The sequence below is a fragment of the Flavobacterium sp. CLA17 genome (assembly GCF_013112255.2).
Classification (GTDB): Bacteria; Bacteroidota; Bacteroidia; order Flavobacteriales; family Flavobacteriaceae; genus Flavobacterium; species Flavobacterium circumlabens.
Map to the genome: position 1 here is coordinate 1,153,428 of NZ_CP068294.1, position 57,671 is coordinate 1,211,098.

The window sequence follows — 57,671 nt, forward strand, 5'->3', positions numbered from 1 at the left end:
TGTTGATTTCATCTCCGGATTTCGTCCAGTCGATTTTGCAATTTTCTTTGTTGAGTTTATAAGCGGTTTTGATTTCAGCATTGTCTTTCTGAATTGTCGTGGTCACATTTCCTTTTTCAATAATCTGCAAAGTATCAATTACTGTCTGACTTCCTAAATGCATTAATCGGTCGTGTAATTGTCCGGCATTTTCTGCTGGTTCAATTGCAATCTCCGAATTTAAGATCATCGCTCCCGTATCTATTTTATCATCTATAAAAAAAGTAGTGACGCCGGTTTTGGTTTCTCCATTAATAATAGCCCAGTTAATGGGTGCCGCGCCACGATAATCGGGTAATAAAGAGGCATGAAGATTAAAGGTTCCCAGGCTTGGCATTTCCCAGACTACTTTTGGCAGCATTCTGAAGGCAACTACAATTTGTAAATTCGCATTTAAGGATTTTAGTTCTTCCAGAAAACTTTCGTCTTTTAGGCTTGTGGGTTGTAATAAAGTTAAATCATTTGCCAGTGCATATTCTTTTACAGCAGAGTATTTTATTTTTTGTCCGCGTCCCGCAGGTTTATCTGCAGCCGTGATAACGCCCACAACATCGTAATTGTTTTTGATAATGGTGTCCAGAATGCCAACAGCAAATTCGGGAGTTCCCATAAATATGATTCTTAATTTTTCCATTATAATTTTAAAGTGTATGTATTATTAGGTTGTATGATGATATAGTTGTTTTCTAATAATTCCTGAAGTGCCGGAATAACAACGTCGGTATCCAGTTTGATCTGACTCTGAATTTCCCTCGAAGTCAAAGAGGCTGATTTTAATAAAGAAAGAATCTTATCCGCTATCGAATCCGCTTCGGTTATTTTGCCTTTTTTGGCAATACAATAGGAACAAACTCCGCAATTGGATTCTGTTTTTTCTCCAAAATAATCCAGAATCAATCTGTTTTTACAGGTTTTATCTTCTTTTATATAATGAAGAACAGATAAAAGCTGGTCTTTTTTAAGTTGATTTTGCCTTTCCAGATATTTTGACACTCTGTTTATCGTGAGCTCATCTTCACGGACTTCATTAAATAAGATAGTTGCGTCGTTGTTTTTGGATTTATATTCGATAATCTCTTTTTCTTGTAATTTTTCTAACACAACAGTAACTTGTTCTTCGGTATGATGTGATTTTTTGGCAATTAAGGAAAGATTAAAAGGGACTTTCAATTCATAAATTCCGGGATAAGTTCTCAATATCGCCAGAACAATTTCTTCATCATTCGGATTCAGACTTATGTAGCGAATCACTTCTTTGGATTCGATTAAAAATTGCATGGTAATCTTTTCAGAGAATTCCTGTGACATCGTAATAATTCCCTGCTGATTCAGAAACTGCAAAGCATTATAGGTTTTTAGGGTTGGGAAATCATATTTCTGGCAAAAATGATTCAGCTTAAACGAAAACGAATCATTAATACCTTCGCCATAAGCAATCTGAAAATAATTGCAGAGTTTGACATAGATGGCATTCAGGAATTTTTTATCAGGTAAAATACTTAAAAACTGCTGTTCGGTTTGATTGATATCTGAAGAACTGGTCAGTAAAACGGCAAATGATTTACCGCCATTTCGTCCCGCTCTTCCGGATTCCTGATAATAATTTTCAATGTTTTCAGGAAGCTGGGTGTGAATCACTGTTTTTACATTATCCTTGTCAATTCCCATTCCAAACGCATTGGTAGCCACAATTACCTGCGCTTGTTCCGACATCCACAATTGCATGTTTTTGTCTTTTTCCTTAGACGAAAGGCCGCCATGATAATAAGTTGCCTTAAAGCCCAGCGATTGTAATTGTGTCGAGATGTTCAGGCAGGATTTTCTGTTTCGTACATATATAATGGAAGGCTGTGGATTTTTCTTGAGGATTTGCTCAACACGATACAGTTTGTCTTCAACATTAAACACCATGTAAGCAATATTTTCTCTGGCAAAAGACTGCTGAAAAAATGCAGTATCTTTTAGTCCGAGTTCTTTTTTTATGTCTTCAATAACTCTCGGAGTAGCCGTTGCTGTCAGCGCCAGAAAGGGAATTTTAGGAAAGAATTTTTTTAGCTCGGAAATTTTCAGATAAGCGGGACGAAAATCATGGCCCCATTGCGAAACACAATGGGCTTCATCAATTGCAATTAAATTTATGGGCAGATTTTTAATGCGTTCCAGAATCCAGTCCGATTGCAGTCTTTCGGGGGAGAGATATAAAAATTTATAATTTCCGAACTGGCAATTGTCCAGTAAATCAATGATTTCTTCGGTGTGAATTCCTCCGGTAAGGGCAATAGCTTTGATTTCTCTTTTCTGTAAATTGGCCACCTGATCTTTCATCAGTGCAACCAAAGGTGAAACTACAAGGCAGATTCCGTCCTGCATCATGGCGGGAACCTGAAAACAGATTGATTTTCCGCCGCCGGTTGGCAGTAAGGCAAAAGTATCCTGACCATGCAGAACCGAATCAATTATTTCTTTTTGAAGTGGTCTGAAACCGTCGTGTTTCCAGTATTTTAAAAGAATTTCCTGTGCTTCCGGCATTGGTCTTGTTTTAAAGTTAAAAAATTTAGAAAGCAGTTTCTAGTTTTGCAACTTTAAAACAGGCCTAAATTTTATCTAAGATATAAAGAATTCTATTGTCCACGGTATCTTTCGGCACTTCTATTAAGTCGTAGCCGTATTTTTTATAAGTTTCAACAAGGTGATTCTGGATCGTGACTGCCTGTTCAAAATTCTCATAACGCTCTGTGTCGCTTTCATAAATTTCTTCCCAGGGCGGTAAAATAAAAATCTTAGAATATTTAATGTCTTCGCATGCCTTTGTAAAATGTGCCGGATATTCATCACCAATATAATCCATATAAGCCACAACATCAGGAATGCCACGGTCTATAAAAACCACATTGTCAGGTTCTTCAAGAGCCTGTTGGTATTGTTTGATGCGGCCCTGAAGCAGCATTTCGCTAAACAATAAAGGCTGTTCCAAAAACAATTGGTCGATACCTCGCTGTTGTGCTTCGAGCGTAACTTGTCTTGAAATTTCAGGATAACAGCAATAGCCACGAGCTACCAATTCGTTAATAAGAGTAGATTTTCCCGTTCCCGGGCCACCAATGAGTACTATGATTTGTTTTTGCACTTTCTTAAAATAAAGCGCAAATTTACCTAAACTTATTCGTAATTAAAAAGAATATTTATCAGAAACGAATGATTTCGTAATTTTATAGTTCAATAGAGCGATTTCTGTTGCTGCAATAAAGTTCGTTCCTCCGTAATTAAAGCATTAAGGAGCCACTTGTTCGATAGGTGGATTCATTTATTTAAATGAAAAGTAAATATAAAGAGATGCCTTTTTATTCCTGATTTTTTTTTACTCACAAAATAAATACTTTCCAGTATTAACACTTTTCTTGTCCGAAGGAATAATCAAATGCGATTCAAATTTATTGCCTTTTAAAACAGTATCCACAAAATCCAAAACATATTGCTGTCCCTGATGAAAAAGATAACCCGAGAACTCATGTCCGCCGCCGCAAAAAGTAATCAGTTCAATGTCTTTATGCAGGTCATTCATATGATTGTAAACGGCATAAGAACCAAAAAGAATCAGCCAGCCTGAAGCGTTTGTAGGGCAGGAGCGATGGGAACCCGCGGAATACGGAACAGTTGCATCATTATTTGCGTGTGAGAGTAACGTCGGAATTGCCTTTTCTCTCGTAATCAGATTAATATCCATGATTGCTCCAGAACCTCCTATAAAACCTTTGTATTTGAAGTTTTCCGGCAGATTACTTTTGTATAAATTCATGAGTTTATAATCCCAGTAAACAGCGTGAAAGCCGATTTCGGCACCGGCGCTAATTCCGGAAATAAAGATTTTAGAGGTGTCCAGATTGTATTTAGCAGCATTTTCGAGTAAAAAAGAAGTTGCCTGCCACATGTCGCTGACGCCAATCTGAATGGCTTTTATTTTTTCGGTCAAAGTGCCTTTACAGCCAAAATCCTTTCTTTTCATATACAAACTGTACGAAATGCTCGCCACGGCATAACCGTTTTTAGCCATAAACATTCCGAATTCTTTTTCGCTCGTACGTTCTCCGCCAGAAAACCCGCCTCCGAATGCAAAAAAGATCAACGGAATTTTTTCATTAGTTTTCTGCTGAGGTAAATACAAATCTAAATCCAGTTGGATCGTATCGTTCTGAAAATAGGTTATTGTTTTGATTTCTTGTCCCTGAATGTTGTTGAAATGGAGAATTATAAAAAGTAAGATTGCGTATTTTTTCATAAAAATGTTTTTTGAATGTCGCAAAGTTGCAAAGCCGCAAAGTAAAAATATCCAAAGCTTAGAAACTTTGCGTCTTCGCGACTTTTCGCGCAAATTTATCAGCAATGTTTTCTCAAATATAAGATGAAATTTCACAAAGAAATAAAGTTACAAAGCTTTTTTCTTTGCACCTTTGCATCTCTGTAACTTTGAACCTTTTTCGAAAGAAAAAAATCTAAAAATCTAAACTCAAAACCGTATATTTGCGTTTATTTTTAATTACGAATGGAGAACGATAAAGAAAAAAGTACCGCCGAATTTTACGAAAGATTAAAGGTTGAGCTGGATAATTCAAATACCTGGCCAGCAGAATATTTGTATAAATTTATAATGCCTTCAGTAGGCGATAATGTCGAGCGGGTTGAAAAAGCTTTTGACAGTATGGGGGCGGTTATTAAAACAACAAAATCTAAAACAGGTAAATTTACCAGCGTTTCTGTAGATGTTACGATGAACAGCGCCGATGAGGTGATTGATAAGTACAAAGAAGTTTCTACAATAGAAGGTATAGTTTCATTATAACTTATGGTCGAAAAATATAAAAAAGAAGTCGCGAATGACGTTGTTTTTAATTTAGAATACAATTCTGAAAGACAGCGTTTACTTATTCCGGAATATGGTCGTCATTTACAAAAACTGATTGATCAGGCAACTATTATTGAAGATGCTGAAACGCGCAATAAAGCGGCGAAATACATCATTCAGGTTATGGGGAGTCTGAATCCGCATTTACGTGATGTGCCAGATTTTCAACATAAATTATGGGATCAGCTTTTTATTATGTCTGATTTTAAATTAGATGTAGAATCGCCGTATCCAATTCCGTCCCGTGATGTATTACAGCTAAAGCCGGATGTTTTACAGTATCCGCAGAACTTTCCAAAATACAGGTTTTATGGGAATAACATCAAATATATGATTGATGTTGCCAATAAATGGGAGGATGGCGAGATGAAAAATGCATTGATACTGGTGATTGCCAACCATATGAAAAAATCATATTTGAGCTGGAACAAAGACACGGTAAAAGATGATGTGATTTTTGAGCATTTGTACGAATTGTCAGGAGGCAAAATCAACTTGTTACAAAGTACAGAAGAACTTTTAAATACAACTGATTTATTGCGTACCAACAAACGTATATCGAATAAAATTACGCCAGCAGGACCACCAAAAATCCAAAGCAACAAAAGCAATAATAAAGGCGGGAAACCAAAACCTTTTCAGAAAAACAATAGTCAGAAATAAAAAAAGGTACTAAGATACTAAGTGACTAAGGCTCTAAGTTTTTTAACTCAGAACCTTAGCTTCTTAGAGCCTTAGCGACTTAAAAAGAAGAACCTTAAAAATAAAAAAAGTTGCTAAGCAGCTAAGATACTAAGTTACAAGAGAAAAACTTAGAACCTTAGAACCTTAGTGACTCAGAACCTTAAAAAAAGAATATGGGAATTTTTAAAATCGAAGGAGGAATACCTTTAAAAGGAGAAATTACTCCGCAAGGAGCAAAAAATGAGGCATTACAAATTTTATGTGCCGTGCTTTTAACGGGAGATAAAGTGAAAATTAATAATATTCCCGATATTATTGATATCAATAAATTAATCACTTTGCTGGGTAATTTAGGGGTAAAAATTCAAAGAAATGAACCAGGTTCTATTACATTTCAGGCTGATGAGGTTAATGTAGGTTATCTGGAAACAGAAGCTTTCAAAAAAGAAGGAGGAGCACTTAGAGGTTCTATTATGATTGTTGGTCCTCTTTTGGCCCGTTTCGGAAAAGGATATATTCCTAAACCGGGAGGAGATAAAATTGGCCGTCGCAGATTAGATACACACTTTGAAGGTTTTATTAATCTTGGGGCAAAATTCAGATACAACAGAGAAGATCACTTCTATGGAGTAGAATCACCGGAAGAAGGCCTTACCGGAACAGATATGTTGCTTGATGAAGCTTCAGTTACCGGAACAGCAAATATTGTGATGGCTGCTGTTTTGGCAAAAGGACAAACAACCGTTTATAATGCTGCCTGTGAGCCTTACCTGCAACAGTTATGTAAAATGTTGAACTCTATGGGAGCTAAAATCACTGGAGTAGGTTCTAATTTACTAACTATTGAAGGTGTTGAAAGTCTTGGTGGTTGCGAGCACAGAATTCTTCCTGATATGATCGAAATCGGTTCCTGGATTGGTCTTGCGGCTATGACAAAAAGCGAAATCACAATCAAAAATGTAAGCTGGGATAATTTAGGTTTGATTCCGAATACATTCAGAAAATTAGGTATTACAATAGAAAGACGCGGAGATGATATTTACATTCCTGCTCACACAGATGGATATGAAGTGAAAACGGATATTGACGGTTCTATTCTCACCATTGCAGATGCGCCATGGCCAGGATTTACACCTGATTTATTAAGTATTGTTCTGGTGGTGGCAACACAGGCAAAAGGTGATGTTTTAATTCACCAGAAAATGTTCGAAAGCCGTTTGTTTTTCGTAGATAAATTAATTGATATGGGAGCAAAAATCATGTTATGCGATCCGCACAGAGCGGTGGTTATGGGACATAATTTCGAATCTCAGTTAAAAGCAACAACAATGTCGTCTCCCGATATTCGTGCGGGAATTTCATTATTGATTGCTGCTCTTTCGGCAAAAGGAACCAGTACAATTCAAAATATCGAACAAATCGACCGTGGGTACGAACGTATCGACGAGCGTTTGAGAGCAATTGGAGCAAAAATCGTGAGAGCGTAGATAAAAATCTCAAATGACGAATGAACAAAAAGCTATAAAAGCTACTTATTTTAGTATAGCTGGAAATACCTGCCTGGCCCTTGTAAAAGGTTTGGCAGGTTTTTTTGGCAATTCTTACGCCTTGATTGCAGATGCCATCGAATCAACAACGGATATATTTTCGTCCTGTCTGGTCTTGTTTGGAATCAAATATTCTAATAAACCGGCAGATGAAAATCACCCTTACGGTCATGGCCGTGCGGAGCCGTTAATTACTTTTTTGGTGGTAGGTTTTCTGATTACCTCGGCAACAGTTATTGGGTATGAAAGTATAGCCAATATTCAAACATCCCACGGATTACCAAAATCATGGACTTTGTATATTCTGGGGGCTATCATTATCTGGAAAGAATATTCTTTCAGAGTGGTGATGAAACGCAGTAAACAAACCAATAGTTCGGCTTTAGCGGCAGATGCCTGGCACCATCGCAGTGATGCGATAACTTCGGTTGCGGCATTTATCGGAATTACGATTGCGCTGGTAATGGGAAAAGGTTACGAATCTGCTGATGACTGGGCGGCTCTTTTTGCTGCTTTCTTTATTTTATACAACAGTTATAAAATCTTCAGGCCGGCACTTGGTGAAATTATGGACGAACATTTAAATGATGACTTAGTCGAAGAAATTCGCATTAAATCATTAACGGTTGAAGGAATTCTGGGGACTGAAAAATGTTTTATCCGAAAAGCCGGGATGAAATATCACGTCGATCTTCATGCCATTGTTTCGGCTAAAATTTCTGTAAAAGAAGGGCATGATTTGTCGCATAAACTGCAGGATACTTTAAAAGAAAAAATTCCTCAGCTGGGAAATGTATTAATTCATATTGAGCCGGATGATTATCATTAGGAGAGGTGCAAAGGGAGAGGTTCTGAGGGGCTAAGGTTTAAATGCTTTGAGGCTGTTTTTTTAATAAAAAATAAAAGCGGATTATTCTTAAAAAGAATAATCCGCTTTTTTGTGGATTTTATATTGACCTCGGGCAAACCTTTAATCTGCTCAATCTGCCAAATCTGCGTGAAAAAAATATACAACAGAGATATAAGTTACATAATCTAAAAATCCGCCAGGATTTCAACTCATTAATTCAGAACCTTAGCATCTTTTAAAAAGCTAGTCCAAAACATTTAAAATCTTTAGACCGAAAACAACTCCGTTTTGCTGTATGCCACTCTGATAAGAATGTATATAATCTACTCTGAAAAGTTTAAATTTTCCAAAACCCAAATTGTCCAGACCAACCGTAAATTCAGAATAAGGCTTTCTGTCCGGAACAGCCAGCGAGTGAAAACCTAAATTCAGGGTTGATTTTAAGAGATTCAGTAACGGAATTTTATTCATCATAAATCCAGTGTCATTGTATTCTAAATGTGCTTCAAAATAACTGTCGTTCGTGCTATTGGTATAGTAAGGCATTAAATTGAAAACATTCAGGTAACGATCGCTTGTTCCGATATGGGTTTGGTTTCCGTTAAAATGTTTGTAATCTATAAAGGATATATTTTCGGCATTAAAGAACTTTCCTGCCTTGAAACTGGTTCCCAGCAAGCCTTTGTTCCCTAGCGATAAATCATATTGTACCGCGGTTGCAATTCGCTCAAATTCATAGTTTTTTGAGCTGGCAGCAAATGCCTTTTCATAGGACAAAAACAGAGTAGGGTATTTGTCGTTCTTAATATTATATCTTCCGTCGGGTCTTGAGATATATTTATTGCCAAAATTGATGCGTGCCGTAATATTGGCCTTGAACAAATGATGCTGATTGAAAGCAGGAGTTTCAAAATCATTTGGCGACAGTGGATTATTAGAAGAATAAATATCGTCTCTTTTAAAGAAAGAATAATCGGTTGTATTCAAAAGCGGTTTTCGTTGCTCGTACGCAATTTTACCATTCAGATTTATTCCGTTTGCGACATATTGGTTGTAGTTGATTTGTGCAAATTCTAAATTATATAGCTTCGTGTAATTGTTTTTAAAAAACAAGGAGCTTACAGAATTGACAAACTTACTGATTGGTTCAGCACTATTAAATTGGGCTACTTTTGTTCCTCCGAAAACGGCAACAGAGGCGTAATTTATTGTGTTGAAACGGTGGCTGAATTCTCCAACTGCCCGAAAACGTTCGTCCGAAAAACCATAATTAAACGTAGTGCTTACAGAAGTGCTTTTTCCTTTTTCTTCATTCCAGTTTTTGAATGAAAAGCCCGAATTGAAATTAAATCCCTGAACGGTATTAAAACTTAAAGAAGTAATGTTTAACAAACCGTCATATTCAAACGAATATTTCTTAAAAGTATTTTTGTACTCGTACCCTTTTAAAATATCCCAGATTTTAAATTTATTGTTTTTGGCATCAATCGAATCAGTGTATTTCTGAGATTTGCGAATGGTTTGCAGGCTGTCTTTTTTGTTGTAATCATTGCTTTCCTCAATAGTTAAAGGAATCGGACGAATTTCATTCCAGAAAGCGTCGTCTTTTTTATTGGAGTTGGCTTCAAAAGCAACAATTTCATTTCCGAATGTCTTTTTTGCAAACGAAGCCGGAAACTCGTAATTGGAATAAACATAATTGAATTGCCCCGAAAATTTAATACCAAAAACGCCCGCTTTAAAATATAAGGTTTGTGCATTTTTAGACCATATTTTGTTTTCTGAATTGTAATTAAAGCTTTGTTTTAGCGTCATTATCTCCGTAAGTTCATTTTTCATTCGATAGCCTTTTATGTCTAAATCTATCGCGTAAATTGCAAAACTGTCATCAACAATATATATATAACCTTCAAAAACAGGCTCTTTATCGCGTTTTGGAATTACTTTTATTTTATTTATTTCGTGATTATTGGCATCAAAAAAGGTGCCTTCTAATTGGTACTTATAATAATTGAAAGCATTATCGGCAATTGGGGAAATTAATTTAATGTCAAAATCCAAAGTATTATCATAAAAATCATAGGTCGATAATGCTGCGGTATTGTAGCTGTATCCCCGGTTATTTCCTGAAATTTTTGAGGCTATAATTTTTTCTTTGAGATTATTCGGTTTTTCATAACTAACTTTCGAGATGGTTTCCGACAGGTACAGAATTCCTGTTCCGGTAGAATCCAAATTAGAAGACATATCTTCTCCCAAATCTACTTTTTGGCCTAATATTTTTTTAGGCAGGTCTTTTACTTTAAACATTCCCTTTGAATAAAAATCGGCCGTGAAGCGGGAAGTTTTTTCTGAATTTTCTTTTTTGTTGGCAATGGCACTTCTTATGATGGCATTTGCGGGATTGTTTTTAGGATCAATCACCACTTCATTTAAGGCAAAACTTTCTTCCACCATTTTAACATTCAGAACGATTACTTTGGAATCGGGAGAAACGGCTATTTTTTTGGTTTTAAAACCTAAATACTGAAAGGTAATTTTGTTTTTGCCGGCTTCTTTTACATTAAGCTGGTATTGTCCCTGCTCGTTTGATGTGGTTCCGGTATACGTGTTTTCTTCAAAAACAGAAACAAAAGGCAAAGGGTTTCCTTTTTCATCGGTTATGGTTCCTTTGATCTGGGCAAAGTTAGAAAACGAAAAAAATAAAAAGGCTAGTAAAGTATAGTTTCTCATGAAAGTTATTTCTTTCACAAAAATAGAATAACTTAAAATCGGGGCTATTAAAAATTTGTTAAATTGTGCACGTCAGGCTCAGCGGAGTCGAAGCCTATTATTTTGTTGATTGCCTTCGACTCCGCTCAGGGTGACATTATTTTACAAAAAAGACTGAATGGCCAAATCGTAACTTTTTAATCCAAAACCTAAGATCACACCTTTGGCATTTCCCGATAAATACGATTGATGTCTGAAGCTTTCCCGGGCATAGGTATTCGAAATGTGGACTTCAATTACCGGAGTGGTCACCGCTTTGATGGCGTCGCCCAAACCAATAGACGTATGCGTGTAAGCGCCGGCATTTAATATTATTCCATCAAAAGTAAAACCGCACTCCTGAATTTTGCCTATCAGTTCGCCTTCAATATTACTTTGATAATAAGAAAGTTCAATATTTGGATATTTTTGCTGCAACGTTTCAAAATAGTCTTCAAAAGTCTGGCTTCCGTAAACTTCGGGTTCTCTTTTTCCTAAAAGATTCAAATTGGGTCCGTTGATAATGCAGATTTTCATAGTATAATTTGATTTAATACTTGTGCAATGATTCCGCTTTACATTTTGCAGCATACATTTTACAAAGTATGTAAAAATAAAAAAACCGCTCCAATTAACAGAGCGGTTTTTATAAAAGTATGTGATATTATTTTTAGAACATAAATCCTGCTGATAATTGTATGTTGGAGTTTTTAACATCTGCGTTTTTTGAAGCTTCTGTTAATCCCAGACCGTAACGAGCCTGAACAAAAATGTTTTTAGTGATTTTTAATCCTAAACCTGCATTTACACCAAATTCAAAAGTTTCAGCATCTTTTACATCAAAATCATTTTTTTCGCTTAATAAGAATGACGCTTGTGGTCCAACCTCTAAACTCAATGATTTAGTCATATAAATTTTAGCCATTACAGGAATGGATAAATAACCTAATTCATTTTTAAATTCGTTTACAGCATTTTTGTATGTTGCTCCTTGTGTAGAGTACAAAAGCTCTGGCTGAATAGAGAATTTTTCTAATAATTTGATTTCAGCGACTACACCTACATGATAGCTGGTAATTCCGTCTTTATCGAATGCTACACCGTTTAAAGATGCATCTCCTGTCTGACTGGCAAAGTTAACCCCTGCTTTAGCTCCAATTTGTAATAATTGAGCCTGAATTGTTGCTGATGTTGCGATGAACAATACAGCTGCTAAAAGTATCTTTTTCATAAAAAAGTTTTTTAAAGTTTGGTATTTTTTTTAAATGTTATTAACAGTTCAAAACTAGTTATTTTGCTTTTTATTGTTTTATGTTTTAGTTAAATTTTTTATTAAAATTCACACATCTTTATATTTTAATTTGGTAAAACACTTTTTTTATAATTTTAAAGTATTGAATTTTAGTTATTTACAGATAAATATGAATGCTTACATATTCATACTATAATTAGTATATTTTATTAAAGTTGCATATTATTTTTTAATTTGAAAGATTTTAAGTACTAATTTTTAAACATTATTGCGCCTTGTTAATAGGTTTGTTTAATGAGAATAGTAATACTAATATATTTTAAATCAAGGATATACAAAATAGAATAGTTTGATTCTTTTACTTTTTGATAATTGTTTTTTAATTTGTTTTATTAGGAATTTTAACATGTGTTTTATACGTTTGTTTTCTAAACTTTAACAAAATAAAAAATGAAAAAAATTATTTTATCAATGCTTGCGATCTTAGTGTTTGGATTTGCAAATGCTCAGAAGACAAGATTTGGAGTAAAAGGAGGTTTGAACGTTTCAAGCTTTACAGGTGGAGATTATTACGACGATTCGAAATCTTTAATAGGTTTCCATGTTGGGGGTTTTGCTGAGATTAAAGTTATTGAAAGATTAGCTATTCAGCCTGAACTTTTGTTTTCTACACAAGGTGCAAAATTGAAATATATTGGGGATTCTGATATAGATAATAAATTAAGTTATTTGAATGTGCCAGTTTTAGCTAAATTTTTTATAACTAAAGAATTTACCGTGGAAGCAGGTCCGCAAGTAGGATTTTTGCTTTCTGCAAAATACGATAGTGAAGATGCAAAAGATGATTTTAAATCTGTAGATTTTGGATTTAATTTTGGTGTTGGATATAGTTTTACTGACAATCTTGGTGTAAACCTTCGTTATACAGTAGGTCTAGCTAATATTGCTGATTATGAAACGGATAATGTAGAAGATTTTTTAGATAGCCCAAAAAATAGCAATTTAGCTTTGTCTTTGGCTTATAAATTCTAATATTTTAAAATAAAATAATAAAAAACCTTCTTTAATCGGAAGGTTTTTTTTATAGATTATATTTTTTTTGAAAGAAAATATTTATTAATAATTTGTTTTTTTGAAATTATAATATTATAATTGTAAGATTATTAACATGTAAATATGATATTATGAAAGCCGATTTTAAATTTTTAGTGTGGAGTTTTTTTTGTCTATGTTTATTTTCAAGCTGTGAAAATCAAAATGATAATAGTTTTGATTCTGCAAATATGGAAGTCAATGAAGCAAAAGTTGATAAATTGTATGATGCAAATTCAAATCTTAAAAGAGAGTTTGGTAAAGCATTAGTAAAATCTCTCAAAGAAAGCAGAGTTTTAAGGGATTTAATTAAAAATGAATCTTTAAAGATGTTTGATAATGATTATGAGGTTTTGTATCAAATTATTAAAAATGAAAGATTAGAGAATAATATAAGTGTTAGGGAAAGTTTACTTAAAAATTTGGGCAGCGAAAGTTTATTAGAGCAAATAGAAAGAAATAACCCGACCCTTACAATTTTAGTTCCTGTATTACCTGAAAATTCTTTTTCAGCTGAGTTATGGGATACACAAAGCCAAATACCTAAAGTAGCTATTAGACTTAATACTAGTAATGATGTGCCAATTATTAATCAGGATGGAACGGAAGAAATTATTGAGGCTAGATATATCCCTTCATTTCCAGTAATTGTTTTGAAAGATAGCGAGAGGATAATTCCTAGCAGTAATTCAACTAATAAAAACAGTAAAACAAATATAATTGGTTACATTAGTGGAGTTAGTTATAAATTTTTAGATGATTGCTTTGATGGATCAAAGAGATTAAAAAATGAAACTGCAAGGACTGTAAATTCTACTTTATTAGATTCTAAATTAATTACCTCTTATAATATTTATACAGCTCTAAATGTGGATGGTTGGCAAAGAGATTATATTTACTATAATATCACACCTGGTATTCCGAGGGGATCCATTAAATATGATTTTCAAGAAACAATAAAATCGTTTTCATTGCAAGGGAATGCTGTCGCTGCCTATAACAAAATTGCAGATCAAACGGGTGATCCAAAAAGTTTAGGTTTTCTTGCTAATCCTATTGGAGGTTGGAGTGCAGGAAATTTTGAATTTAAAGTTCGAATAATTGTTAACGGAAAAAATGGAATTGGGAATGAAATAATAAAATATTTTAATGCAACACCCAGTGATTTATTTGATTTTACTTATGTAAGAGGAACGAATTGGGTAACTAAAATGTACTATTTTGTAAGTATCAATGGGATTAAGCAAATGAACTTAAATATTCCAATTTTTAATTGGGATTTGGACCAGTATGCTGCCTCAATTAAAATTGATATTGAAGAGATCGATTTGACTGAAACAACAATTTTAACTGATTCTAGGAATGTTGAATATGCGTCTAATTTTGGAGTTGATATTAGTGGAGGGATTGGTGAATACGTTAAAATAGGGCTTAAGTATGGAACAAGTCAGAAAGTTAATAAGAATAGTACAGTTCAAAGGACTTTTACACAGGGTAATGATTTGCTTGGAGATGTTATTGTGAATTTTGGGGATAATGTGATTATTGGTGCTTCTGGAGGAAATTACACAACTAGGGAGTATAATTCCGGATTATATTCAATCACTGTTGAGCCGACTCGTGTGCAATAGTTTTTTTGTTAATTGAAAATATGCTAAACCTTCCCTAACCCGGAAGGTTTTTTTATGCCTAAAAATGTTTTACTTTGCGGACATGAAATGGAATACCTACATAAAAGATTATCAATCCTATTTGCGAATCGAAAGAGGTTTGTCTAAAAATACTATTGAGAATTATGGTTTTGATATTGAACGGTTGTGTCTTTTTTTAGAAACCAATCAGATTGAAGTTTCGCCTTTAAAAATTACCGATGAAACCGTTCAGCAGTTTATTTACGACGTTTCAAAAGAAGTTAATCCGCGTTCTCAGGCACGCATTATTTCCGGATTGAAAAGCTTTTTTAATTATTTAGTTTTTGAGGATTATAGAAAAGACAATCCACTGGAATTAATAGAAACCCCGAAAACCGGACGTAAATTACCGGATACGTTATCGGTTCAGGAAATTGATTCCTTGATTGCTGCTATTGATCTGAGCTCAAATGAAGGAGAACGAAACCGCGCTATCTTAGAAACGCTCTACGGTTGCGGACTTCGCGTCTCTGAACTGGTTTCCCTTAAGATTTCTGATTTGTATTTTGAAGAAGGATTTGTTAAAATCACCGGTAAAGGAAACAAAGAACGTTTCGTTCCGATTGGTAAACTGACTGAAAAATACATTCGGATTTATCAGAATGCGGTAAGAAGCGAATTAAATATCAAAAAAGGTTTTGAAGATACCCTGTTTTTGAACAGAAGAGGAAGTCAGCTTACCCGTTCCATGATTTTTGCCATTATAAAAGATCTGGCTGTAAAAGTCGGTTTAAATAAAAAAATTAGTCCGCATACTCTGCGCCATTCGTTTGCCACACATTTACTTGAAAATGGTGCGGACTTAAGATCTATTCAGTTAATGCTTGGACATGAGTCTATTACAACGACGGAAATATATGTTCATTTAGACAGAAGCTTCCTGAAAGAAGTGATGCATTCTTTTCACCCAAGGAAATAATTTCGGGCAATAATTTTAACAAACAGCCGTTTTTCTTTTTAAATTTTAATATCTTGTATTGTATTTTTGCAAGAAATGAAGAATAATGAGTTCTTTTTTAGCTAAAATAGTGTCGAATAATTTAAATTAGATAAAATAAGTGATGTATGGTTTTTGATTTGCATGAAAATGAGGATTGCTTAGAAGTAAATACTTTTTACAGGAAATTATTCGCCGAAATGCCGGATTTGCTTTTTCAGTTTGTTATTGATTGTGATAATAAGTATTCTTTCCCGCTTATCAGTAAATCTGCCGATGATATTTTTGAGATTTCTGTAAATGATTTTAATACCGATATTATATTTGTTGTTTACGAAAGGATATTCGCTCAGGACAGGGAATTGTTTTTTCAGTCCCTGGTAAAAGCCAGAAAAGAAGTGACACCCTGGGAAATTGAATTCAGGGCAGTCCTGCCTAAAAAGGGATTGCGGTGGTTTAAAATTTCATCTAAAACCGAATTGGCTCCAAACGGTTGTGTTAGTTTTTTCGGACATGTTTCTGACATTACAGATCTAAAAGATAAAGAAGAAAAACTCCGTATTTCCGAAGAGCGGTTTCAATTTGCACTCGAAGCTTCAACAGCCGGTATTTGGGATTGGGATATGGTCACCAATAGTGTTTTTTATTCTTCATTATCCTTAAAAATTTTAGAATTAGATTCAACAGATATTTTTGATGATCCGGAACGCTGGGATAAAATTGTACATCCGGATGACTTGCCAAAATATTATTCAGACATTCAGGAACACTTTGACAATACAATTCCGTACTATGAAAATTACCATCGCGTGATGACTTCCAGCGGTAATTACAAATGGATTTTAGACAGAGGGAAGGTGATCAAAAGAGATGAAAATGGGAAGCCTTTGCGTGTTATTGGGACACATACCGATGTCTCTTTGCAAAAAGAAAAAGAACTGGAACTCCTAAAAACAATGAAGCTTTACAGTGACCAGAATAGTCGGTTGCTGAATTTCTCTCACATTGTTTCGCATAATCTCAATACACAAGCCGGTAATATAAAATCTATTCTGGACTTTATAGATGCTGATGTAGATAAGCTGACGGTTAATGAAATGCTGCAGCATCTGCGAACGGTTTCTAATGATCTGAATGAAACAATTTCGAATTTGACGCAGATTGTTAAAACACAAAGTAATATCAATATTGTGGTGGTTCCTTTGAAGTTAAGTGAGTATATCGAAAAAATTAGTTTTACTATCAAAGGATACGATAAACAAAAAAATGTGACCATCGTCAACAATGTTCCGCAGTATCTGACCATAAATTTTAACCCGGCATATCTGGAAAGTGTTTTGTTGAATTTTACCACAAATGCTATAAAATATGCGCATCCGGACAGGGATCCTGTTATTGTTTTTGATTTTGGAATTGAACCGGAAGGTTATAAATCACTGAAAATTACAGATAATGGTTTGGGTATTGATCTGGCGGTTTACGGCGATTTATTATTCGGAATGTATAAAACATTTCATAAACATCAGGAAGCCCGCGGTATTGGATTGTATATTACGCGAAATCAAATTGAGGCCATGAAAGGAAGTGTTTTTGTGGAAAGTGAAGTAGGAGTAGGAACTTGCTTTAAAATTGTTTTTAATGATATGTAAAAGGATAAATTTAAGAGCTATAAACAACAAAGGCTGTCTTTAGAAAGACAGCCTTTGTTGTTTATAATGAATTTTGAGATTACTTCGCAATATTAACTGCTCTTGTTTCCCTGATTACGGTTACTTTTACCTGACCCGGATAAGTCATTTCGGTTTGAATTTTTTGTGAAATTTCAAAAGATAAGTTGGCTGCATTGTCATCAGAAACTTTTTCGCTTTCTACAATTACACGAAGTTCTCTACCGGCCTGGATCGCATATGCATTTTTCACACCGCTGAATCCGTAAGCTACTTCTTCAAGATCTTTCAGACGTTGAATATAAGAATCTAAAACCTGACGTCTTGCACCTGGTCTTGCCCCTGAAATAGCATCACAAACCTGAACAATCGGAGATAATAATGATTTCATTTCAATCTCGTCGTGGTGAGCTCCAATCGCGTTGCAAACCTCTTCTTTTTCACCATATTTCTCAGCCCATTGCATACCTAACAAGGCGTGAGGTAAATCACTTTCAGTATCCGGAACTTTACCAATATCGTGAAGTAAACCGGCTCTTTTAGCCAGTTTTACATTTAAGCCCAATTCGGCTGCCATGATACCACAAAGTTTAGAAACTTCTCTGGAGTGTTGTAATAAGTTTTGTCCGTAAGAAGAACGGTATTTCATTCTGCCTACCACTTTTATCAATTCAGGGTGTAATCCGTGAATTCCTAAGTCAATAACAGTACGTTTACCAACTTCAATGATTTCGTCATCAATTTGTTTCGCTGTTTTAGCAACAACTTCTTCAATTCTGGCCGGGTGAATACGTCCGTCTGTTACCAGTTTGTGTAAGGACAAACGGGCAATCTCTCTACGAACAGGATCGAAACAGGAAAGAATGATCGCTTCCGGTGTATCGTCAACGATGATTTCTACTCCGGTGGCAGCTTCAAGCGCCCTGATGTTACGACCTTCACGGCCAATAATTCTACCTTTTACATCATCAGATTCAATGTTGAATACAGAAACGCAATTTTCAACGGCCTCTTCTGTTCCAACTCTCTGGATGGTATTGATAATGATTTTTTTAGCTTCCTGCTGCGCAGTAAGTTTTGCCTCTTCGATAGTTTCCTGAATGTGCGACATCGCCTTACTCTTAGCTTCGGCTTTTAAGCCTTCTACTAATTGCTCTTTTGCTTCTTCTGCAGAAAGTCCTGAAATTACTTCAAGTTGTTGTAATTGACTTTTATGTAATTTGTCAACTTCAGTTTGTTTTTTGTCTAAAAGTTCAATCTTACTATTGTATTCCTGAGTTTTAGCTTCAAAATCATCATTTACTTTTTTGGCTTTTGAAAGCTCGTTTGATATTTGTGATTCTTTGTCTCTAATTCTTTTTTCTACTTCGGCTACCTTTTTATCTCGTGCCAAAATAACTTGCTCGTGCTCCGATTTTAATTCGATAAAACGTTCTTTTGCCTGAAGAATTTTGTCTTTTTTAATATTTTCAGCCTCTAAATTAGCGTCTTTTAAAATTGAAGCTGCTTCCTTTTTAGCGTTTTTGATTAGATTAGAAATATTGCTTTTTTCGATAACTTTAGCAATTGCAAACCCCGCTGCAATCCCGACGATACCTGAAATAATGATCGTTACTATGTCCATGTTTGTTAAAATTTATATATAAAAAAGCCTACATTAATTGCTTGAATAAACTCGTAAAGACAAGTTTTGAGCTAACTCACTGTTCAAGTTTTCCCGATAAAATCTGGACGTACTATAGTAGCGACGATTCACTCACTTTAATTTGTTAGTGTTGAGTTTACCAAAAATGAACTAATGTAGGCAGTATCTTAGTTTCTGTAAAGAACGTTTAATTTTCGAGATATTGATCTAAAAGCAAATTTAATCTTTTAATTCTTTCGATATCTTCACTATCGACAGTATAATCAATTTGTTTTTGTTCTACTTGTGAAGCAAATTGTAAGGCACACATGGCCAGTACATCCTGCTTGTCGCGGACTGCGTAACTTTCTTCGAATTGCTTGATCATCACATCAATTTTCTTAGAAGCACTTCTTAGTCCTTCTTCCTGATTGGGTTCTACGGTTAATGGGTATACCCGATCTGCAATTGATATTTTAATTCTAAGCTTTTCGTCCATGTTTCTAGTCTGATAATTGTGCTATACAGTAATCAATTTCGCGAATTAATGAATTTATTTTAAGCTTTGTCTCTCTCTTATTATTGTCACTGCCGAGCAACGAATTGGCTATTTTAAGTGTTTCATATTGCTTTCTCAAAGCTTCCATTTCTTCAGATTGTTTCTGGATGATTTGCGCAGCTTTGGCTAGTTGTAATCTAAGTTCCTGATTGTTTTTCTCGAATCCTTTTGACTTTTCAAAAAGCTTTTCGATTTTATATTCAAGAGTATCAATTATTTCGGCAATTACACTCATTATAAATCCTATTCATTACTTAATCATACAAAGTTAGTATTCCTTTTTATTAATGCAATTTTTTATCGCTTTTTTTGCATTAAAAATAGACAAATATATGAAATTCAATGAATTGTATTTTTGTAGCGTTTTACTCGGTTTTGGCTTCGTAATTTTTTATCTTAGCAAAAATGTTGCTTATGAGATTTTCACTACTTACGCTGTTTTTTTGTAATTTTATTTTTGCTCAGACCCAATATCCTAAAGATTATTTTCGTCCGCCTCTTGATATTCCAATGCAGCTTTCGGGTAATTTTGGGGAGTTGAGGCCAAATCATTTTCATGCCGGTTTCGATTTAAAAACGAATCAGAGAGAAGGTTTAAATGTGTATGCAGTTGCGGATGGATATGTTTCAAGAATAAAAATGTCGACTTTTGGTAATGGAAAATGTATCTACATCACACATCCAAATGGATATACTTCTGTTTACGGACATTTACAAAGCACCATTGGTCCAATTCAGGATTATGTTCAGAAAGCACATTACGCCGAGCATTCTTTTGAAATTGAATTATTTCCAAAACCCAATGAGTTACCAGTTACAAAAGGACAATTGATTGCGCTTTCCGGAAACACCGGATCTTCTGAAGGGCCTCATCTGCATTTTGAAATCCGTGATTCGAAGACGGAATTTGTCATTAACCCCATGTTTTTTGGTTTTGATCAAAATATAAAAGACAGTAAAAAACCAACCATTTCCAGTTTATACGTTTATCCTGTTGCGGAAAATACAGTTGTGAATCAGTCCAGACAACCGCTGCTATTGAGTCTGGCGCTTCAGAAAGACGGAACCTATCTGGCTTCTAAAGTTAAGGCAAATGGTAGAATTGGTTTCGGAATCTCGGCGGTGGATTATGATGATGTTTCGAATAATAAAAACGGGGTGTTTAATGTGAGCACCTTTTTAAACGGAAATCAAAATTACAACTATCAGTTCAATACTTATTCATTTGATGAAATGCGTTATGTAAATGCGCTGGTTGATTATCCGAAATATAAAAAATCAGGACAACGCGTGCAGAAGCTGTTTATGAAAACACCTTTTCCTTTAAGCATTATCAAAACGGATTCGCTTCGCGGAATTATTTCTGTCGATCCGAATTTAGCTTCCACTTACCGAATTGAAGTATCGGATTATTTCGGAAATTTAAATTCGATTAATGTTCCGATAGAGTATGATTCGGCAACGCCAATTGTAAATGCTGAAGCAATTGCCTCAAAATATTTTGTTCGTTATAATAAAGATTCAAATTTTGAAAAAGACAATATGTCGGTATTTTTTCCTGCCGGTACTTTTTACGATGATTTTAATTTGAATTTTGATGTGAAAAACAATCGGATTTATATTCATGATGATGTTGTTCCGGTACATTCCAATTTCACGATAACCATAAAAGATTCTGCTTATTCAGAAGAGCTACGAGATAAATTATTCATTGCAAGAATCAGTGGTAACAGCAGAAGTTACAATGCCACAACGCGAAAAGGAACTGTTTTTACTGCGAAATCGAAAATATTAGGCCAATTCGGATTGGTTTTGGATACTATTGCTCCGGTAATAAAAATTATTAAACCCATTCAGGATAAATGGATTAGTGATGTGAAAGTGCTTCAGTTTACTATAGGTGATAGTTTATCAGGAATAAAATCGTACAATGGTTATTTAAACGGAAACTGGATTTTGTTTGAATATGATAATAAAACCCGAAAAATTACGCACAAGTTTGAGGATGGGATTGTCGCAGAAGGTGCAAATGATTTAAAAATTGAAGTAGTTGATAATGTAGGTAATTCTGCTATCTTTGAAACTCACTTTTTTAGAAGTCAACAAAAATAAAATCAAAACGTTTGAATTATAGTAAATTAATATTCGTTTTCCTTTTTTTGTGCATTGGTTATGTCTCATTTGCTCAAAACGCCCGTGTTAAAGGAATCATTTTAGATAATGAAAAGCGGCCAGTTGCCGATGTGAATGTTTCTTCATCAGGAAATACAACCCAGACCAATTCGGATGGTTTTTTTGAAATTGAAGTTCCTTCCAATAAAAAAGCAGCTTTGGTTTTTACTCATATTTCCTTAAAAATGATGAGCCTAACGGTGAACTTAAAGCCAAATGAAGTTTTTGTCTTTAATCCCATGATGAGTAATGCCCAGGAACAAATGGGCGAAGTTTTTGTGTCTTCTAAGAATAAAAAACGGGTTCAGGGCATCACGGTTATTGACGCGGCAACCATTAAGAAAATTCCCGGTGCAAATGCCGGAATCGAAAATATCCTGAAAACACTACCCGGAGTAAATTCAAATAATGAGCTTAGTACACAATATGCGGTACGAGGCGGTAATTATGATGAGAACCTGGTTTATGTAAATGAAATTGAAGTCTATCGTCCTTTTTTGATCCGCTCTGGACAGCAGGAAGGTTTGAGCTTTACGAATACCGATTTAGTGCAGAATGTTGATTTCTCTGCAGGAGGATTTCAGGCGAAATTTGGCGATAAATTATCTTCTGTTTTAGATATTACCTATAGAAAACCAACCGAATTTGGAGCCTCCCTGGAAGCCAGTTTGCTGGGAGGAAGCATATCTGTTGATGCGGTTTCCAAAAATAAAAAATGGTCGGCCGTTACCGGAGTCCGTTACAGAAATAATAGTCTGCTTGTGGACAGCCAGGACACCCAAACCAATTATACTCCGACTTTTGTTGATGTTCAGACGAATGTAAATTATGATATTTCAGAAAAATGGCAAATGAGCTTTTTGGGAAATATTTCGCAAAACAAATATTTATACCAGCCTTTAACTCGTGAAACCAAATTTGGAACAATAGATCAGCCCATGGCACTTGCGGTTTATTATGAAGGAAAAGAAAAAGATCAGTACGATACTTATTTTGGCGCCCTGAAAACGACTTACAAAGCTTCGCCAACCTTAACTTTTAAATTTATTGGTTCTTTGTTTCATACCAAAGAACAAGAACATTTTGATATTCTGGCGCAATACCGATTGGGAAATGTAAATGCTGACGGGACAACCAATCCTGACGATGTTGATTTTACACGCGGAATCGGTTCCCAGCTCAATCATGCCCGTAATGATCTGGATGCCTTAATCGCAAATGCAGAAATAAAAGGTTCTAAAGAGTGGAGGGACAGTCAGCTGGAATTTGGCTTGAAATACACGAGAGAATCAATTCGGGACAGGGTAGTAGAGTGGGAAGTCATAGATTCTGCAGGATTTTCTATAAATCCCCCAATCGTGATTCTTCCGGAAAACAACCAGCCTTACGAACCTTATACGGGGCCCTTATTGCCGTATCAGGATATTCGCGCCACTAATTTTAATACAATAAATAGATTTTCCGGTTACACACAATGGAATCAGAAAACAGAATTAGGCTCCAGTCAGGTTTGGTATAATCTGGGGGCACGTTTTCAAAGCTGGAGTGTTTCTGGTGCCTCAGAGGAAGGAAACAACCAAATCGTTTTTAGTCCGAGAGCTCAGTTTGCTATAAAACCGGATTGGGATATGGATATGGTTTTCAGACTTTCGGGAGGATTGTACCATCAGCCGCCTTTTTACAGGGAACTTCGTGATTTGAACGGCGTGGTGAATCCGAATGTAAAAGCCCAGGAATCGGTACATATTGTTTTAAGTAATGATTACAGCTTCAAAATGTGGGATCGCCCTTTTAAATGGGTGACGGAGATTTATTATAAATCACTGACCGATGTAAATACCTATTCAATAGACAATGTTCGTATCCGTTATGTTGCCAATAATAATGCAAAAGCTTATGCGCAAGGTCTTGATTTCAGACTAAACGGAGAATTTGTGCCGGGTACAGAATCCTGGATAAGTTTCGGTTATTTGAAGACCGAAGAAAACTACGAGGATAAAGGGTACATTGCACGACCAACAGATCAGCGTTTGAAATTTGCCATGCTGTTTCAGGATTATATGCCCAATATTCCAAGCGTTAAAATGTATCTGAATCTGGTGTACAATACAGGCTTGCCGGGTGGAGCTCCTTCGTATTCGGATCCTTACCTGTATCAAAACAGACTGAATGATTACCGAAGAGCAGATATCGGTTTTGCTAAAGTTTTTGTAGACAGCAGTACTAAAAGTGGCAAGGCCAATTGGTTGAAAAACTTTAAGGAACTGTCTGTTGGTATGGAGATTTTTAATGTGTTTAACAATCAAAATGCGATAACCAATACGTGGGTAAGGGATGTTTATTCTAAAAACCAATACGCAATTCCGAATTATATGACTTCGAGAGTTTTTAATATTAAGCTGAATGCGAGGTTGTAATTAAATTGACAGAAACAGATACTTGTTTTGAGAAATTCCCGTTTTACTAAAATGAAACCGATAATACAATCAAAAATACTATATTTGATATCCCAATATAATTCGAATAGATGAAAAACTCATTAAAATATATAGCCCTGGCAATCATCGGAAGCTTAGTAAGTTGCAAAGATGAAGCTCAAAAACCGAAAGTAATTTATGATGCTGCGAATAAAGCAAGAGTTGTAAATAAAACGGATTCAACCCAGATTGAAGTCGCTGATTTGCCGATTCAGATGGAAGGAACGGATTATTTAATTCATCCGGTTGGTGATTTGAGAGTATTTGAGAAAGGAACAAAAGCACGTTACGGATCTTCAAGTGTAAACGATGTGAGTTTTACAATTTCAAATTTAGGGGAATATGAAATTACAGGCTATTTGCAGAATCTGAAATTTCAAAAAACAGATTCTGATTCCATTCGGTCTTTGACAGATAAACCTGCTTTGATCTTAACCGCTACTTATTTAAAAACAGTGGCTGACAGAACTAAGAATCAAATTATGGTCTATACTCTGGCAGATTCCGATACGAATAAAGATGGCAAAATTGATTCCGGCGATATAAAAACATTGTACCTGAGCAATATTAGTGGAGAAAACTTCACTAAAGTTTCTGAAGACTTTCAGGAATTGGTAGATTGGAATTTAATTGATTCTAAAGGCCGTTTGTATTTCAGAACAATTGAAGATACCAATCAAAATGGTCAGTTTGATAAAAATGATGTTTTGCATTACAGCTATATTGATTTGGCTGCTAAAAAATGGGAAGTGAAGAATTATAAACCTATATAAAGGTGCTGAGATGCTAAGATTCTAAGATTTCAAATCTTTGTACATAAAAAAAGCCAGTTAAAAATTATTTTTAACTGGCTTTTTGTTATTTAAAAGTGAAAATAATTTTATGGTTTAAAAAAAAACTCAGCACCTTAGCATCTCAGTACCTTAGCACCTTTTATAAAAAACTAAATCAAAATATCACTTTCCAAATCTGATTTTTCTATTTCAATTCCAAAACCCAGGCGTTCTACCAGTTCAATTACGAGTTTTTTATACCAGTTTTCTGACTTTGGATGGATGTATATTTTTTCAATTAACTGATTGATATTGACATTGATTTTCAAACCGTCATTCAGCTTTAAGTTGCTTTTTGAAGTGTCCGTGATGATACGGACTTCGCGTTCGTACTGAAAGCTTTTTCTTTTAAACAAAAACGGAAAGAACAAGTCGTCAAACGGAATGTATTCTTTTTTATAGTCGATGTAGTTTACTTCACCAATATACTGATCAAAATTATTCTCCGGATTTAAGGCACTTTGCAGTCTTCCAATGGTAGACTGAATGGCTAAACCTTCACTGTTTTGAGTAAATATCTGCCACATCGCAAACGATTCGTATTCGTTGATATGCCAGCTGCTTATGGCGACTTTTTCGCGGTGTATTTTGTAATAATTTAAAAAGTCAGGATTGTCTACCGCCAGTTTTTTGATCTCTTCAAAGGTAGGCTCACTAAAAGTGCCTTCGTACTGATCTTCAAATTTGTCAGAACGTGACATGAACAACTTCTTGGAAAGTAGTAAATCAAGGAACTTAGACAGGTCTAAGTATTTCCAAACAATAGTATCCGGATCTTCAGGCAGCTTTATGTTTGGATTGTTGAGATACATGATTATAGATTTATGAAAAAAATCTGCCACAGATTACAGGGATTAGAATGATTTACTAGCGGTGTTAATCGTGTAATCTGTGGCAAAAAACTTTACGATTCAAAAGACTGCATTGTTACCAGTTTATTGTAAGTTCCGTTATGGGCAATTAATTCATCATGCGTTCCCTGTTCAACGATTTTTCCTTTTTGCATGACTATGATTACATCTGCTTTTTGAATGGTAGAAAGACGGTGTGCAATTACAATCGAAGTTCTGTTCTGCATCATGTTTTCAAGTGCCACCTGTACAAATTTTTCGCTTTCCGTATCCAATGCTGATGTTGCTTCATCCAAAATCATAATCGGAGGATTTTTCAATACCGCACGGGCAATCGATAGACGTTGTTTTTGGCCTCCGGAAAGTTTGTTTCCACTGTCTCCGATATTGGTGTAGATTCCCAAAGGAAGGTCTTTTACAAACTCATACGCATTAGCGATTTTTAGCGCTTCGATAATTTCATCATCAGTAGCGTCTAATTTTCCTAATGAAATATTCGCTTTTATAGTATCGTTAAACAAGATGCTGTCCTGAGTTACCAATCCCATTAAGCTTCTAAGAGATTGTAAATTCATGTCTTTGATGTTGATTCCATCAATAGAAATCGATCCGTCATTTACATCATAAAAACGCGTTAGTAAATTGGCAATAGTACTTTTTCCACTTCCGGATTGTCCCACAAGAGCAACAGTTTGTCCTTTTTTAATTTGAAGGGAAAAATCTTTTAATACCGTTTCGTCTTCATATTTAAAATTAATATTCTGAACCGTTATATTATTGTCAAAAGTTGTTTTTTCAATAGCATCGGCCTTGCTTGTAATTGGGTTGTCCTGATCTAAAATTTCCAGTACGCGTTCTGCAGCGGCATTTCCTCTTTTTACACCGTATGAGGCTTTAGAAATGGCTTTTGCAGGGGTTAGGATATTATAGGCCAGTCCCATGTAGGCTATAAAAGAAGCGCCGTCAAGCGTTTTGTCAATTAATACCATTTGGCCGCCATACCAAAGTAATATGGCAATTACTGTGATTCCCATAAACTCACTGGCAGGTGAAGCTAAGTTTTGGCGATTTCCGATACTGTTGGATAAACTAAAAAAACGTTCTGTGGAGTTTTGAAAAACCGAGTTGAAATAATTCTCGGAATTATATCCTTTTACTACTTTCAAGCCGCCAATAGTTTCTTCAATGGTCGATAAAAAAGTACCTTGTTCCTGTTGTGCTTTGGTAGATTGTTTTTTAAGTTGTTTTCCAATCAAAGAAATGATATATCCTGAAACGGGAATAAAAATAAAGACAAATATGGTTAGTTTCGCACTAATGATAAGCATAGTGGCGATGGTGAAAACTATGGTCAAAGGCTCTTTTACGATGAGCTCCAGAATGGCTAAAAATGAATTCTGAACTTCGTTTACATCGCCGGAAATTCTCGAAATGACATCTCCTTTTCTTTTTTCAGAGTAAAAGGCCAAAGGCAGTTCTAGTGTTTTTTTATACAAAGCATTTCGCATGTCCCTTAATACTCCATTTCTTAAAAAAGTAATGAAAAACATAGCCATGTAATCGGCTAAGTTTTTTAATAAAAAGATAGAAATAATAATGGCCACCATTATCGATAAAACGTAACCGGATTCATGTGTGCCTTTTGTTGTTGTAATATAATAGCTTAAATAGTCTTCACCGTATTGTTGAATTTCCATAATGCCGTGATACACTGGTTTTACTGTAATTTGCTTGCTTTTGTCAAATAAAACCTGAAGCATGGGGATTAAGGCAACAAATGAAAGTGTGCTGAACAGCGCATACAAAACATTGAAAAAGATGTTTAGCAATGCGTATTTTTTATATGGATATATAAAAGGAACTATTTTTTTAAAATTACTCATTTATTTATAAATATTGTTTTGTGCTATAGCAATGGCTTTTTCCAGTTTTTCTAGCAATAATTTTTTTTCTGGTAATTGGGTTAAATAAGCAGAGACTTTGATCTGTTCGTCATTGTCAAGCATTAAATAATTTATTTGCTCAGGGGATTTTTCACTGCACAAAATTAATCCAATTGGTTTATTTTCACCTTCTTTTTGTTCGTTTTTCTCTAACCAACGTAAATAAAGCTCCATTTGGCCTTTGTATCCGGCTTTAAATTTTCCTAATTTTAAGTCAATAGCAACTAATCTTCTAAGACCGCGATGATAAAAAAGTAAATCGATGTAAAAATCTTCATTATCAATTGTAATTCTTTTTTGACGCGCAAGAAAAGCAAATTCGCTGCCCATTTCAGTAATGAAATTTTGTAATTGGGCTAAAATAGAGCTTTCCAGATCCTTCTCAGAATAACTGTCATGAAGACCTAAGAAATCTAAAAAATAAGGATCCCGAAAAATTAAATCAGGACTAATTTGTTTTTCGGTTTTTAATAACTCGAGATCATTAATTATGGTTTCTTCGGGCTTTTTGCTAATCGCAGTTCTTTCAAAAAGCATGCTGTCAATACGTTCTTGTAAAGTTCTTACGCTCCATCTTTCATGAATACTCATTTGAACATAGAATTCACGTTTTATATTATTCTCAATATAAATTAAAGTTCTAATATGAGACCAACTCAATTGTGCACACAGTGTGTGCACAATTGTAATGTCTGGAATTATAGAGTTTAACTTGATGAAACTGTGCAGGTTTCTTTTGTTAAAACCGCTTCCGTATCTATTGAATAGATCTTCACTTAAATTTTTTATAAGTTTCTTTCCATAATCAGCCCGATCATTTTTTAAGATTTCCTCATTGATCGTTTTTCCTATTTTCCAATACAAAAGCGTTAATTCCTGATTTACCGTTTTGGCCACAAAATGACGGGTCTGATCTATTAATCCTATAATCGAATTTAATAGTTCAGGATGATCATTTGCTTCCGGTTTATCACTCATTATTTATTATTTCAATTGCATTCCTGCAATGATATTTTGTATTTTTTCGTCTAAGAAACTTTCTGCTGCATCGAAATCATTTACCGATTCTAATTCGGCATTTACACTAATGTAGAATTTGATTTTTGGCTCTGTTCCACTTGGTCTTGCACAGATTTTAGAGCCGTCTTCGGTATAATAAATCAATACATTTGATTTAGGAATATCCATCACCGTTTCTTCACCTGATAAAAGATTAAGGGCAATCGACGACTGATAATCTTCCACCATAATGACACGCTGGCCACTAATTTCTTTTAAGGGATTTTCACGTAAATTAATCATCATCTGATTGATTTCTTCCAAACCTTCCATTCCTTTTTTGGTTAAGGATACCAAAAATTCCTTGTAGAAGCCATTTTCAACATAAAGCTGTAAAAGTTCTTTGTAAACAGAGCTTCCGGCAGCTTTTGCCTGAGCGGCAACTTCACAGATCAATAAGGTAGCGGCAACGGCATCTTTATCCCTTACGGCATCACCAACCATAAAACCAAAGCTTTCTTCACCACCTCCAATAAATTGAAGTTCCGGGAAGTCCTTGATCATTTTGGCAATCCATTTAAAACCGGTAAGGCCAACTTTGCATTCTACGCCATAGCTTGTGGCTAATTCCATCATCATCGGAGTAGAAACAATTGTAGAGCCAACGAATTGTTTTCCATTAATTTTTCCGGCTTTTTTCCATTGTTTCAATAAGAAAGAAGTCATCAAAACCATGGTCTGATTTCCGTTAAGCAAAATCATTTTGCCCTCATTATTTCGTACTGCAACACCTAAACGGTCACAGTCAGGATCAGTTCCCACTACAATGTCAGAATTGGTTTTTTCTGCCAAAGCCAAAGCCATTGTCAAGGCTTCCGGTTCTTCCGGGTTTGGAGATTTTACCGTAGGGAAATTTCCGTCCGGAACAGCTTGTTCGGGAACAATATGTACATTATTATAGCCAGCCTGAGATAAAGTATCAGGAATAGATTTTATAGAAGTTCCGTGCAAAGAGGTGAAAACAATATGCAGGTTATCTTTTGCTTCAGCAGGCGTATTAAAACTCGCATTTTCGATTGATGATTTTACGAATGCCTTGTCAATTTCTGTATCAATATACTGAATCAGTTTTTCGTTGGCCTGAAATTTAATTTTATCGTAACTCAGGTTTTCGATTGTAGTAATAATTTCACCATCTTGTGGCGGAACAATTTGTCCCCCGTCTTCCCAGTACACTTTGTATCCGTTGTATTCCGGCGGATTATGTGAAGCCGTAAGTACGATTCCGCATTGACAGCCTAAATATTTAAGAGCAAATGACAATTCAGGAGTTGGTCGTAAATCTGAAAATAAATAGACCTGAATTCCGTTGGCAGAGAAAACATCGGCAACAACCTTAGCCAGTGTATTACTGTTGTGACGACAATCATAAGCAATCACTACTTTTAAAGGCTGATTCGGAAAAACCTGATGCATGTAATCCGAAAGACCCTGCGTGTTTTTTCCAAGTGTATATTTGTTAATACGGTTGTTTCCAACACCCATAACGCCACGCATTCCGCCAGTACCAAATTCCAGGTTTTTATAAAAACTTTCCTCAAGTTCCTTTGGAGCTGTAGTCATTAATTCCTTAACGGCTGCTTGTGTTTCGGTATCAAATGTAGGCGTCAGCCATTCGTTTACAGCATTCAAAATATTAGGTGCTATATTCATCATTCGTGTATTTTTATATTTAATAATAAATTTCAGGAGCTATTTCCTGCTATCATTCCAATCTTTTTTATTGTAGAAAAAACAATAAAAAAGGATTTTTCCTTCTATCAGGGCTAGGGCTTTACGTTAAAAGTTAACCTCTCGGGCAACTTTATAACGTGCTTCGTTACTTTTTGTTCTCAGGATAATTTCACCAAGAAAACCTGCCAAAAATAATTGGGTTCCCAGAATCATTGTCGTTAAGGCAATAAAAAACCACGGATTATTAGTCACGAGGTTATATTGCATTCCGTTATACATATGGTATAATTTAGAAACTCCAATATACCCGGCCAGGAAAAAACCAATAATGAACATCAGTGAACCCATTGCTCCAAATAGGTGCATCGGTCTTTTTCCGAATCGGGATAAAAACCAGATGGTAATCAAATCCAGAAAACCGTTGATAAAACGTTCCATTCCAAATTTTGTCTCTCCGTATTTACGGGCCTGGTGGATGACAATTTTTTCACCAATTTTATTAAAACCGGCATTTTTCGCCAAAACCGGAATGTAACGGTGCATTTCGCCCGAAACTTCTATGTTTTTTACAACGGTATTTTTGTATGCTTTCAATCCGCAGTTGAAATCATTCAGTTCAACACCGGAAGTTTTTCTCGCCGCCCAGTTAAATAATTTGGAAGGAAGATTTTTAGCTACAACAGAATCATAACGCTTTTTTTTCCAGCCTGAAACCAGGTCGAATTTTTCGGCTGTAATCATTTCATATAAACCCGGAATCTCATCAGGACTGTCCTGTAAATCCGCATCCATAGTAATAATCACATCCCCTTTCGCTTTTGCAAAACCAGCGTGCAAAGCTTGTGATTTTCCAAAATTTTTCATGAAACGAATTCCCTTTACATTCGGGTTTTCATTCGAAAAATTTTCAATAATATTCCAGGAATCATCCGTACTTCCATCATCTACAAAAATGATTTCATAAGAGTAATTGTTAGATTGCATCACTTTAATAATCCACGAGTAGAGTTCTTGTAGTGATTCCTCTTCATTAAGAAGCGGTATAAGTATAGATAAATTCATTTATTTTTTATTCTTGTGTATTTTTGCTTTTAAAAAATGCTGCTAAAATCAATCCTAAAATCGAGTAAAGAGCAAGACTGAAAACTAATCCTTTAAGTTGTTCTAAAGTTGAAAAAGGACTGGTTTCTTTTATTTTTGCCAAAGCTTCATTTATGGCGGAGGCAGGTGTTCCGAATTTTTGCAGTGTTTCAGCCATATATTTTACAAGATATTCGCCGATAGTTTCTTTTGCACCAGGATCAATTACATTAAATAATAAAACGCTGAATAATGTTGAAATTAAAAGAGCAATTAAAGTGGCAATAAAAAAGGTTGTAAATGCATCTTTGAAAGAGAAAAATCCATTTAATTCTTTTTTTGTCTTTGTAAGTAATACAATGCCAATAACTAAATAAACCACAAATGTGGATGCTCCAATCCAGCCAGAAACAAAATATTTTAGGTCAATTGCGTAAATTGTAGCGGTAATTAATGCGAGGATAACACCTAAGATAATTCCAAAAGTAATCCCATTCTTTTTTATAACTTCATTGATCATATTTCTATATGTTTTAAAATTAATCCACAAATATAGCAATTACCATATATACAAAAGCAAAAGTCAGATATATATTAGAAATATTGATACAAATGGCCTAGTGATTAAAAATATTGACTAAAACATTTGTTTATTAAAAAATAAATGTAAATTTGCACACTCAAAAATAATTAAATTTTTAAACAAAAAAGAGTATTGTTTGTTTACACCTTTTTCTAACCATGAAAAAGCTTCAAAACGAAAATCCTCTAAACAATAAATAAAAGAAAAGATGAAAAAAGGAATCCACCCGGAAAATTACAGATTAGTTGCATTTAAAGACATGTCTAATGAAGATGTTTTTATCACTAAATCTACTGCAGATACAAAAGAAACAATTGAAGTTGACGGAGTTGAGTATCCAGTTGTAAAAATGGAGATTTCAAGAACATCTCACCCTTTTTATACTGGTAAATCTAAACTTATCGATACTGCAGGACGTATTGATAAATTTAAAACTAAATATGCAAAACACGCTAAATAATAAAAGCTGTTTTTCTTTAAATATAAAAGCCTTCCAATTTGGAAGGCTTTTTTTATGGAATTTTCTGATCTAAAATTGATTTGGTCTGATACACGTTTAATGAAACCAATAAAATATTTGTAACTTTGAACCAGGTAACCAACTCAAAATTTTAACAAATATTAATTAATTTTATGAATTACATTCTATTTGACGGTCCCGTCCGGAATGCTTTACTCCCTTTTACTTTTACGAGACCAGTTGCTGATATTCTAATCGGGATTATGACGATTCGTCAAAAATGGGAAACTCGCTTAGGCTCTACTATAACCACTATTACCGAAGATTATTTATCTGCTAAGTTTCCAATGGTGGAAATGGAAGAAAATGTGATGATCAATGCAGCATATTTACCAAATGATACGCTCGCTGAAATGGTTTCTGATCTAAAGGAAAATCAGGCCATCTTTAAAGGAGAAGATGTAATCGCTTTTTTTACAACAGAAAATCAGGAAGAAGTTGATTTCGATTCATACGAAATTATTCAATATAATGACGATTGTTTGACAGTTGAACATACGTGGGATATTTTTTCTAAAAACGATGCCGCCATTCGTCAGGATTTTATTTACCTGACAGCAGACAGAAAATCAAAGCCAATTCCAAAAAGCGTCAATACTATTGCACCTGAAAATATATTTATAGAAGAAGGGGCAAAATTAGAGTTTGTGACTTTAAATGCTTCGGGCGGTCCTATATATATAGGTAAGAATTCGGAGATTATGGAAGGTACAGTAATTCGCGGTCCGTTTGCCTTATGCGAAAATGCGCAGGTAAAACTGAATGCTAAAATTTACGGTGCCACAACAGTTGGTGTTGGATCCAGAATAGGAGGAGAGGTTAAAAATTCAGTTCTTTTTGCAAATTCAAACAAAGGGCATGACGGATTTTTAGGAGACTCTGTTTTAGGGGAATGGTGTAACATTGGTGCGGATTCTAACAATTCAAACCTGAAAAATAACTACGAAGAAGTGAAATTGTGGAGCTATGAAACAGAAGGTTTTGCAAAAACCGGACTTCAGTTTTGTGGTTTGATGATGGGAGACCACAGTAAATGCGGAATCAATACGATGTTTAACACCGGAACTGTTGTGGGCGTAAGCGCTAATATTTTCGGCAGTGGATTTCCTCGCAATTTTGTTCCGAGTTTTTCATGGGGAGGTGCAGCAGGATTTACGACTTACGTGACTAAAAAAGCTTTTGAAACAGCTAAACTGGTTATGGGAAGGAGAAACATCGAATTTGATGAAACGGAATCAGCTATTCTCGAGCACATTTTTGAGGAAACCAAAAAGTGGAGAAAAGATTAAGATAATTAGATAATTAGATAATTTTTCAGCAACCCGACAGGTTTTAAAAACCTGTCGGGTTTTATTTGTTATACCATTTTTAAAAGTCTCCAATTAACACATTCTCAAAATTATCTAATTTTCAAATTGGCAGATTATCTAATTGCAATAAACCCGACAAGTTTTTAAAAACCTGTCGGATTTTGTTTGTTATGATATTTTTAAAAGTATGCAATTAGCACATTCTCAAAATTATCTAATTTTCAAATTGCCTAATTATCTAATTAATCTATCTTTGCGCTTTCAAAAAATACTTGCTGAAAGATCTAAAAATCTAAGCAGTCTAAAAATCTAAAAATCTAAATGATTACAGTTAACGATATTTCAGTTCAGTTTGGTGGAACTACTCTTTTTAGCGATGTCTCTTTTGCTATAAACGAAAATGATAAAATTGCCCTTATGGGTAAGAATGGTGCGGGAAAATCGACACTTTTAAAAATAATTGCAGGACAGAGTAAACCTTCTACCGGAAATATCTCAGCTCCAAAAGAAGCTGTTATTGCTTATCTGCCGCAGCATTTGCTAACGACAGACGGAGCAACTGTAATGGAAGAAGCATCGAAAGCTTTTGGTGAAATTTTTAGTATGAAAGCTGAAATAGATGAAATCAACGAACAATTAACCGTTCGTACCGATTACGAAAGTGATCAGTATATGAAGCTTATTGAAAGGGTTTCTGATTTAAGCGAGAAATTTTATGCTATAGAAGAAGTAAATTACGAAGCTGAAGTAGAGAAAATATTAGTTGGTTTAGGATTTGAGCGTGAAGATTTTACACGTCAGACCTCTGAATTTTCAGGAGGATGGAGAATGCGTATTGAACTGGCTAAAATCCTTTTGCAAAAACCGGATTTAATTTTACTGGATGAGCCAACCAACCACATGGATATTGAAAGTATCCAATGGTTAGAAGATTTTCTTTTGAATGCTGCCAAGGCAGTTGTAGTCATTTCGCACGACAGGGCATTCGTAGATAATATTACCAATCGTACGATTGAAGTTACAATGGGAAGGATTTACGATTACAAAGCGAAATATTCTCATTATTTAGAATTGAGAAAAGACCGTCGTATTCACCAGCAAAAAGCATATGACGAGCAACAAAGAATGATTGCTGATAACAGAACTTTTATTGACCGTTTTAAAGGAACATTCTCTAAAACAGATGCCGTTCAGTCCCGCGTTAAGATGTTGGAAAAATTGGTAATTGTTCAGGTTGATGAAGTAGATACTTCTGCCTTGAAATTAAAATTTCCTCCGGCAGCGCGTTCGGGCCAATATCCTGTTGTGGTAAAAGATTTATCAAAATCATATGGCGATCATGTCGTTTTTAAAGACGCCAATATTGTGATCGAAAGAGGTCAGAAAGTTGCTTTTGTCGGTAAAAACGGAGAAGGAAAATCGACTATGATCAAAGCCATCATGAAAGAGATTGGTATTGATGAAGGAAGTGTCGAAATTGGACATAATTCACAAATTGGATATTTCGCTCAGAATCAGGCCGCGTTATTAGATGAAAATGCTACTATTTTCGAAACGATTGATGGTATTGCCGTTGGTGACGTCAGAACACAGATTAAAAATATTCTAGGGGCATTTATGTTTCATGGTGATGATATTACCAAAAAAGTAAAAGTGCTTTCGGGTGGTGAAAAAACACGTCTGGCAATGATTAAATTGTTGTTGGAACCTGTAAACCTGCTGATTCTGGATGAGCCTTCGAATCACCTGGATATGAAAACAAAAGACATCATCAAGGATGCTTTACGTGATTTTGACGGAACGCTAATCCTGGTTTCTCACGACCGTGATTTCCTTGACGGACTAGCGACTAAAGTTTTCGAATTTGGAAATAAACGAGTGAAAGAACATTTTGAAGATGTTGCCGGTTTCTTGGCGCATAAAAAAATGGATTCTATGAGAGAGATCGAAAAATAATTTTCGACACTAGATAAACAAAAAGCGCAGGTAATTCCTGTGCTTTTTTTTGCTTCATACTTTTCTAACATAATTTTAATGCAATTTTTTTTACAATAGCTTATTTATTTTCCTTACTTTAGAAGAATGCTTTTGAATGGAATACAACCGATGTATGTTTCGGGATCCAAATCCTGATTTTAAATCAGGCAGTAAAAATCTAATTTTTTATTTAGGAAGTTTATGAGTAAGTCATTGATAAACAGAATTGTTTTTATCTTTTTTATAATGCCACTTTTCATGAATGCCCAGGTTGATGTCAATCAGGCAACAGCAGAGGCTGAAGAAGCCGTAAAATATCCGCAGTTTCAATTCAAAGGACTTTTTCAGGCCCGGTATCTATCTTCTTTTGGAGATAATGTTGATGTTATGGGAGTTCATCATGCTACGGGTGAAGATGTGACACGAAGTTCTTTTGATATAAAAAGAATGCGCGTTGGCCTTAATACAAAGCTCAGCAAAGAAACCGAAGTCGTTATTTTGGTGAATTTAGCCGATTTTAAATCCGATCCAAAAACTAAAGTACTGGAAAATGCCTACGCAAAATATACTTTTAGTAAATATCTCGCTTTAACCGGAGGTCAGTTTCGTCCTGCCTTTGGTATAGAGGAACTTGTTCCCGTTGACATTATTAAATCTTTTGATTTTTCCAATCAGTATTATGAATTTGGTAAAAATGGCTGGACCAGTTTTCAGATCGGAGCTTCTGCAACCGGATCGGTAGATATTGGAAAACTACCCGTTAGTTACGCTGTTTCGGTTTTAAACGGAAATGGAAAGAATCAGGAGAAAGATAAAGATAACGGAAAACAGTATTCGACGCGATGGGTTTTCGGATTGTCCAAAGCGTATAAAATTAGTTTAGGCTTAAACGGAGGAATCGGAAAAGTTTTCAAAAAGGATGTTTTTGCTTTAGGAGCAGATATTACCAGTGATTTTAAACTTACCGATAAGTTAACTTTTGATCTGCAGATGGAATACAAACAAGGAACAAACCACAACTTATATTTTTCATTGCCAGTAGAGATCAGGACTTCAGATGTTGCAGATTATCAAATGCGTGGTTACTATATCATGCCTAATTTAAGATATACGGTAAATTACGGAAAGTTATCCTCTCTGGAGTTTTCATGCCGCTACGAATCTTTTGATCCGAGTTATAAAATTGCTCCCAATGTTCGTCAGACCTGCATACCGATGATCAGTCTTGAATTTGGAAAAGCGTATTTAGGCCGGATTGAGATGGGGCTTGAAATTGACAGATTTGATAAAAGTATTCCGAATACGTCAACATACAATGATGAATTGTTCCTGATTCAGTTACAGCTTCGACTTTAATATAATTAAATACCAGGTTTATGAAAGAAGTAAAGATACCTCAAACCCTAATTACACTTGCAATTGGAATTGCAATCTGGTTCATTCCGGCACCGGAAGGTGTTGTGATCGAAGCCTGGCATCTGTTTGCCATTTTTGTCGCTACGATTGTCGGGATTATACTCAAGGCGGCTCCAATGGGAACCATGTGTATGATTGCAATTGCACTGACAGCTTTTTCACAGGTTTTAGCACCCGGTGATGCCGGAAAATCGATAACATTAGCATTGAAAGGTTTTGGAGATAAAGTAATCTGGCTAATTGGGATTTCGTTTTTTATCGCAAGGGGATTTATTAAAACAGGTCTGGGAAACAGAATTGCTTTTCTATTTATAAAAATATTCGGAAAAAGCTCGCTCGGACTGGCGTATGGTTTAGGACTGGCTGATTTAGTTCTGGCTCCGGCTGTACCGAGTAATACGGCGAGAGGCGGAGGAATTATTTATCCGATCATGAAATCAATGTCAATGAGTTTTGGTTCGATGCCCGATCAGCCGGAAACACACCGAAAATTAGGCGCCTTTCTGACGTTGAGCAGTTATAATATGAATCTGATTGCTTCTTCTATGTTTTTGACAGGAACGGCGAGTAATCCGATGTGTCAGAAATTCGCATTCAATCTTGGAATAAAAATTACGTGGATTTCATGGGCTGTTGCAGCAATTGTTCCGGGTTTAGTGGCATTTTTTGTAATTCCTTTGGTATTGTATAAAATATATCCGCCGGAACTTAAAAAAACGGGAGACGCTCCTCAGATTGCAACTCAAAAACTAAAAGAAATGGGGCCGATTACCCGCAACGAATGGATGATGCTGCTGACTTTCTTTATTTTGTTGTTTCTCTGGATGACCGGTGATTTGTTTTCTATCGATGCCACTACTACCGCTTTTATAGGTTTGGTTATTTTGCTTTTAACTTCGGTTTTAACCTGGGAAGATGTAAAAGCCGAAAAAGGAGCATGGGATACGATTGTCTGGTTCTCCGTTTTGGTAATGATGGCCAGTTCGCTTAACGAATTAGGATTTATTGGCTGGTTTAGTAATCTGGTAAAAGCAGAAATTGGCGGATTAAGCTGGCAGATGGCTTTTCCGATTATTGTATTGGTGTATTTCTTCAGTCACTATCTTTTTGCCAGCGCAACAGCACACGTGGCAGCCATGTACGCAGCCTTGCTTGGTGTTGGAATTTCACTCGGAATTCCGGGATTACTGCTGGCTTTTATGCTTGGTTTTATAGGATCGCTTTATGGAACTTTAACGCACTATGGTCACGGCCCGGCTCCGGTATTCTTCGGGAGCGGGTATGTCGATCTGAAAGACTGGTGGATAAAAGGCCTCGTAACCGGAGTGGTCATGCTCTTCATTTATATGACGATCGGTGGAGCCTGGCTTCGGGTTATTGGCTATTTTTAAAACTAAATCCTGATTCCCGGAGGAAGCAATTCTTTGTATTTTGGATTTTTTTTAATGAATAAGGCGATTTTTGGAGAAATAGGCATCAGTTTGAATTTCTTTTCGATAATGACTTCCATGATGTTTTTAAGTAATGCATCAATTACTGCCTGATTTTCATAACCTTCCGGGGTATTGATTTTGGTTAAGAAAATTTTCTTTTCCTGAAATGAATATTCAACAGTAAGCATTCCTTCCGGTACTATGGTTTCAAATTGTCTTGCGAAAGTATTGTCTTTGATTTCCATAGATTCAATTGTTTGTTCCATAACAAATTTGTATTTTAGGTCCTGTTAAAAAAAATAGGTTTGAGGCTTGAAACAAGTATGAAAGAAAATTCTGTATAAGATTTTTAATCGTATTTTATTTCAAATACAAAGGTAATCAATTGATTTTCAATATTGAATTATTTTTTGTTGGAGAGGGTTATGTTGACCATTACTTTGTGGTTCCGTTTTTTATTTTTCTTGTAATATTACGGTCTGAAATTTGCTTGAAATACTAAAAAAGGTAACTTTAAACTTTCTAACAAGATTTGTAATTGTAATTTCTTTTCATTCAATGAGTAAAATTCCGGTTTATTTTATGCCAGGACTGGCTGCAGGTTCATCCATTTTTGAAAATATTCACTTAGATGAATCCATTTTTGAAATGTGTTTATTGGAGTGGGAAATTCCGCTTCCAAAGGAACCTTTATCTGATTATGCACTCCGAATTACCAAAAACATCAAACATCCGAATCCGGTTTTAATCGGAGTTTCTTTCGGGGGTATTCTGGTTCAGGAAATGGCGAAACATATTGAGGTCCGAAAAGTGATTATTATCTCAAGTGTCAGAAGTAATCTTGAGTTTCCGAGAAGAATGAAAATCGGAAAAACTACAAAAGCGTATAAGCTGATTCCGATGCAATTGCTGTTGAATGTAGAAAAGCTGGCAAAGTTTTCGTTTGGAGAAAAAATAAACAAACGGATTAAGTTATACGAAAAGTTTTTGTCTGTCCGCGATCTTTATTATTTGCAATGGGCTGTAGAGTCGGTTATTTTGTGGGACAGGAACCAGGTAGATCAAAATGTAATTCATATTCACGGAGATCAGGATGATGTTTTTCCGATTAAATATATCAAAAGTTGCATTGTGGTAAAAGGAGGGACTCATGTTATGATTATCAATAAATACAAATGGCTTAATGAGAATCTGCCTTCTATAATATTGGAAGAATAAGGGGGGTGTAAAATTCCAATTTTTTAAATTCCAAATTCCAATACTTGAAAAATGTAAATTGCAATCGTTTAAATTCCAAATCCCAAAAATCTAAACTCAGAAATCTAAAATAAAAAATCCCAAATTCACAATTTGAATTTGGGATTTAAAAAATCGTTAGATTTTCTTCATCTGATCTTTCATCATTGTAATTTGTTCTTTCAGCATACCTTGTTTGTCTAATTTCTTAGCTTCATTTAGTAAATTGGTTGCTTCCAGTTTTCTTCTGCGTGACATGGCAACTCCGGCAAGGTTTAGTTTAGCTACAGCTAAATCCATATCCATAGATAATCCAAGTTCGATTGCTTTCTTGAAATGTTTCTCTGCCTGGTTGATATTGGTTTGAGATAACATAATTCCGTGCAGGTAATTAAAGTACCCCTGTTGTTTTCTCACTAATGCAGCTTCAGGATTTTTAATGTATGCCAGCCATTTTTTAGCGCCTTCAAAGTCTTGTTTTCTTAATTTAAGGAAGGCTAAAAGGATAAATTCATTTTTAAAGTAAAGAAAAATTGGAATTGCAGTCAGTAAAATAAGGAAAATTCCATTACCGATATTGCTTTCTGTAAATTGCCAAATGCCAGCGACTACAAGAAGTCCGGCCAAAATAAGTTTAATATTTTTGTGAAACATAATAGATGTATATTTGTGATTGCAAATATAGTAAAATGAATTAAAAATATTTTTATTAAAGTACTTGCCAGAAAAAAAAGTCTTTGTATATTTGCACTCGGTTTTAGAATAACGATATTCGAAAACAGAAAAGAGATATTAGATACCATTTTAAAGATACAAAGCAATGAGCAAAAGAACGTTTCAACCATCGAAAAGAAAAAGAAGAAATAAGCACGGATTTATGGACAGAATGGCTTCTGCGAATGGAAGAAAAGTTCTAGCGCGCAGAAGAGCTAAAGGAAGACATAAATTGACTGTTTCTAGCGAACCTAGACACAAAAAATAATGTTTGTATAAACATAAATAAGGCGTTACTTTTTTTAGTATCGCCTTTTTTTATACCTTGTCGGTAAAAATATTGCAACGTTCTAGTTTAGAATAGACTACGAATGTTTTTTAAAGTACTTTATATAACTACACAATACAAATAAAATGCCTAAAGACACATCAATAAAATCAGTTTTAATAATAGGTTCAGGACCTATTGTTATTGGTCAAGCTTGCGAATTTGATTATGCAGGTTCTCAATCTGCACGTTCTATTCGTGAAGAAGGAATTGAAGTTATCTTGATAAACTCAAATCCAGCGACTATTATGACCGACCCAACCATGGCCGATCATGTATATTTGAAACCATTAACTACAAAATCGATTATTGAAATTCTGAAGGAACATCCACAAATTGATGCAGTTTTGCCTACAATGGGAGGACAAACGGCTTTAAATTTATGTCTGGAAGCGGAAGAAAAAGGAATTTGGCAGGATTTCGGAGTAAGATTAATTGGAGTTGATGTAAACGCAATTAATATTACCGAAGACAGAGAGCAGTTTAAACAGCTTTTAGAAAGAATTAATGTACCAACCGCACCTGCAAAAACAGCTACTTCCTACTTAGAAGGAAAAGAAATTGCTCAGGAATTTGGTTTTCCATTAGTAATTCGTCCTTCATTTACGCTTGGAGGAACGGGAGCAGCAATTGTTTACAAAAAAGAAGATTTTGATGAGCTTTTAACCCGCGGACTTGAAGCTTCCCCTATACATGAAGTTTTGATTGACAAAGCTTTGATGGGGTGGAAAGAATACGAATTGGAACTTTTGAGAGATAAAAATGATAACGTAGTAATCATTTGTTCGATCGAAAATATGGATCCAATGGGAATTCATACCGGAGATTCAATCACAGTGGCGCCGGCAATGACCTTATCTGATACGACATTCCAGAAATTACGTGATTATGCCATTTTAATGATGCGCAGTATCGGAAATTTCGCAGGAGGCTGTAACGTACAATTCGCAGTTTCACCGGATGAAAAAGAAGATATCGTTGCGATTGAAATCAATCCGCGTGTATCCCGTTCTTCTGCATTAGCTTCTAAAGCAACGGGTTATCCGATTGCTAAAATTGCTTCTAAACTGGCTTTAGGATACAATTTAGATGAATTGCAAAACCAGATTACAAAATCTACTTCAGCTCTTTTTGAACCAACCCTGGATTATGTAATCGTAAAAATTCCACGTTGGAACTTTGATAAATTCGAAGGTGCTGACAGAACTTTAGGACTTCAGATGAAATCTGTTGGTGAGGTTATGGGAATCGGACGCTCGTTCCAGGAAGCTTTACACAAAGCAACCCAGTCATTAGAAATTAAGCGTAACGGTTTAGGTGCCGACGGAAAAGGATATAAAAACTACGAACAGATTATCGAGAAACTGACTTTTGCAAGTTGGGATCGTGTTTTTGTCATTTATGATGCTATCGCAATGGGAATTCCGTTGAGCCGTATTCATGAAATCACAAAAATCGATATGTGGTTCCTGAAACAATACGAAGAACTTTATACTTTAGAAAAAGAAATTTCTAACTATAAAGTTTCTAACCTGCCAAAAGAGCTATTGCTTGAAGCGAAACAAAAAGGTTTTGCAGACAGACAGATTGCCCACATGGTCAATTGCCTGGAAAGCGAAGTGCATACTTTACGTATGGATATGAATATAAACCGTGTATTTAAATTAGTAGATACTTGTGCTGCCGAATTTAAAGCAAAAACACCTTATTACTATTCTACTTTTGAGGCTGAAATCGAAAAAGCAAACGGCGAGCGTTATGTGGATAACGAAAGTGTGGTAACAGACAAAAAGAAAATCATTGTTTTAGGTTCGGGACCAAACAGAATCGGGCAGGGAATTGAATTTGATTATTCTTGCGTTCATGGCGTATTGGCAGCAAAAGAATGCGGTTATGAAACTATCATGATCAACTGTAATCCTGAAACGGTTTCGACTGATTTTGATACAGCGGATAAATTATATTTCGAACCGGTTTTCTGGGAACACATCTACGACATCATTCAGCATGAAAAACCGGAAGGTGTAATCGTGCAGCTTGGTGGACAGACGGCATTAAAACTGGCTGAAAAATTATCTAAATACGGAGTGAAAATCATCGGAACCAGTTTTGATGCACTGGATTTAGCGGAAGACAGAGGTCGTTTCTCTGATTTATTAAGAGAACTGCATATTCCTTTTCCACAATTCGGAATTGCTGAAACAGCTGACGAAGCTTCTGCTTTAGCAGATACTTTAGACTTTCCTTTATTGATTCGTCCTTCTTATGTATTAGGAGGTCAGGGAATGAAAATTGTAATCAACAAAAAAGAACTGGAAGAACACGTGATCAACTTGTTGAAAACGATTCCTGGAAATAAACTGCTTTTAGATCATTATTTGGCAGGAGCAATCGAAGCGGAAGCAGATGCCATTTGTGATGCTGATGGAAATGTTTACATCATTGGAATTATGGAGCATATTGAACCTTGCGGTGTACACTCAGGAGACAGTAATGCTACTTTGCCTCCTTTTAATTTAGGAGAATTCGTGATGCAGCAGATAAAAGATCATACGGTAAAAATTGCCAGAGCGCTGAAAACGGTGGGTTTAATCAATATTCAGTTTGCGATAAAAGACGATACGGTTTATATTATTGAGGCCAATCCAAGAGCTTCGAGAACGGTTCCGTTTATTGCAAAAGCATACGGAGAGCCTTATGTGAACTACGCTACTAAAGTAATGTTAGGACATAATAAAGTGACTGACTTTGATTTCAACCCGCAATTAAAAGGATACGCGATCAAACAACCGGTTTTCTCTTTCAGTAAATTCCATAATGTAAACAAAGCATTAGGGCCGGAAATGAAATCGACAGGAGAAAGTATCTTGTTTATTGATGACTTAAAAGACGACCAATTCTACGAATTGTACTCGAGAAGAAAAATGTATTTGAGTAAATAATCTCAAATCCTGATATAAAAAAGGCTCCATGAAAATGGGGCCTTTTTTGTGGTTAATCTGGAAGTTGGTTTAATTAATAGTGTTTTAAATATTATTCATTAGAGATTGACATATTATCTCTTGTATTTTTTTGAACTGAAATAGCACCAAAGAGTGCTAATAAAAAAGCAAAAGCATAGAAGCCTTTTTCGCTTGGTAAAATAGTAGCATTCCAAAGTCCGACAACTAAAAGGACAATTGATAAAAGAGTTCCGAACCAGCAAATACCGTAATAAATGTCAGTCACAGGTAAGTTTTCCAATCGGTCCCTTACGCTTTTTTGCAATGAAACTACGGCAAAAAGACCAAACATTAAAACAGTAAAGTAATATCCTTTCTCATTTAATAACATTTCGGCTCTGGCAAGTCCTACTATAAATCCTACTGTTCCGGCTCCAAGAGCTACCCAGGATGCCGCTATAAAGGCATTCGATGTTTTCTGTTGTGTCATGTTTATATTAATTTTATTTGTATTTCGAAAAAATTCCGGAATCTGTAGCCGTCCAGAAGCAGGACTTCTGGCCACATGCTTTTAGTCCGCTGTTGGCCCAGGTATTGCAGGTGTGCAGCATACTATAACTTCCGTTGGCTTCATAGAAGGCATCAGTTTTGCTGTAATTGGCATCCGTTTTTATAGGCAGATAATTGCCGGACGCATCTTTTTGGAAACTATTGTTAATATAATTTATGAGACGATCGTATTGTTCTTTGCTAATCATCATTGATTTGCAGTCCTCTCCTAATCTCATTTGTTTGTAATAAGTTGCATGAATGGCAGTAGTACTTAAGCCGGTTGCGGCTTTAAAAGCAACAGAAGCTTTTAAATCGGACCATTCGGGAGTTTCTAAGTAAAAACCTTTGTCTCCCCATCCCATAGCGATGTATTTATAAGTAGAGTCTGCAGCTTTGGTGTTTTTATATTGAATTTGTTTGCTCCAGTCGATCTGATCGTTTTTGACAGGCATTACAATATCGGTGTGAACGCCATTGGTGAGAATAAAAATTTCAACTTCAGGTTTTGTGTTTTCTTCTTTGGCAATTGTAATTTTTGAAAGTGAAAAAGCCATTATAACGTAGAACAAAAGAAATCCTGTAAAGACCAAAATTACTTTTAAAAGAATTTTAAATATTTTTTTCAAGTTATTTATTTTTTTTCAAATGTAACTAAATTAAGTTCACCTCAAAATTAATTTAAAAGAATTATGACGAATAATCTGTTTAAATCCCGGAAATAAAAAAAGCCTCATAATAGAGGCTTTTTGCTTAAAAGTAAGATTGTTATTTAATGAACTGTTGTAATGGTTTTAATTGTTCCATGTCGATTTTGGATTGTTTTAAAACACTCATTAAAGTCATGATGTTATTCGGATTCATGTCTTTTCCCAAGACGCGTACTACGGCAAATCCGTTTTCTTTTCTGTTGACGAAAACCACAAATTCTTCAATGTTTTCATCGGTGCCGACATAACTTATCGATGCGCCTTCTTTACCAGAGCCAAACTTCATTAGTTCCTGATATTTCGGATCTTTTAAGATTGCTTTTACTTTAGCCCTTTCCGTTTCAAACGCTGTCGTGTTTGTTGCATTTGCTTTGAAGGCAAGAATGTTCATCTTGTCAAAAGAGTTTAAAGCTTCGGTTTGTGCTGCAGATAATTTTGCTTTATCTAAATTTAAAATAGAAGGGGAGACATCAAGGGCAATAAAATTTTTGTTGTCCGTATTTTCTACAAAATATTTTTGCAATGAAGGTTTAGATTCACAACTTATCAAAGTTAATAAAGCTAAAAGGGCTGAGGTAAAAACGCTTATTTTCATCTTATTTTTTGCCTTTAGAGGCTTTTTTTAAGTCAGAACCGCCCGGAAGCTGCATTTTGTCTGTTAGTACTGAGATTTCGTTTAAGTCAAAATTACCGGTAAGTGATAATAAAACCGATTCTTCGTTTTTAGCGCCATCAATAAACATCAGCAATTCTTTTACCTGTGTGTCGCTGGCACCTGATTTCACTAAAATTTTAATGTTTTTACCGCTATCATTTACGCGCATTAGTTCTTCTAAGCCTGCTGTTTTAATGTATTTATCGGCAGAAGCTTTCATTTCGGCTTCAACTTTTGGATTTTTAGTGGTGAACACTTTTAAATAGTCTAGTTTTTTAATCAGTTTAATGTATTGTTGTGTTTCTTTATCAGTAGCATCCACTTTTACTTTGCTCATTAAATCGAACATTTTTTTGTTTACAATTACGGATGTTACATCGTCCTGACCGTCAAATTTGTCAAAAGCGCCCTGTCCGTAAAAAATAGTGGTAACGAAGGTGAAAACTAGTGTTATGATGAAATTTTTCATTTTATTAAATTTTAATTATTGTTTGAAAATTTTGTTTTTTGATTGTTCGTATTCCTTAATGTATTGTACACTTCCGATACCTACATTTACATTGCTTGACAATAGGGATAAAGCTTTTTGCGTTGCCGCCATGGCTTCTTCAGGATTGTCGTAGGTTCCTAATTCTGATTGCGCTACAACCGGAGCTGCATTTTTTTCGCTTACATAAAAATAGGTTCCAATTCCCAGTAAAACAACAAAGGATGCTGCAATCGATAACCACCCCACATTTCGTTTTTTAGTTTGTAGTGGTAACTCTTGCGTCGATTTTTGTTCTTTTACCTGAGAGAAATAACCAAACATTGGTTTGTACTGCTCCAAATGCTGCGCAACATCCGGTGAAGAGAAATATTCTTTTAATTGTTTCTCTTCGGCAATAGTTGTTTCTCCCTGAAAGTATTTTTCTAGTATATTTTCTATTTTATTTAATTCCATAACGGTGTGTATTAAGCATTGATTCTCTAATTTTTTTTCTCGCTCTCGAAAGGGCTACCCGGATAGCCGTTTCATTCATATTGACAATTTTCGCAATTTCATCAAATTCATATTGTTCAACATCGCGTAACTGAATTAATATTTGTAATTGTTCGGGCAGTTGGCTTATAATTTTCTCCACCCATTCTAAACTGTCTGCGTCTTCCAGTTTTTTGTCTAACTGAGGCTGACGGTCTGTAAAATTATTGTGTACAATCTGCAGATTTCCTGCTCTTTTAGATTTTAACTGATCCAGGCAATAATTTTTGGTCATGGTCATCGCCAGTGCTTCAACACTATTGTAGGCTTCCAGTTTTTCTTTTTTATTCCATAATTTAACAATTACTTCCTGAGTTGCGTCTTCAGCTTCTTCCGTACTGGTAAGCAATCTTTTTGCCAGACGAAAAACTTTGTCTTTGAAAGGATTTATTAATTCTATAAAAACAATCTGATTCATAAATCAAGGTTATTTGTTAGCTTGTATATAAGGAAGACGAGGCACAATTCTTTTTGTTACAATCAACTTCAAAAAAAAATATTAAAAAAATATTAAAAAAAAAGACATATAATGTATTACAGTTAAAACTAAAGATACTATTTTTACGTTAATACTGTTATAAATACCATTTTATGAAAACAATAGTAAGAAGTTTATTGTTATTAATTTTACTCGCTTTTTCTTTGCAATCTTGTGAGGATCAGGACGATGTTGATTCTCCTGCAGATTTACAAATAAATGATTTTATCTGGAAAGGGCTGAATCAGTTTTATTTGTGGCAGGCTGATGTTCCCAATTTAGCTGATGATCGCTTTAGTAATCAGGAAGCTTTAAATTCTTTTTTATCGGGATATTCTGAACCTGAAAACTTATTTGAAAGTTTATTGAATAAACCGAGCAGTAAATTTCCGAAAGGAGAAGCTATAGATCGTTTCAGTTGGATTGTTTCCGATTATACGGTTTTAGAGCAGGAACTTCAAGGGACTACCAAAAACGACGGAGTTGATTATAGATTGAGTTATAAACCGGGGAGCTCTACAGATTTGGTGGGTTATGTACGTTATATTATTGCAAATTCAGATGCTTCAACAAAAAATATAAAACGAGGAGATCTTTTTACAGGAGTGAATGGAACTCAATTGACCGTTTCAAATTACAAACAACTTCTTCTCGAAGCAGAAAGTTATACGTTGAATTTAGCACAATATAGCGGAAGTACAATAGAGACAAATGGAAAAACAGTTTCACTGGTTAAAACAACTTTAGATGAAAACCCGATTTTGATTAACAAGGTGATTGTTTCCGGAAGTCATAAAATTGGTTATATGATGTATAATGGTTTTTATGCCAATTATGACACACAATTGAATGATGCTTTTGGACAATTAGCCGGACAGGGAATTACCGATTTTGTTCTGGATTTAAGATATAATGGCGGAGGATCCGTTCAGACTGCGACACGTTTGGCCAGTATGATTACAGGACAATTTAAAGACCAGATTTTTGCCAAGGAAAAATGGAACGATAAGGTGAATGCCTATTTTGAAACGGAGGATGCGGAATCTTTAAACAATAGATTTGTAGATAATATTGAAGGAAAACCATTAAACAGTCTGCGTTTAAGTAAAGTATACATACTGACAACAAGTGGTACTGCATCTGCAAGTGAATTAATTATCAACGGATTGGCGCCTTATGTGACAGTAGTGCAGATTGGTGATTATACGATTGGAAAAAATGTAGGGTCTATTACATTATACGATTCTGAAACCTTTACCAAAAGTAAAGTGAATCCAAATCACAAATATGCCATGCAGCCTTTGGTTCTTAAAATTGTTAATGCTGCCGGTTTCGGAGAATATACGGATGGGCTTAAGCCAACGATTCAGCAATTGGAGTATGTTTCTAATTTAGGGGTTTTGGGAGATCCTTCTGAACCTTTACTAAATACAGCCATTGCAAATATTACCGGTGCTGCCGCCAAAAAAGTACAACAGGACAGAGGAAAAGCACTAAGGACTTTTATAGATGCCAAGGCCATGAATGGTATCAGAAACCAAATGTATGTTGATAAAGCTCCCGAAGGACTTTTAAGAACACTAAAATAAATTAAAAAGGCTTTCAGAAATGAAAGCCTTTTTTAGTAATATAAAATTATCCAAAAAACTAATTCTATAAAAATTATCTTATAACGATTCTTTTCGTTGTTTTCTTTTCATCAATTGTTATTTCAAACAAATAAATTCCAGGACTCAAATCAGAAACCTGAATGGAATTGTACTGTGCAACAGGAAGCTTTTTTCTAACGGTACCTGCGATATCATAAATCAAAATACTACTTTGCTGATCTGTATCTAAATAAACAATGTCAGTAGTCGGATTTGGATATAGTGTTACAGAAGTCAAATCGAAATTTTTAGCACTCAACACCGTTTTCTGATTGATTACACCAACAGCATTCAAATCAAATCCGCCCGTTGGATAAGGAGTAGAGTAGGGATCATTAATAATATTCCCTAAACTGTCGTGAGAAGCATACAACGGATTAATAGTTCCAATAACGTCGATTACCCTTACATGAGTGATATTGTTTTTATCTAGTAAAGCATTATTAGGAACGTCGGATAAATCAAACGGAGTTCCGAAATTCACACGATATTTTCCGGCTAAGTTGTTGATATATCTGCAATCTACAGCTCCAAAACCACCAATTTGACTAGTCGTCTGTGTTTGACTGTGCGATGGAAATCTAAAAAAGTTAACTCCGTTAGAGCTTACTTCCACAAAAGCCAATTCCAGGAACGTATCCGAAAATCCGTTTTCGAAAACGGCAAAATCAAATCCGGGACCATTTACAATTGGAGTAGCAAACGTAAGCGTTGCGCTTCCGCCGTCACCTAAACAAACAACGCTTGTACTGGTTCCGCCTAATGCACCACTGGGATCACCAGACGAAGCCAAAGGACCTGTTGGATTTGCAATATCCTGAGGGCCTCTTACCACGTTAATTCCGGTTGCCCAACTCTTAAAAACAGTACTGCTTTTTGCTATTGCAGTGCTTCCGGTCTGTCCCGCTGCCGGAGCATACGATTGTGCTGTAAGTACCGCAGGGGCTAATAATAAAGTAAAGAGTAATTTTTGTATCATAATAGCTTAGTTTAAAAAAAATACCCTTATAAAAATTATAAGGGTATTTTCGTTAGTAATTAGTTATTGGAATAAAAACCGTTTGGTCCAATACCAACAGTTAAGGTTTTTAATACAGTTCCGGTTGAAGAATACACAGTAACAATTCCGTCTTGTGTAAATCCGTTTGCATTACCCGAATAAATTTTCCCGTCAATAACTCCAAATCCATAAAAAGTAGAATATTGAACATACGAAGTAGTAAAAATGGGAGTAGTGCTAAACGCTGTAGCGGTCAAGTCCATTGCGTATACGCCACCATCTTTAGTGTAATAAATTTTACTTCCATCAATATCCATATTTGCTGCCCCTTTTAAAGCAGTAGATTCTATAGATGTTGCAGTGTCAGAAGTTGTGTTAATTTTGAATAATTTGCTTTTTGTATCATTTCCACACAATACATATACACTTCCATTTTTTTCTTCGATAGAATTAATACCTTGCTCAACAGTAATAGTTGTCAAGACAGTATTGGTTGCAGGATTAATTACGGTTACTTCATTTCCAGAACCATAAGCACCATTCATAACGTAAAGCTTATTATTGGCAACCACAATTCTCTCAGCTGTTTTACCTACAGAAATTGAAGCTATATAAGCATAAGTTTTAGCATCATAAATCGTTACAGCCTGAGAAATAGCATTGGTTACATATAGTTTGTCATTGAAAACAACACTGTAACGCGGGTTTTCTAATTTTGTAGTAATAGTTGCCAGACTTTTAAAAGTATAACGATTTACCACTTCAACTTCATTTGAATTGTTTACCACAATAAAAGCTTTCTCTCCGCTAAAAGTCATAGACTGAGCCACATCACCTAAAACAGTTGGTGTATTTACAAGCTTGAAAATATCGTTTTGAAACGTCGCCAAATCATTCGAAACATAGGAAACAGAAGCATTAGGAGTTCCAAAATTCCCTTCATTTAAAATGAATATGCCATTTTCATAGGCACCTAACGGAACTTCAATTTCGGGAGTGTCATCGTTACTACTACAAGAAGCAAATAAAAATGCAGATGCAATAATTCCTAAATAAAGATTTTTTAATTTCATGTTTTAATAGTTAAGGTTTAAATAAATAGTTAAATTACGGCCGGGCATAAAACGGCTCGGCAGCGCTTCATATTTTTCATTCCACAAATTGGCCACTTTAAGGCCAACTTTGAAAGTGTTTTTTTTGCTGAAATTATAATCTGTTCCGATATTGGAAACATTATACGCGTCCAGAATATATTTTGGGTTGTTGTCGGAAGTAGTAAATATTTCTCCCGTATACATAATCTGATAATACGCGGAAAGCTTTTTATAGTAGTACGATAACGATCCCGTCAGTTTGTGATAAGGAACATAAAAAAGTTGTTTATTTGTTATGTCATCCAAGGAAACCGTGTAACCATAAGTTCCGCTAAAATCAAAAGTATGTTTGTTGACGTTTTTTTTCCATCCTAAAAGTGCTTCAGCACCATAAATAGTAACTTTGTCGGTATTTACCGGAGACCAGTTTCCGCTGTTATTGGGCAACCATCGAATCATATCTTTGATTTTCATTCCGTAACCCGTTATGGTCAGTCTGAAATCTTTATAGCTAAACTGATTTCCTATTTCTGCCTGATAGGAACTTTCCGGTTTTAAATCCGGATTTCCGCTGCCTTCCCAGTACAAATCGTTGAAAGTAGGAACTCTGTAGTTTCTGGATACATTGAATTTTAACTGATAAAAATCGGAGAAATTATAGCGTGAGCCCACAGAAAAAAGAACCGGACTTTTATAAACATCCGAAACCTCTTTTCGGGCGCTCATTTCATAATTCCATTTTTCAGTAAGAATGTGTTTCCACAAAAGACTTGCACCGCCAATTTCTCGGCTGCTGCGGCCAATTCCGGAACCAATTCCATCATTTTTCGTATAATCTAAAATGGTGCTGATTTTGATTTTTGAAGATAATTCGTAATCAATATCATATTTTCCGATAAAACTTTTAACGCCTCCCGAAGTAAATCCGTCCCTGTTGATGTCTTCAAAATAATTATAGTGCTCGGTAATGTAAGCCAATCTCAAATTCGAAGCAAATTTACTGAAAGAGCTGCTCCACGTTAATAAATTTCGGGTATTGTAATCCTGATATTTTGTTTTGGTTGCATTGGGGGATGTGAGTGAAAAATGACGTTCACCATCGTATATTTCACTGTAAAATTTAATACTGTTATTAGTATTGATTTTAAAGCCAACTGCGGCATCAAGCGTATTGTTATAATATTGTCCATTAAGGTTATGGGTATCCTGACCAACAAATTTAAAATCATTATCGGAGCTGTTACGGGTAAAGCTGGCATCAAAACTCCATTTTTTTGTAGCGGCAGTAAGACCATAAATGGCACTTAAAGTGTTGAATTCGCCATAATAAATCTGAAAGTCATTTTTGAAAGTATCCGTAAACTTCAAATCATTATTTAAGTGAATGGTTCCTCCAATGGCGCCGCTTCCGTAAACAACACTTCCGCCTCCGGCTTTTACATCGATAGAATTAAAACCACGGGTCGAAATCGTATTAAAATCAGTTTGTCCTAAAAGCTGGGAGTTGATGTTGATTCCGTTCCAGACTACTACCGTTTGTTGTGAGGTAGTTCCCCTGAAAGAAGGCGAAGAAGTCATTCCGAGACCATTTTCCTTAAAATAAATAACCGTATTGTAATTTAAAAGAGAAGTCAGTGAAGCCTGATTTCTATTAATGATCGAGTCGCTTAATCGTTGAACGGATTGTGTATTCGAGAAATTCTTAAGATTGGAGTCCGACACCACAACTTCTTTCAGTTTGGTAATAGAATCGTTTTGCGCCGAAATAATCTGGCACAGGAAAAGCAGGCAAAAAGCAAAACGTTTTTTTAAAGTCATAATTTCTACACTCTTTTTCCCGAGAGTTCGATATTTGTTACAAAGGCAGGTCTCCTGGCTTGCGTCTTGTTGTTTACCTTCCCACCCGCCTTGGCGAGCAGTGGTTTGTAGCTAACAACAAGCGTTCTTTACGAACTTAGCTTACAGTTGCGGGTACAGCTCAGGATTTTACCTGATTCCCTTTTAATGTGTTTGTGATATTACAACACAACCTTAAATTTCGTGCAAAGATAGCGTTAAAATTATTGAATATTCAAATTTGTTTTGCTTTTTGAATTAAATTCTAAACAAATCAAGTTTTAAAGTTCTATTTTAATGACTTGTCCAAAGTCTGCTTTGTTCTGAAAAGCATCTTTTAAAGGCAGTGAAGTTTGATGACAAAGGAAGCTTCTGATGACTCCGGCATGTGCAACAATAATTATAGATTTATCTGTTTTTTTCGAAAGCTGCTCCGCTAAAAAAGCACCAACCCGTTCATGTAATTCGACAAAAGATTCTCCATTTACAGCGCTGACGTTTACAAAATCTTCCATCCACGGATTAAGTTGTTCCGGTGGAATACTATTCCAGTTTTTCATTTCCCAGTCTCCAAAATTCATTTCCATTAATCTTTCGTCTTCCTGGTAAGAAATGGTTTTTATTTGGCTTTGAATGTATTTTGCCAATATCACACAGCGTTTTAAAGGGCTGGAGAAGAGAATTGCTTCTGATGGTAATTGGGAGGTAATGTTTTCAAAGATTAAATCAAAAGGTTCGGCCAGACTAACATCAGATTGTCCGTAACAAATTCCTTTTTCGCAGGAAGTTTCCGTATGACGGACTAGAAAAATTTCCATACCAAAAGAATACTTAAATAATAAATAACTTCACAAATCTGCTGAGTGGCACCAAGACAATCTCCCGTATAACCGTCAATCCATTTTTGAAAATACCGGGCTAAAAAATACCGGGTGATAAATACCGGAATTAAGACCAGAAGAAGCTGATATTTAAAATAAGAGAGCACAAACAAAGGCAGTAATCCGAAGAAAAAAGCACCTAAAACTTCTTTCCATGTATTGCTTTTTGCAATCGGTTTACTCTTGCTGGAAGCATCATCCCGTGAATATTCATACGTAAAAATAATACTTATGGCTGCCAGACGACTCAAAGCATGCGCTGAAACAAACAACAGGAAAATTGGTGAAACCGAAAACGGAAGACCAGTTTCAAAAAGCAAAAGAGATTCTGAAAGCAATTTAAATTTTAGCAAAAAAAGCAAAACCAGACCAATTGCCCCATAAGCGCCAATAGCACTGTCTTTCATAATCATCAGAATTTTTTCTTTGGTCCAGCCGCCGCCAAAACCATCGCAGACATCTGCAAAACCATCTTCATGAAAGGCACCGGTTGTCAGTACAGAGGTAATAATTGCTAAAATCACCGCAATTTCCGTTGACAGAAAAAGAGAAAAAATATAAAAAGCCAGAAAAGAAATGCTTCCCACAATCCAACCGATTAAAGGAAAGTAACGTGTGGCCTTATTCAAATAATCCGGATGGTGATCAATGTTTTTCGGACAGGGAATTCTGGTGTAAAACATTAAAGCAGTAAAGAAAATATGGAGTTCTTTTTTCATTGAAAAATAATTTGTTGTAATAAAACACTGAGACTGCGACTTAAAACTGCCTACTTCCTGCTAACCCCCGCATTTTCAAAAGTAGCCATTTCATTCAAAAAAGCTTCCGCTGATTTTAAAATAGGTAAAGCAATTGCACAGCCCGTTCCTTCGCCCAAACGTAAATCTAAATTTAAAATGGGTTTTGCCCCTAGATAATGTAATAATTTCTGATGCGCATGCTCAGCTGAAACATGACAAAAAACAGCATTTTCTTTAATGTTTGGATTCATTTTGGAAGCAATCAGAAAAGCCACACTGCAAATAAAGCCATCTACTAAAATCAGCATTTTGTGATCGTAAGCGGCTAACATTCCGCCGGCCATCTGTATAATTTCAAAGCCTCCAAAATAAGCCAGTTGCTGAATTATTTCTGCTTGACCGGAATAATTTTCAATGGCCTTTTTTAATATATTTTGTTTCTGAAGTAACTTTTCATTTTCAACTCCAGTTCCTTTTCCGACGCATTCTTCAATGTGGAAACCCGTTAGAAGGCTCATTAAAACAGCAGCCGTTGAAGTATTTCCAATTCCCATTTCACCAAAACCAATGCAGTTGCAGGCTGTTTTGGCGATATCGTCTACGATAGTTTTTCCTTTTTCAAAACACAATTGCAGTTCTGTTTCGCTCATAGCGGGAACATGTAAAAAAGACTGCGTTCCTTTTGCAATTTTGGCATGAATCAATTTAGCGTTGGTTGGAAAATCATAATTTACACCGGAATCTACAATTGACAACGCAATATTATTTTGATTGCAAAAAACATTGATGGCCGCGCCGCCTTCCAGAAAATTATGCACCATTTGTCGCGTAACATCCTGCGGATAAGCACTGACGCCATGATTGGCAATTCCGTGATCTGCAGCAAAAACAACAATATTCGTATTTTTTATTTTTGGATTTAAAGTTTCAAAAACACTTCCCATTTGGAAAGCTAAGGATTCTAAAACCCCTAAAGCGCCAATTGGTTTGGTTTTAGAATCAATTTTTTCCTGTAAAAGCTGGCTGAAAGCGACTTTGTTTTCATTCAGAGCCTGAGAATTGAATTCAAAATCGCGAACTTCCTCTTTCATCACCGTTTTGATTTCAGTACAATCCGGAGCTTCCGATTTCTGCTTCCAGTTTAATTGCTGCAGCATCGGCTGGTTATCATAATTGGTGGCCGGTTTTCCGATACAGAAATATCCGAGAGGTTCAATGTTTTCCGGTAAATCGATGATTTTTTTAAATTGGTAATAATTCAAAATCGAAACCCAGCCCATTCCGTAACCTTGTTCCGTAAGCGAAAGCCAGATGTTTTGCGCTGCGCAGACCGAACTGAATTTAACGGCTTCATTACTGCCCACCGTTCCGATCGTAAACTTATTCAAAACCGATCTGTCGTAAGCAATGATCAGCCCGATTGGAGCTTCTTCAATGGCTTCCAGTTTCAGGGATTGGTACTGTTCTTTTTGTTCCGGATTGTCGGTCAGTTCTGCAGCTTTTGTATTATACTCTGAAAATAAATTCTTAATAGCACTTTTAACGGCTGCCGATTTAATGATATAATACTTTGTAGCATCGGTAAGCCCAACCGAAGGCGCCCAATGTCCTGCCCGCAAAGCATTTTGTATCACCTCATCAGGGACTTCTTCGGAAGTAAAATGTCTGGTATCACGGCGCGATTTTAATATATCATCTAAATAGCTCATCTGTGTAATTTTCAATTTTTAAATTCCAAAAAGGAATCCAATAAGAATTTCATGTTTAAGTAAAGATAAAGTGTCACTTTGGAATTTGGAATTTAAAAAATTGAATTTCTTTTTAAAATTTGGATTTTTCCCCTTTGATGGTAACAGGAATTCCGGAAACCATCAGTACAACTTCGTCTGCTTTTGCGGCTAAAAACTGATTCATCCATCCTTGCAGTTCGGTAAACTTTCTGCCAATATGAGTTTCAGCATGAACGCCCATTCCAATTTCGTTGGTAACAATTATCAGGGCTGTATTTTCCTGTTGGGCTATTTTTTCAAATTCAGCTTTTGCCTCTTCCAGAGATAGGGACACGTCATTTTTAGTATCCACAAAAAAGTTCGTTAACCAAAGTGTTACACAATCAATTAAAGCTACTTTTCCGGTGAAATCAATCTCACTCAAATGTTTTTCTTTTTCAACGTTCGTCCAACGTTCGTCACGTTCCTGCTGGTGCCTGTCAATTCTGTTCTGGAAATCCGAATCCCATTTTCTGGCCGTCGCCACATAAATCGGCGCGTCCGAAAGTTGTAAAGCCAAATTTTGAGCGTAACTGCTTTTGCCGGATCGTTCACCGCCGGTAATTAGATAGATCATTTTATGCTATGAATTAAAAGTTGTCAATTAGGAATTATTGGGGCGTTCCCTTCGGTCGGGCTATCCACTTTATCTTTTGTTTTTTAAAGAAAAAAACAAAAGGATGCCGTTCCTATCCCTAACGCAGCCACGAATTTATGAATTTATAATTCACAGGAAACAATTCAATACGGACAATGTCTGCATTCGTTTCCGCAGCAAGTTCCTCTTTTTAGGTGAAACCACGCTTTGAAAACATATTTTTCATTCTCAATATAATAATCAATTCCTTCTATTAATTGTTCAGTTTTGGGTAAAGCCGCTGCTTTATTGTGAAGGGCTTTTTCCGGGGTAAGGGTTTCAATGTAGGCATCTATTTTATCTTCACATGCTTCTTTAAAGCAAACCGGACAAAGACAGTCGCCACCTTCAGAAAGATTAAAAATAGGAGGGTAGTCATTGCACCAACATTTGTTTTCAACAGAAATATCTCCGCAGCTGAAAGAAGATTCACAGCCTGAGCAAACTTTTGTTTTTGTGGTATTCATGTAGGTAAAAATAAGATTTGTTTGATTTTGTAAGAATAAAGGTA

52 protein-coding genes and 1 riboswitch (1 of these 53 only partly in view) are annotated in these 57,671 nt (G+C 35.4%); of the genes, 20 read left to right on the forward strand and 32 right to left on the reverse strand.

Features of this window, described 5'->3' with window-relative positions; all coding sequences use genetic code 11:
* From fmt to HAV12_RS05095, 4 genes are all read right to left on the reverse strand, one after another.
* Positions 1-673, reverse strand: the 5' portion of a protein-coding gene (fmt, locus tag HAV12_RS05080) for a methionyl-tRNA formyltransferase (protein ID WP_171568744.1). The gene continues 275 nt to the left of window position 1, outside the view; 673 of the gene's 948 nt are visible here — the first part of the coding sequence; the start codon lies at positions 671-673; the stop codon falls past the left edge of the window.
* Entirely contained in the window at positions 673-2,568 is a 1,896-nt protein-coding gene (locus HAV12_RS05085; RefSeq protein WP_171568745.1) for an ATP-dependent DNA helicase RecQ, read from the reverse strand. The genes fmt and HAV12_RS05085 overlap by 1 nt, the downstream gene beginning before the upstream one ends.
* Before the next feature lie 64 nt (positions 2,569-2,632).
* The gene (locus HAV12_RS05090) at positions 2,633-3,166 is read right to left on the reverse strand and encodes an AAA family ATPase (RefSeq protein ID WP_132036551.1); all 534 of its coding nucleotides are present in this window, start codon (positions 3,164-3,166) and stop codon (positions 2,633-2,635) included.
* Between the two features lie 231 nt (positions 3,167-3,397).
* A complete protein-coding gene (locus HAV12_RS05095; protein ID WP_171568746.1) occupies positions 3,398-4,315 on the reverse strand; it encodes a S9 family peptidase in 918 nt (305 codons plus the stop codon).
* 264 nt (positions 4,316-4,579) lie between these two features.
* On the opposite strand from HAV12_RS05095, the gene HAV12_RS05100 reads away from it, so the two are divergent.
* The 4 genes from HAV12_RS05100 (at position 4,580) to HAV12_RS05115 (ending at position 7,999) form a co-directional block, all read left to right on the forward strand.
* Positions 4,580-4,876: a DUF493 family protein gene (locus HAV12_RS05100; RefSeq protein WP_171568747.1), complete on the forward strand. Its 297-nt coding sequence runs from the start codon at positions 4,580-4,582 to the stop codon at positions 4,874-4,876.
* A 3-nt stretch (positions 4,877-4,879) separates the two neighbouring features.
* Positions 4,880-5,602 (forward strand): DUF4290 domain-containing protein, encoded by a 723-nt coding sequence (locus HAV12_RS05105; RefSeq protein ID WP_132036554.1) that lies wholly within the window; start codon positions 4,880-4,882, stop codon positions 5,600-5,602.
* Between the two features lie 194 nt (positions 5,603-5,796).
* A complete protein-coding gene (murA, locus tag HAV12_RS05110) occupies positions 5,797-7,110 on the forward strand; it encodes a UDP-N-acetylglucosamine 1-carboxyvinyltransferase (RefSeq protein WP_132036555.1) in 1,314 nt (437 codons plus the stop codon).
* A 13-nt stretch (positions 7,111-7,123) separates the two neighbouring features.
* Positions 7,124-7,999, forward strand: a complete 876-nt coding sequence (locus HAV12_RS05115; protein WP_132036556.1) for a cation diffusion facilitator family transporter — start codon at positions 7,124-7,126, stop codon at positions 7,997-7,999.
* 264 nt (positions 8,000-8,263) lie between these two features.
* Here HAV12_RS05115 and HAV12_RS05120 read toward each other — a convergent pair whose 3' ends face one another.
* The 3 genes from HAV12_RS05120 to HAV12_RS05130 form a co-directional block, all read right to left on the reverse strand.
* The gene (locus tag HAV12_RS05120; RefSeq protein ID WP_171568748.1) at positions 8,264-10,753 is read right to left on the reverse strand and encodes a DUF5686 and carboxypeptidase regulatory-like domain-containing protein; all 2,490 of its coding nucleotides are present in this window, start codon (positions 10,751-10,753) and stop codon (positions 8,264-8,266) included.
* A 141-nt stretch (positions 10,754-10,894) separates the two neighbouring features.
* On the reverse strand, positions 10,895-11,308 hold the full coding sequence (aroQ, locus tag HAV12_RS05125) for a type II 3-dehydroquinate dehydratase (RefSeq protein ID WP_132036558.1): 414 nt from the start codon (positions 11,306-11,308) through the stop codon (positions 10,895-10,897).
* Positions 11,309-11,441: 133 nt separating this feature from the next.
* Positions 11,442-12,002: a porin family protein gene (locus tag HAV12_RS05130; protein WP_171568749.1), complete on the reverse strand. Its 561-nt coding sequence runs from the start codon at positions 12,000-12,002 to the stop codon at positions 11,442-11,444.
* 471 nt (positions 12,003-12,473) lie between these two features.
* Here HAV12_RS05130 and HAV12_RS05135 point away from each other — a divergent pair, with 471 nt between their 5' ends.
* The 4 genes from HAV12_RS05135 (at position 12,474) to HAV12_RS05150 (ending at position 17,392) form a co-directional block, all read left to right on the forward strand.
* Positions 12,474-13,055 carry a porin family protein gene (locus tag HAV12_RS05135; RefSeq protein ID WP_132036560.1) on the forward strand — a complete coding sequence of 194 codons (582 nt, stop codon included), beginning with the start codon at positions 12,474-12,476 and terminating at the stop codon, positions 13,053-13,055.
* Between the two features lie 152 nt (positions 13,056-13,207).
* Positions 13,208-14,746, forward strand: coding sequence for a hypothetical protein (locus HAV12_RS05140; protein WP_171568750.1), 1,539 nt, complete (start codon positions 13,208-13,210; stop codon positions 14,744-14,746).
* Positions 14,747-14,828: 82 nt separating this feature from the next.
* Positions 14,829-15,725, forward strand: coding sequence for a site-specific tyrosine recombinase XerD (gene xerD / locus HAV12_RS05145; RefSeq protein WP_171571631.1), 897 nt, complete (start codon positions 14,829-14,831; stop codon positions 15,723-15,725).
* Positions 15,726-15,871: 146 nt separating this feature from the next.
* Positions 15,872-17,392, forward strand: coding sequence for a PAS domain-containing protein (locus HAV12_RS05150; RefSeq protein WP_171568751.1), 1,521 nt, complete (start codon positions 15,872-15,874; stop codon positions 17,390-17,392).
* Positions 17,393-17,471: 79 nt separating this feature from the next.
* On the opposite strand, the gene rny is transcribed toward HAV12_RS05150, so the two are convergent.
* From rny to HAV12_RS05165, 3 genes are all read right to left on the reverse strand, one after another.
* Complete coding sequence (rny, locus tag HAV12_RS05155) at positions 17,472-19,034, reverse strand: ribonuclease Y (RefSeq protein WP_132036563.1); 1,563 nt, start codon at positions 19,032-19,034, stop codon at positions 17,472-17,474.
* Positions 19,035-19,242: 208 nt separating this feature from the next.
* Positions 19,243-19,533 (reverse strand): cell division protein ZapA, encoded by a 291-nt coding sequence (locus tag HAV12_RS05160; protein ID WP_132036564.1) that lies wholly within the window; start codon positions 19,531-19,533, stop codon positions 19,243-19,245.
* A 4-nt stretch (positions 19,534-19,537) separates the two neighbouring features.
* A complete protein-coding gene (locus HAV12_RS05165; RefSeq protein WP_132036565.1) occupies positions 19,538-19,828 on the reverse strand; it encodes a hypothetical protein in 291 nt (96 codons plus the stop codon).
* Between the two features lie 179 nt (positions 19,829-20,007).
* Between HAV12_RS05165 and HAV12_RS05170 the strand changes: the two genes are divergently transcribed.
* The 3 genes from HAV12_RS05170 (at position 20,008) to HAV12_RS05180 (ending at position 25,015) form a co-directional block, all read left to right on the forward strand.
* On the forward strand, positions 20,008-21,705 hold the full coding sequence (locus HAV12_RS05170) for a M23 family metallopeptidase (RefSeq protein WP_171568752.1): 1,698 nt from the start codon (positions 20,008-20,010) through the stop codon (positions 21,703-21,705).
* Between the two features lie 11 nt (positions 21,706-21,716).
* Positions 21,717-24,182 (forward strand): carboxypeptidase-like regulatory domain-containing protein, encoded by a 2,466-nt coding sequence (locus HAV12_RS05175; protein WP_171568753.1) that lies wholly within the window; start codon positions 21,717-21,719, stop codon positions 24,180-24,182.
* Positions 24,183-24,292: 110 nt separating this feature from the next.
* Entirely contained in the window at positions 24,293-25,015 is a 723-nt protein-coding gene (locus HAV12_RS05180; protein ID WP_171568754.1) for a hypothetical protein, read from the forward strand.
* Positions 25,016-25,185: 170 nt separating this feature from the next.
* On the opposite strand, the gene HAV12_RS05185 is transcribed toward HAV12_RS05180, so the two are convergent.
* From HAV12_RS05185 to HAV12_RS05210, 6 genes are all read right to left on the reverse strand, one after another.
* Positions 25,186-25,887, reverse strand: coding sequence for a hypothetical protein (locus HAV12_RS05185; RefSeq protein WP_171568755.1), 702 nt, complete (start codon positions 25,885-25,887; stop codon positions 25,186-25,188).
* A 92-nt stretch (positions 25,888-25,979) separates the two neighbouring features.
* Positions 25,980-27,809, reverse strand: a complete 1,830-nt coding sequence (locus HAV12_RS05190) for an ABC transporter ATP-binding protein (RefSeq protein ID WP_171568756.1) — start codon at positions 27,807-27,809, stop codon at positions 25,980-25,982.
* Positions 27,810-28,847 (reverse strand): YhcG family protein, encoded by a 1,038-nt coding sequence (locus HAV12_RS05195; RefSeq protein ID WP_171568757.1) that lies wholly within the window; start codon positions 28,845-28,847, stop codon positions 27,810-27,812.
* Between the two features lie 6 nt (positions 28,848-28,853).
* Positions 28,854-30,581 carry a phospho-sugar mutase gene (locus HAV12_RS05200; protein WP_171571632.1) on the reverse strand — a complete coding sequence of 576 codons (1,728 nt, stop codon included), beginning with the start codon at positions 30,579-30,581 and terminating at the stop codon, positions 28,854-28,856.
* 126 nt (positions 30,582-30,707) lie between these two features.
* Positions 30,708-31,664, reverse strand: a complete 957-nt coding sequence (locus HAV12_RS05205; RefSeq protein WP_171568758.1) for a glycosyltransferase family 2 protein — start codon at positions 31,662-31,664, stop codon at positions 30,708-30,710.
* 7 nt (positions 31,665-31,671) lie between these two features.
* Entirely contained in the window at positions 31,672-32,202 is a 531-nt protein-coding gene (locus HAV12_RS05210; protein WP_171568759.1) for a DUF4199 domain-containing protein, read from the reverse strand.
* A 271-nt stretch (positions 32,203-32,473) separates the two neighbouring features.
* Between HAV12_RS05210 and HAV12_RS05215 the strand changes: the two genes are divergently transcribed.
* The 5 genes from HAV12_RS05215 to HAV12_RS05235 all read left to right on the forward strand — a co-directional run bounded on the left by HAV12_RS05215 (position 32,474) and on the right by HAV12_RS05235 (position 38,879).
* Positions 32,474-32,725: a type B 50S ribosomal protein L31 gene (locus HAV12_RS05215; protein WP_127339835.1), complete on the forward strand. Its 252-nt coding sequence runs from the start codon at positions 32,474-32,476 to the stop codon at positions 32,723-32,725.
* 173 nt (positions 32,726-32,898) lie between these two features.
* Positions 32,899-34,074 (forward strand): GlmU family protein, encoded by a 1,176-nt coding sequence (locus HAV12_RS05220; RefSeq protein ID WP_171568760.1) that lies wholly within the window; start codon positions 32,899-32,901, stop codon positions 34,072-34,074.
* A gap of 342 nt (positions 34,075-34,416) precedes the next feature.
* Positions 34,417-36,051, forward strand: a complete 1,635-nt coding sequence (locus HAV12_RS05225; RefSeq protein WP_132036575.1) for an ABC-F family ATP-binding cassette domain-containing protein — start codon at positions 34,417-34,419, stop codon at positions 36,049-36,051.
* Positions 36,052-36,273: 222 nt separating this feature from the next.
* A complete protein-coding gene (locus HAV12_RS05230; RefSeq protein ID WP_171568761.1) occupies positions 36,274-37,428 on the forward strand; it encodes a porin in 1,155 nt (384 codons plus the stop codon).
* A 20-nt stretch (positions 37,429-37,448) separates the two neighbouring features.
* The gene (locus tag HAV12_RS05235) at positions 37,449-38,879 is read left to right on the forward strand and encodes an anion permease (protein WP_171568762.1); all 1,431 of its coding nucleotides are present in this window, start codon (positions 37,449-37,451) and stop codon (positions 38,877-38,879) included.
* A 2-nt stretch (positions 38,880-38,881) separates the two neighbouring features.
* Here the strand turns inward: HAV12_RS05235 and HAV12_RS05240 are convergent, their stop codons facing one another.
* Entirely contained in the window at positions 38,882-39,166 is a 285-nt protein-coding gene (locus HAV12_RS05240; protein WP_132036633.1) for a GNAT family N-acetyltransferase, read from the reverse strand.
* Positions 39,167-39,479: 313 nt separating this feature from the next.
* Between HAV12_RS05240 and HAV12_RS05245 the strand changes: the two genes are divergently transcribed.
* Positions 39,480-40,139 carry an alpha/beta hydrolase gene (locus tag HAV12_RS05245; RefSeq protein ID WP_171568763.1) on the forward strand — a complete coding sequence of 220 codons (660 nt, stop codon included), beginning with the start codon at positions 39,480-39,482 and terminating at the stop codon, positions 40,137-40,139.
* Positions 40,140-40,295: 156 nt separating this feature from the next.
* Here HAV12_RS05245 and HAV12_RS05250 read toward each other — a convergent pair whose 3' ends face one another.
* The gene (locus HAV12_RS05250) at positions 40,296-40,811 is read right to left on the reverse strand and encodes a hypothetical protein (RefSeq protein ID WP_035682014.1); all 516 of its coding nucleotides are present in this window, start codon (positions 40,809-40,811) and stop codon (positions 40,296-40,298) included.
* Positions 40,812-40,977: 166 nt separating this feature from the next.
* On the opposite strand from HAV12_RS05250, the gene rpmH reads away from it, so the two are divergent.
* The gene (rpmH, locus tag HAV12_RS05255) at positions 40,978-41,139 is read left to right on the forward strand and encodes a 50S ribosomal protein L34 (RefSeq protein ID WP_008464848.1); all 162 of its coding nucleotides are present in this window, start codon (positions 40,978-40,980) and stop codon (positions 41,137-41,139) included.
* Positions 41,140-41,285: 146 nt separating this feature from the next.
* Positions 41,286-44,141: a carbamoyl-phosphate synthase large subunit gene (carB, locus tag HAV12_RS05260; protein WP_171568764.1), complete on the forward strand. Its 2,856-nt coding sequence runs from the start codon at positions 41,286-41,288 to the stop codon at positions 44,139-44,141.
* A gap of 91 nt (positions 44,142-44,232) precedes the next feature.
* Here carB and yiaA read toward each other — a convergent pair whose 3' ends face one another.
* The 6 genes from yiaA to HAV12_RS05290 form a co-directional block, all read right to left on the reverse strand.
* Positions 44,233-44,631: an inner membrane protein YiaA gene (gene yiaA / locus HAV12_RS05265; protein WP_127339826.1), complete on the reverse strand. Its 399-nt coding sequence runs from the start codon at positions 44,629-44,631 to the stop codon at positions 44,233-44,235.
* Between the two features lie 13 nt (positions 44,632-44,644).
* Entirely contained in the window at positions 44,645-45,319 is a 675-nt protein-coding gene (locus HAV12_RS05270; RefSeq protein WP_132036580.1) for a TIGR02117 family protein, read from the reverse strand.
* A 139-nt stretch (positions 45,320-45,458) separates the two neighbouring features.
* Positions 45,459-45,995 carry a DUF4252 domain-containing protein gene (locus tag HAV12_RS05275; protein ID WP_132036581.1) on the reverse strand — a complete coding sequence of 179 codons (537 nt, stop codon included), beginning with the start codon at positions 45,993-45,995 and terminating at the stop codon, positions 45,459-45,461.
* Between the two features lies 1 nt (position 45,996).
* Positions 45,997-46,524 carry a DUF4252 domain-containing protein gene (locus HAV12_RS05280; protein ID WP_132036582.1) on the reverse strand — a complete coding sequence of 176 codons (528 nt, stop codon included), beginning with the start codon at positions 46,522-46,524 and terminating at the stop codon, positions 45,997-45,999.
* A gap of 15 nt (positions 46,525-46,539) precedes the next feature.
* Positions 46,540-46,998 carry a hypothetical protein gene (locus HAV12_RS05285; RefSeq protein ID WP_171568765.1) on the reverse strand — a complete coding sequence of 153 codons (459 nt, stop codon included), beginning with the start codon at positions 46,996-46,998 and terminating at the stop codon, positions 46,540-46,542.
* Positions 46,985-47,494 (reverse strand): RNA polymerase sigma factor, encoded by a 510-nt coding sequence (locus HAV12_RS05290; RefSeq protein ID WP_132036584.1) that lies wholly within the window; start codon positions 47,492-47,494, stop codon positions 46,985-46,987. The genes HAV12_RS05285 and HAV12_RS05290 overlap by 14 nt, the downstream gene beginning before the upstream one ends.
* A 173-nt stretch (positions 47,495-47,667) precedes the next feature.
* On the opposite strand from HAV12_RS05290, the gene HAV12_RS05295 reads away from it, so the two are divergent.
* The gene (locus HAV12_RS05295; RefSeq protein ID WP_171568766.1) at positions 47,668-49,143 is read left to right on the forward strand and encodes a S41 family peptidase; all 1,476 of its coding nucleotides are present in this window, start codon (positions 47,668-47,670) and stop codon (positions 49,141-49,143) included.
* Between the two features lie 73 nt (positions 49,144-49,216).
* Here the strand turns inward: HAV12_RS05295 and HAV12_RS05300 are convergent, their stop codons facing one another.
* The 8 genes from HAV12_RS05300 to HAV12_RS05335 form a co-directional block, all read right to left on the reverse strand.
* Positions 49,217-50,182, reverse strand: a complete 966-nt coding sequence (locus HAV12_RS05300) for a T9SS type A sorting domain-containing protein (RefSeq protein WP_171568767.1) — start codon at positions 50,180-50,182, stop codon at positions 49,217-49,219.
* 59 nt (positions 50,183-50,241) lie between these two features.
* The gene (locus HAV12_RS05305) at positions 50,242-51,276 is read right to left on the reverse strand and encodes a YncE family protein (RefSeq protein WP_171568768.1); all 1,035 of its coding nucleotides are present in this window, start codon (positions 51,274-51,276) and stop codon (positions 50,242-50,244) included.
* A gap of 3 nt (positions 51,277-51,279) precedes the next feature.
* Entirely contained in the window at positions 51,280-53,115 is a 1,836-nt protein-coding gene (locus HAV12_RS05310) for a TonB-dependent siderophore receptor (RefSeq protein WP_171568769.1), read from the reverse strand.
* A gap of 26 nt (positions 53,116-53,141) precedes the next feature.
* Positions 53,142-53,346: riboswitch (cobalamin riboswitch) on the reverse strand.
* Positions 53,347-53,414: 68 nt separating this feature from the next.
* Positions 53,415-53,951 carry an alpha-ribazole phosphatase gene (gene cobC, locus HAV12_RS05315; RefSeq protein ID WP_171568770.1) on the reverse strand — a complete coding sequence of 179 codons (537 nt, stop codon included), beginning with the start codon at positions 53,949-53,951 and terminating at the stop codon, positions 53,415-53,417.
* A complete protein-coding gene (locus tag HAV12_RS05320) occupies positions 53,936-54,733 on the reverse strand; it encodes an adenosylcobinamide-GDP ribazoletransferase (RefSeq protein WP_171568771.1) in 798 nt (265 codons plus the stop codon). The genes cobC and HAV12_RS05320 overlap by 16 nt, the downstream gene beginning before the upstream one ends.
* 50 nt (positions 54,734-54,783) lie before the next feature.
* A complete protein-coding gene (cobT, locus tag HAV12_RS05325; RefSeq protein ID WP_171571634.1) occupies positions 54,784-56,463 on the reverse strand; it encodes a nicotinate-nucleotide--dimethylbenzimidazole phosphoribosyltransferase in 1,680 nt (559 codons plus the stop codon).
* Positions 56,464-56,575: 112 nt separating this feature from the next.
* The gene (gene cobU, locus HAV12_RS05330) at positions 56,576-57,100 is read right to left on the reverse strand and encodes a bifunctional adenosylcobinamide kinase/adenosylcobinamide-phosphate guanylyltransferase (protein ID WP_171568772.1); all 525 of its coding nucleotides are present in this window, start codon (positions 57,098-57,100) and stop codon (positions 56,576-56,578) included.
* A 164-nt stretch (positions 57,101-57,264) separates the two neighbouring features.
* Complete coding sequence (locus tag HAV12_RS05335; protein ID WP_132036593.1) at positions 57,265-57,627, reverse strand: DUF5522 domain-containing protein; 363 nt, start codon at positions 57,625-57,627, stop codon at positions 57,265-57,267.
* Between the last annotated feature and the right edge of the window lie 44 nt (positions 57,628-57,671).

Excerpts from the sequence above, each read along its gene's own strand:
- HAV12_RS05085 (WP_171568745.1), bottom strand. The coding sequence starts at position 2,568 with ATGCCGGAAGCACAGGAAATTCTTTTAAAATACTGGAAACACGACGGT.
- HAV12_RS05095 (WP_171568746.1), bottom strand. The coding sequence starts at position 4,315 with ATGAAAAAATACGCAATCTTACTTTTTATAATTCTCCATTTCAACAAC.
- HAV12_RS05100 (WP_171568747.1), top strand. The coding sequence starts at position 4,580 with ATGGAGAACGATAAAGAAAAAAGTACCGCCGAATTTTACGAAAGATTA.
- HAV12_RS05105 (WP_132036554.1), top strand. The coding sequence starts at position 4,880 with ATGGTCGAAAAATATAAAAAAGAAGTCGCGAATGACGTTGTTTTTAAT.
- murA (WP_132036555.1), top strand. The coding sequence starts at position 5,797 with ATGGGAATTTTTAAAATCGAAGGAGGAATACCTTTAAAAGGAGAAATT.
- HAV12_RS05115 (WP_132036556.1), top strand. The coding sequence starts at position 7,124 with ATGACGAATGAACAAAAAGCTATAAAAGCTACTTATTTTAGTATAGCT.
- HAV12_RS05120 (WP_171568748.1), bottom strand. The coding sequence starts at position 10,753 with ATGAGAAACTATACTTTACTAGCCTTTTTATTTTTTTCGTTTTCTAAC.
- aroQ (WP_132036558.1), bottom strand. The coding sequence starts at position 11,308 with ATGAAAATCTGCATTATCAACGGACCCAATTTGAATCTTTTAGGAAAA.
- HAV12_RS05130 (WP_171568749.1), bottom strand. The coding sequence starts at position 12,002 with ATGAAAAAGATACTTTTAGCAGCTGTATTGTTCATCGCAACATCAGCA.
- HAV12_RS05135 (WP_132036560.1), top strand. The coding sequence starts at position 12,474 with ATGAAAAAAATTATTTTATCAATGCTTGCGATCTTAGTGTTTGGATTT.
- HAV12_RS05140 (WP_171568750.1), top strand. The coding sequence starts at position 13,208 with ATGAAAGCCGATTTTAAATTTTTAGTGTGGAGTTTTTTTTGTCTATGT.
- xerD (WP_171571631.1), top strand. The coding sequence starts at position 14,829 with ATGAAATGGAATACCTACATAAAAGATTATCAATCCTATTTGCGAATC.
- HAV12_RS05150 (WP_171568751.1), top strand. The coding sequence starts at position 15,872 with ATGGTTTTTGATTTGCATGAAAATGAGGATTGCTTAGAAGTAAATACT.
- rny (WP_132036563.1), bottom strand. The coding sequence starts at position 19,034 with ATGGACATAGTAACGATCATTATTTCAGGTATCGTCGGGATTGCAGCG.
- HAV12_RS05160 (WP_132036564.1), bottom strand. The coding sequence starts at position 19,533 with ATGGACGAAAAGCTTAGAATTAAAATATCAATTGCAGATCGGGTATAC.
- HAV12_RS05165 (WP_132036565.1), bottom strand. The coding sequence starts at position 19,828 with ATGAGTGTAATTGCCGAAATAATTGATACTCTTGAATATAAAATCGAA.
- HAV12_RS05170 (WP_171568752.1), top strand. The coding sequence starts at position 20,008 with ATGAGATTTTCACTACTTACGCTGTTTTTTTGTAATTTTATTTTTGCT.
- HAV12_RS05180 (WP_171568754.1), top strand. The coding sequence starts at position 24,293 with ATGAAAAACTCATTAAAATATATAGCCCTGGCAATCATCGGAAGCTTA.
- HAV12_RS05185 (WP_171568755.1), bottom strand. The coding sequence starts at position 25,887 with ATGTATCTCAACAATCCAAACATAAAGCTGCCTGAAGATCCGGATACT.
- HAV12_RS05190 (WP_171568756.1), bottom strand. The coding sequence starts at position 27,809 with ATGAGTAATTTTAAAAAAATAGTTCCTTTTATATATCCATATAAAAAA.
- HAV12_RS05195 (WP_171568757.1), bottom strand. The coding sequence starts at position 28,847 with ATGAGTGATAAACCGGAAGCAAATGATCATCCTGAACTATTAAATTCG.
- HAV12_RS05200 (WP_171571632.1), bottom strand. The coding sequence starts at position 30,581 with ATGAATATAGCACCTAATATTTTGAATGCTGTAAACGAATGGCTGACG.
- HAV12_RS05205 (WP_171568758.1), bottom strand. The coding sequence starts at position 31,664 with ATGAATTTATCTATACTTATACCGCTTCTTAATGAAGAGGAATCACTA.
- HAV12_RS05210 (WP_171568759.1), bottom strand. The coding sequence starts at position 32,202 with ATGATCAATGAAGTTATAAAAAAGAATGGGATTACTTTTGGAATTATC.
- HAV12_RS05215 (WP_127339835.1), top strand. The coding sequence starts at position 32,474 with ATGAAAAAAGGAATCCACCCGGAAAATTACAGATTAGTTGCATTTAAA.
- HAV12_RS05220 (WP_171568760.1), top strand. The coding sequence starts at position 32,899 with ATGAATTACATTCTATTTGACGGTCCCGTCCGGAATGCTTTACTCCCT.
- HAV12_RS05225 (WP_132036575.1), top strand. The coding sequence starts at position 34,417 with ATGATTACAGTTAACGATATTTCAGTTCAGTTTGGTGGAACTACTCTT.
- HAV12_RS05230 (WP_171568761.1), top strand. The coding sequence starts at position 36,274 with ATGAGTAAGTCATTGATAAACAGAATTGTTTTTATCTTTTTTATAATG.
- HAV12_RS05235 (WP_171568762.1), top strand. The coding sequence starts at position 37,449 with ATGAAAGAAGTAAAGATACCTCAAACCCTAATTACACTTGCAATTGGA.
- HAV12_RS05240 (WP_132036633.1), bottom strand. The coding sequence starts at position 39,166 with ATGGAAATCAAAGACAATACTTTCGCAAGACAATTTGAAACCATAGTA.
- HAV12_RS05245 (WP_171568763.1), top strand. The coding sequence starts at position 39,480 with ATGAGTAAAATTCCGGTTTATTTTATGCCAGGACTGGCTGCAGGTTCA.
- HAV12_RS05250 (WP_035682014.1), bottom strand. The coding sequence starts at position 40,811 with ATGTTTCACAAAAATATTAAACTTATTTTGGCCGGACTTCTTGTAGTC.
- rpmH (WP_008464848.1), top strand. The coding sequence starts at position 40,978 with ATGAGCAAAAGAACGTTTCAACCATCGAAAAGAAAAAGAAGAAATAAG.
- carB (WP_171568764.1), top strand. The coding sequence starts at position 41,286 with ATGCCTAAAGACACATCAATAAAATCAGTTTTAATAATAGGTTCAGGA.
- yiaA (WP_127339826.1), bottom strand. The coding sequence starts at position 44,631 with ATGACACAACAGAAAACATCGAATGCCTTTATAGCGGCATCCTGGGTA.
- HAV12_RS05275 (WP_132036581.1), bottom strand. The coding sequence starts at position 45,995 with ATGAAAATAAGCGTTTTTACCTCAGCCCTTTTAGCTTTATTAACTTTG.
- HAV12_RS05280 (WP_132036582.1), bottom strand. The coding sequence starts at position 46,524 with ATGAAAAATTTCATCATAACACTAGTTTTCACCTTCGTTACCACTATT.
- HAV12_RS05285 (WP_171568765.1), bottom strand. The coding sequence starts at position 46,998 with ATGGAATTAAATAAAATAGAAAATATACTAGAAAAATACTTTCAGGGA.
- HAV12_RS05290 (WP_132036584.1), bottom strand. The coding sequence starts at position 47,494 with ATGAATCAGATTGTTTTTATAGAATTAATAAATCCTTTCAAAGACAAA.
- HAV12_RS05295 (WP_171568766.1), top strand. The coding sequence starts at position 47,668 with ATGAAAACAATAGTAAGAAGTTTATTGTTATTAATTTTACTCGCTTTT.
- HAV12_RS05300 (WP_171568767.1), bottom strand. The coding sequence starts at position 50,182 with ATGATACAAAAATTACTCTTTACTTTATTATTAGCCCCTGCGGTACTT.
- HAV12_RS05305 (WP_171568768.1), bottom strand. The coding sequence starts at position 51,276 with ATGAAATTAAAAAATCTTTATTTAGGAATTATTGCATCTGCATTTTTA.
- HAV12_RS05310 (WP_171568769.1), bottom strand. The coding sequence starts at position 53,115 with ATGACTTTAAAAAAACGTTTTGCTTTTTGCCTGCTTTTCCTGTGCCAG.
- cobC (WP_171568770.1), bottom strand. The coding sequence starts at position 53,951 with ATGGAAATTTTTCTAGTCCGTCATACGGAAACTTCCTGCGAAAAAGGA.
- HAV12_RS05320 (WP_171568771.1), bottom strand. The coding sequence starts at position 54,733 with ATGAAAAAAGAACTCCATATTTTCTTTACTGCTTTAATGTTTTACACC.
- cobT (WP_171571634.1), bottom strand. The coding sequence starts at position 56,463 with ATGAGCTATTTAGATGATATATTAAAATCGCGCCGTGATACCAGACAT.
- cobU (WP_171568772.1), bottom strand. The coding sequence starts at position 57,100 with ATGATCTATCTAATTACCGGCGGTGAACGATCCGGCAAAAGCAGTTAC.
- HAV12_RS05335 (WP_132036593.1), bottom strand. The coding sequence starts at position 57,627 with ATGAATACCACAAAAACAAAAGTTTGCTCAGGCTGTGAATCTTCTTTC.